Below are 47,152 nucleotides of genomic sequence, written 5' to 3' on the forward strand. Positions count from 1 at the left end.
TTTCCGTTGCCGCACGGCACCGTTCACATGATTGACAACACACAGCGTTACGTTCTGTTCGCGCCCTTCCCTATGATGATTCCCCGTAGTCGGCACGTAGCCGGGGGGACCATGCCATCGACCGGACGGAAGCTGGAGCTGCGGTTACTCGGCCCCATGGAGATCCGCTACGACGGCCGGCCGCACGCGGTGTCGGCGCCGCGCCTGCGCACCGTCCTGGGGACCCTCCTCCTGCGGGCGAACGAGGTGGTCTCCCTCCAGCACCTCGCGGACAGCGTCTGGGAGGAGGCCATGCCGGCCGACCCGGCCAACCAGATCGCCGCCTGCGTCTCCCGGCTGCGCCGGACGTTCCGGCAGATGGGGGTGGAACAGGACGTCCTCGTCACCCAGCAGCCCGGCTACCGCTTCGTCACGGACGGCGTCTGGCTGGACACCCTGGCCTTCCGGGAACTCCGTGAGGAGGCCCGCCGCCACCAGGAGGCGGACGACCCCCGGCGCGCCCTCGCCGCACTGAGGTCCGCGCTCGCCCTCTGGCGCGGCCCCGTCCTGTCCGGCGCCGCGAGCCGGGCGTGGCAGCCGGAGCTGCGGCGGTGGGAGGAGGAACGTATCGCCGCGCACGAGGCCCGCTTCGACACGGAACTGAGCCTCGGCCTGTACGAGGACCTGATCTCGGGGCTGTCCCTGTTCGTCCAGCAGCATCCGCTGCTGGAGCGGCCGCGCGCCCAGTTGATGCTCGCCCTGTCCCGTTCCGGCCGCCGGGCCGACGCGCTCCGGCTCTACCACGACACGGCCCGGCTCCTCAGGGACGAACTGGGCGTGTCCCCCGGGCCGGAACTGCGCCGCGCGCACGAACGGCTGCTCCACGGCGCGGAGGGCCGCGACACCCCCGAACCCGAGCCGCCCGCGGTGCCGGCCGCCTCCCCGGCCCACCACCCGCCCGCACGGCCGGCGCGGCCCGCCGCCGGGCAGCCGAAGGTCCCCTGCCAGTTACCGGGCGACCTCGGGGAGTTCGTCGGCCGCGAGGACGAGACGCGCCACCTCCTGGAGGTGCTCGCCCCGGGCGGCACGACCACGCCCGTGGCGCTGGTCGTGGGCCCCGGCGGCACGGGCAAGACGGCCCTCGCCGTACACGTGGCGCACCGCCTGAGGTCCGTGTTCGACGAGGGGCAGCTCTACGTCGACCTCCGCGGCCTGGACACCCATCCCGTGTCCGCCGAGGAGGCCCTGGCGCGCTTCCTGCGCGAGCTCGGACTCTCGGGCGCCGCCATCCCCGGGTCCCTGGACGAGCGCGCCGCCCTGTTCCGCAGCCTCATCGCCGGCCGGCGCATGCTCCTCGTCCTGGACAACGCCGGCGACGCGCGACAGGTCGTCCCCCTGCTGCCCGGCACGGGAAGCTGCGGTGTGCTGGTCACCAGCCGGTCCAGGATGACGACCGTTCCCAACGCGCGGGTGCTGGAACTGGGCGTCTTCGGCCGGCGGCACGCGCACGAGCTCCTCAGGAGGCTGGTCGGTGACGAACGCCTCGCCGCCGAGCCCCACACCTCCGACGAACTGGTCGAGTACTGCGGCCGCCTGCCGCTCGCCGTGCGGATCGTCGGAGCCAAACTGGCCTCGAAGCCCCACTGGCCGCTGCACAAGGCCGCCGCGCGCCTGGCCGACGAGCGGCGCCGGCTCGACGAGCTGACCCACGAGAGCCTGGCGGTGCGCAGCACCCTCGAACTCTCCCACCAGGGGCTGAGCCCGGCCGCGCGGAAGCTGTTCCGCCGACTGGCGCTGCTGGAGGTGCCCGACTTCTCCGACTGGGTCTGCGCGCCCCTCCTGGACGCGCCGCTCACCGAGGCGGAGGACCTCCTCGACGAGCTGCTGGACACGCGGCTCGTGGACGTCATCAGCCCGCCCGGCAGCACACGGCCGCGGTACCGGCTCCACGACCTCGTGCGGCTGTTCGCCCTGGAGTGCCTGCGCGAGGCGGAACCGAAGGTGGAGTGGGAGGCCGCCGTCCAGCGGGTCGCGGAGACCACCCTCGCGCTCGCGGGCATCGCCCACCGCAGGATCTGCGGCGGTGACTTCACCGTCGTCCACGGCACCGCCTCCCTGTCGTCGGTGCCGTCCGACGTCGTCGAGAGGACGACCGGCGACCCCCTCGGGTGGTACGAGGCGGACCGGCCCACCATCACCGCGCTGTGCCTCCAGACGGCGGAGCTCGGACAGGACGAGCTGGCCTGGGACCTGGCGGCCACGTCCCGCTGCCTGTTCAGCGTCCGGTTCCACTTCGACGACTGGCTCCTCACCCACGACGGCGCCCTCGCCGCCGTACGGCGGCAGGGCAACCGGAGGGGCGAGGCGGTCCTGCTCCTCGGCCTCGGCGACCTGTACCTCACGCGGCGCCAGTACGACCGCGCCGTCCCCCTGCTGGAGGAGTCCCGACGGCTGTTCCACCTGGTCGGGGACTGCCACGGGTACGCGCTGGCGCTGCGCAAGGCCGCGTGCGCCGACCGCGTCCTGGGAAGGCCCGAACGGGCCCTCGCCCGCTGGCAGGAGTGCCTCCCGCTCCTCCGCGCCGCCGGAGACCTGGAGGCGCAGGCGCAGGTGGTGCGCTGGATGGCCCAGACGGAGCTCGAACGGGGACGGCGCGAGGAGGCGAGGGCCTTCCTGCGGGACGCCGAGCGCCTCGTGACGTTCTTCCACGGGCGCAGCGCGGCACAGGTGCGCCTCAGCCAGGCCGACCTCCACCTGGCGGAGGAGCGGCTCGGCCCGGCGTACGAGGCGTACGGGAGGGGACTGCGGGACGCCACGGCGCTGGGGGACCTCAGCGGGCGCTGCGCCGCGCTGCTGGGGCTGGGCACGGTGGACGTGCGCCGCGGCGGGCTCCCGCAGGGCGAGGAGCGGCTACGGCAGGCGCTGGACCTCGCCCGGAGCATCCAGGACCCGCTGCTGGAGTCCGAGGTGCTCCTCAGCCTCGCCGCCGCGCGCAGGGCCGCCGGGGACGCCGCCGGGTCGGTGGCCCTGCTGCGGACCGGGGCGGCCCTGTGCCGCCGGATGCGGGCCCCGCTGCGCCTGCGGCGCTTCCTGGACGCCCTCGCCGGTCACTCCGCGGAGGTGGCCGGCAGCTCCACCACGTAGGTGTCGCGGCCCTCCCGGGCGCGGAGCACCACCCGGTGCCGCTCCCCGTCGTGCCCGGGGACGACCTGCAGGGTCCGTTCGTCGCTCCACCCGCGGAAGCGGAACTCCCCGGCCCCGAGGTGTTGCAGCGCGCAGAAGGGGCGGCCGGCGAGGACCAGCAGGGGGGTCCCCGCACGTACGTCGACCTCCGCCCGCACGGTCGTCCGTCCGGCGGTCCCGGGAAGCCGGTGGCCGGGCTGCTCCCAGTTGGCGAACGTCTCCGGCAGGGGAAAGCGGCACCGGTACGCGCGCAGGCCCTCCGGCGGCAGCGGCACCTCCGGCCGGTGCACGAGGACGCCCGGCCCCGTGAGCAGCCGCCGCAGGGCCCTGGGGAACAGCGCGGCCAGCTCCGCGGTGTGACACACGTCCACCAGGAGCTGGACGGTCTCGTGCCCCTCGTCGTTGACCAGGGCGTGGGCCCGCCAGGCGGCCGAGAACCAGACGGTTCCCGGCGTCCAGGTGAGGGTCTCCCGCGGGAAGACGGTCCGGGTCCCCGGCCCGCCGACGACCGGGAGGTGGAGGCGGCACAGGCCCCACGGCGGACCGAGTTTCGCCGACTGCAGGTGCGTGTACCTCGTACCGGGCGACAGGGCGATGAGCCGCACACCGCGCGGCGGGGCGGGCAGCCGGGCCAGGATGTCCTGGACCGACGGGAGGCAGGGGAGCCACCGGGTCGGCAGGAAGTCCTGGAGGCCGGGGCCGCCGGGGTCGACGCGGCGCACGTCCCCGCCGGGGCTGATCAGCGGCAGCACCCGGCGCCCGACGGCGGCGGACAGCGGGGACCCGTACCGCCCGGTCAGCCGCACGAGCTCGGCGCGCAGCCGGTCGGGGTCGTACCGCTCCGACAGCTCGGCGCTGTTGGGCAGGTCCCTCCCCCCGGGGTCGAAGCCCCGTGCCGCACCCGTCGCACACCTCCCGGTCATACGCCTCACCCGAACTGGTCGAAGCCCAGTTTGACGACCATGCAGGCCACGACCACGAGCAGCACGGTGCGGACGAAACCGGAACCGCGGCGCAGCGCGGTCTTCGCCCCGACGCGCGCGCCCGCGACGTTGCAGACGGCCATGGCCGCTCCGAGGAGCCAGAGCACCTGGCCCTGGGCGGCGAACACGGCGAGCGCCCCGAGGTTCGTGCCGACGTTGACGACCTTCGCCAGCGCCGAGCTCTGGAGGAACTCCAGGGACAGCAGGCTGGTGAACACCATGATGAGGAACGTGCCGGTGCCGGGGCCGAAGATGCCGTCGTAGAAGCCGATCCCGCAGCCGGCGAGGGCGACGACGAACAGTTTCCGGCGCCGGCTGACCGCGTCCGCGTCCTGGAGGGCGCCGAAGCTCGGCTTCGCCGCGACGAAGGCCGCCACCGCGATGAGCAGCGCCATGATGACCGGTCTGAACCAGTCGGCGGGCAGGGAGGAGGCGGACAGCGCCCCGAAGCCGGCGGCCGGCACGGCCAGGCCGGCCGCCGGCAGGGCGACGGAGCGGTCCAGCTTGGTGCGGCGCGCGTACGTGACGGCCGCGACGGTGGTGCCGGTGATGGCGGTGAGCTTGTTCGTGCCCAGCGCCACGGCGGGGGGCAGATGGGGGAAGGCGACCATCAGCGCCGGGATGAGGACGAGCCCGCCCCCGCCCACCACGGCGTCCACCCAGCCCGCGGCCGCCGCCGCGGCCAGCAGCCCGCCCACTCCTACAGCATCCAAGGCCCAACCCCCTGCTCGTTCACTGTCCGTCGCCGCCCGATCCCGCCATCGCTGTCAGAACACCCCGGAGATCTGCGCCAGTTCGGGCAGCACGCGGGGCCGGGGCATCATCCGTTCCGTCCAGCGGGGGATCGCCCGCAGCGAGTAGCAGCGGCGCAGCCAGCGGTCCCGGCCGTCGAAGTGGGGGGTGAACGCCGAGCGGCCGTGCGCCGCGATGTGGTTGTCGACCACCACGAGGTCGCCGGGGGCGAGCACGAACTCCTGGCAGACCTCTTCGAGCGCCTCGGACAGGGCCTTCAGGGCGGCGCGGGCCTCGGGGTCGACGGCGGTGGTGGTGTGCGAGTTGAACCGCATGAAGAGGTCGGGCTCCTCGCCGAAGAGCACCGGGTGAGGGCCGGAGGCCGGCCGCGGGCCGGCGATGTTGCGGGAGAACGACGTCGGGTAGGCGCTGCTGAAGACGGGCATGCGCAGGAGCTCCCGCTGCCGGGAGGTCAGCAGCGGGTACGCGTGGCGTATGGACGCCACCCGGGTCGCCGCGACCCCCTCGTGGTCCTGCCGCAGGCACAGCAGCCCCAGGAAATCCGGACGCAGCGGGTGGTGCACGTTCTCCGTGTGGAAGTCGAAGGCCACCGCGCCGCTGTTCTCGATGCGCTGCTCCTCGCCGGGGACGGGGTGCACCTCGTGGATCAGCGCACCGGACTTCTCGTCCTCGTAACCGATGAGGGTTCCCAGCAGGTCGGCGACCAGCGTCAGCAGCCCGGTCGTGCCGTGCGGCCCCAGCCGCTGGCCCCCGTGCTCCCGGGGGGTGGCGGGCACGTCGCCCACGGGCAGGCCACGGACGAGCACCACGCCCTGCGGGGACGCGCCGCCCGAGAAATCGATCAGTGTCCTGCGCAGTTCCGCCGGCATGTCGAGCAGCAGGTTCGCGAGGTCCACCGTCGCGGCGCCCTCAAGCCCGGCCGCCTTCGTGGCCAGCTCCCAGATCCGGGTCGCCTCGGCCCCCCGCAGGCGGTACTCGCCGGACGCCTGAGTCCTCACGCTCATCGTTCGCTTCCTTCCCCACGGTCACGTGCCTGGTCGAGTAGGCGGGGAAGACGCTAGGGGCGACCGGTGCCGCTTCGGTGTTCACCCCGTGTCGGAACGATGTCCGCGGCCGACACCCGGCGTCGCGCGAGGGGGCCGGGGCCGTCGGGCGGGGCGACCGGCCGGGCCGTCAGGCGCGCTCGCGCGCGAACAGCTCCAGGTGGCCGCACTGGGGGCAGCGGGCGGCGTCGATCTGCCAGCGGGGGCGGCCCATGCGTTTGGCGCCGCCCAGCATGCCGCGCTCCAGGGGACCGGCGATCCAGCGGGCGTAGCCGCGGGAGTGCTCGCCGTCGTCCTCGATGAATCCGGGTTCCAGGTCGACGGCCCCGCACTGGGTGCACTTCAGGGTGTCCATCCGTCGAGCATAGGATCCCGGGCCGCGCCGGGCGTGCGGCTCGCCCTCGTGCCGCCCGGGCGGCGTACGGCTCGGGTGGCACGGCCGCCGCCGGGGCGCCGGGCGGGCCGGCCGCCGCGGTCGTCGCCACCGCCCCGGGGGCCCGCCCCCGTCCCGCCGGAACCGGCGGCGGGCCCGGCGGCGCCCGGCGGGCGCGACCGGCCTAGTCGAGCATGTCGGGGAAGTAGCTGTCGTGGCGGAGCTGGAAGTCGCGCAGCTCCTCGCGACCGCGCTGGGCGAACTCCGCGATCCGTTCGAAGTACTCCTCGCGCGGCGCGCCGGGGGAGAACAGCATCAGCATCGACGCCGGGTCGTCGGAGTCGTTCTTGAAGGCGTGCAGTCCGCCGACCGGCACGTACAGGAAGTCGCCCTGGCGCCCGGTGACCCAGCGGTCCCCGTCGTACAGCCGGACCTCGCCCGACAGGACGTAGAACGACTCGGAGATCGTGCGGTGGAAGTGGGTCCGGGCGCCCGGCGCCTTCGGGCCCATGTCGACCTTGTACAGGCCGAACTCGCCGCCCGTCAGGGCATGGCCGGCGAGGTAGTGGGTGGTGGTGCCCGAGGGGGAGACGACGTCGGGCGCGGTGTCGGCGGACCTGAACACCGCGTTGATCTCTCCGCCGTCACCGAGGTAGCGCGGCTGCGGATAGGACACGGCAACTCCTTCACGAGACGGGGCTCACCGCACTCTCACCCATCGGGGCCGCTCCCGTCACCGGGGTTTTCGGGACGCGCGGTGCGGCGGCCCGCGACCGACGCCGGGAGCCGGGGCCCGGGCGGGGCGCGGCACCGCGCTGGCGACGGCCGGCCGGGGTGCCGGGCGACCGGTCCGGGTGCCCGGCGGCCGGCCCGTTCACGTACGAGGTCCTTCCCCGTGCGGCGCGGGACGTGGTGCCGGGACGTGGTGCCGGGACGTGGACCTCCCGCAGCTCCTCGGCGGGTGGGGGCGGGACTTCCCGCAGGTGGGAGGGGAAACCTCCTGGGCAATGTCAGTGGCGGTCCCTACCATGGTCGTCAATTCCGAGTCCTTCCCGGTGCCGCGCCCCGCGCGCCACCGAGACCGGGCCGGGCCCATTGCGCATCGTGAGGGGGGGACCCCGCGATCGCCCGACCCGCACCCGCGGCCGCCGTCCGGGGCCGCGCGGCTGCTCCCAGCTGCCCATGAACCTTGCCTCACCCGAAACGCCCGGCTCGCCCGAGCCGTCCGCGCCCTCCGTCAACACCTTCCAGGTGGACCTCCGGGGTCTGGTGGACCTGCTGTCGCACCACCTGTACTCCAGCCCCCGCGTCTACGTCCGCGAGCTGCTGCAGAACGCCGTGGACGCCGTCACCGCGCGGCTCGCCCACGACCCGTCGGCGCCCACCCGCATCCGGCTCACGGCCACCGGCGACGCCGTCGTCATGGAGGACACCGGCGTCGGGCTCACCGCCGAGGAGGTGCACACGCTCCTCGCCACCATCGGCCGCAGCTCCAAGCGCGACGCGCTCGACAGCGCCCGACAGGAGTTCCTCGGCCAGTTCGGCATCGGGCTGCTCGCCTGCTTCGTCGTCGCCCGGCAGATCCGCGTCGTGTCCCGGTCGGCCCGCAAGCCCGACGAGCCGCCTGTGGAGTGGCTGGCCGGCGACGACGGCTCGTACACCGTGCGGACCCTCCCCGACGAGGCGCGCCCCGAACCCGGCACCACCGTCCGCCTGGAGCCCCGGCCCGGCGCCGAGGAGTGGACCGACCCCCAGCGCGTCGCCGAACTGGCCGGGGACTTCGGGTCGCTGCTGCCGTACGAGGTCACCTTCACCGGCCCGGACGCCACCGACCGGCCGCTGACCGAGCGGCCCGCCGTGTGGGACCGGCCGTACCCGACGCCCACCGCCCGCCGCGTCGCCCTCGCCGGGCACTGCGCGCGCGTCTTCGGGTTCACCCCGCTCGACTCCGTCGACCTGGACCTGCCCGTCGCCGGCGTACGGGGCGTGGCGTACGTCCTGCCGTCCGCCACCAGCCCCGCCGGCCGCGCCGCCCACCGGGTCTACCTCAAGGGCATGCTCCTCACCGACCGGGCGGACAACCTGCTGCCCGACTGGGCGTTCTTCGTCCGCGTCGTCCTCGACACCGACACGCTGCGTCCCACCGCGTCCCGCGAGAACCTGTACGACGACGAGACCCTCGCCGCCGTGCGCGACGCGCTGGGCGGCCGCATCCGCGAGTGGCTGGCCGAGCTCGCCGCCGGTGACCCCGACCGGCTGGCGGCCTTCCTCTCCGTCCACCACCTCGGCGTGAAGTCGATGGCGCGGCACGACGCCGAGCTGTTCCGGTTGATGCTGCCGTGGCTGCCGTTCGAGACCAGTGACGGCCAGGTCACCCTGGACGAGTTCGTCCGTGCCCACCCCCACGTGCACTTCACCCGCACCGTGGAGGAGTTCCGCCAGGTCTCGCCCATCGCCGCGGCGCACGGCCTCGGCGTCGTCAACGGCGGCTACACGTACGACACGGACCTCATCGCCCTGCTCCCGCAGGTCAGGGAGGGCGTCACCGTCGGCGAGCTCGACGCCGGAGCCGTCACGGCCCACCTCGACCCCGTCGACCCCCGGCGGGAGCTGGCCCTCTCCGGGTTCCTCGCCACCGCCCGGGCCCGGCTCGACGCCCTCGGCTGCGACGTCGCCCTGCGCGCCTACCAGCCGGTCACCGTCCCGGCGCTCTACCTCGACGACCGTGAGGCCCGGCACGAACGCGACCGCGCCGCCGCCGAAGAGGGCGCCGACCCGCTGTGGAGCGACATCCTCGGCGCCCTGCGCGGCGCCGCCCCGCGCGCCCGCCTCGTCCTCAACCACAACAACCCCCTGGTCCGCCGCATCGCGGCGATCACCGACGCCGAACTGGCCGGCACGGCCGTCGAGTCCCTGTACGGGCAGGCCCTGCTCATGGCGCAGCGCCCCCTGCGCCCCGCCGACACGTCCCTGCTCAACCGGGCCTTCCTCGGGCTCCTGGAATGGGCGACGCACCCGACCACCACCGCCCGCGACCCCCAGGAGGACGACCAGTGACCGCCGCCGAGCACTCGCCCGAGGCCGTACGCCGAGCCCTGTGGGAGAACGACCGCGCCCCGAACGGCCTCCTCCGCAACGCCCGCGCCGAGGAACTGGTCGCCGCCGCCGAGGCCACCGGCGACCGCGACCTGCTGCGCCACGCCCTGTTCGGCGTCATCCGGGCGTACGAGTACAGCACCGAACGCGGCAGGATGCTCGTCCCGTTCGCCCGCCTCCTCCAGGAGTGGGACCGCGACCCGTCCGCCTTCGACAGCGGTGACACCCACACGTTCCACTGGATGTTCAAGTGGGTCAGCTCCGGCATGCTGACGCTCCCGGAGGTCCCGCTGGCCACCATGGAGCAGTGGCTCGCTGAGATGGAGCGCCGCTACCGCACCGCCGGGTACACCGAGCGGGCCGTCCGCCAGGCCGAGTTCGAACTCGCCGACGACACGGGCGACACGGGCAGGGCGGCGCGCGCGTTCGCCGCGTGGACGGCGGCCGACCGCGACCCGATGGCCAACTGCCACGCCTGCGAACTCAACGACCAGGGCTCCTACTGGCTGAGCCGGGGCGACGACGACAAGGCGCTGCGCACCTGGGCGCCCGTCCTCGACGGCACGAAGAGCTGCATGGAGGAACCGCACCGCGTCCTCGCCGAGTCCCTGCTGCCGCTGGTGCGCACGGGCCGCGTCGACCAGGCGCGCGCGAACCACCTGCGCGGCTACCGCATGGTCCGCGGCAACGAGAGCCTCCTGCCGTCGACCGGCCTGCACATCGAGTTCTGCGCCCTCACCGGCAACGAGGCCCGCGGCCTCGAACTGCTCGCCGAGCACGCCTCCCACCTCGCCTCGGACGGCAACCCGTGGGCCCGGCTTCACCTGCTGACGGGCACGCTCGTCCTGCTCCGCCGGCTGCTCGCCCTCGACACAGGCGACCAGCCGGCCGTCCCGTACGCCGGGCGGCAGTGCACCGTGCGGGACCTGCACGACCTCCTCGACGCGGAGGCCGCGGCGATCGCCGCCCGCTTCGACGCGCGCAACGGCAGCACCGTGGTCTCCGGCCGGCTGAAGGCCCGGCTGGAGCAGGGGCCCCTGCTGGCAGCCCTGCCGCTCGGCGTGCGGGCGGCGCGCCCGGTGCCCGCGGTCGCGGCGCCAGTCCCGGCCACGGCGCCCGGCCCCGTACGGGAGGACGGGGCCGCGCTGCCCGATCTGGTCGCCGAGGCGCGGCGGCTGCGTACCGACGGGCATCCGCGCGCCGACGTCGTCTGGGAGCGGGTGGCCGCCCTCGTCGCACGGTCGGGCGCCACGCCCGACCCGCTGCTCGCCGCGGACCTCCTGGACCAGCGGGCCCTCGCCGCCGGACGCGCCGACGACGCGTCGGCCCGTGAGCTGTTCGAGCGGGTCGCCGCCGCCTACCGGGCCGCGGGCGCACCGGGCCGGGCCGTGCTGGCCGAACTCCGCGCCGCCACCGCGGCGATACGGGCCGGCGCGGAACCCGAGGAGGCGCGCGCCCTTCTCGCGACCGCCGCCGCCTCCGCGGAGGCGCTCGACCCGGCCGACCCGGTGCGGATCCGCCGCGTCGCCGCGGCCGCGCTCCTGCGCGCGAAGCTGGAGGCGATGCTGGACCACGACGCGGACGACCACGGCGCCGCCCGTCTCGACGCCGGCCTCGCCGCGTTCGAGGAGCGGTTCGCGCCGTACCCCGACGCGCCGGGCGACGGCGTGGAGGACCTGCTCGCCGAGGCGGACGAGACCCGCGCCGACCTGGCGTGGCGGGCGGGCGACCCGGCGACCGCCGACGAACTGCTGACCCGGGCCGCGCGGCGCACCCTCGCGGCCGGCCACCCCTGGGAGGCCGTCGCCCCCCTCACCACCCGGGCCCGACTCCTGCTGAGAGTCGGCCGGGCCGCGGAGGCGGAGGAGTCCGCGCGGGAGGCGTACGCGTACGGCGCCGAGCTCACCGCCCCGCACGAACTGGCGGGGGTCCGCCTCACCCTGGCCGAGGCGCTGTACGCGCAGGACGGCAAGGAGGCGGAGGCCGCCGGATACGCCCTGGAGGCGGCGCACTGGTACGACGCGGCGGGCGACTCCGCCGGCGCCGGGGCGTACGCGCGGCTGGTGCTCGCGGAGTCCCTCGGCGAGGCGGGGCGGTCCGCCGAGGCCGCCGAGGTGCTGGAGTCGGCCCTGCCCGACCTGCTGGAGCACGGCGACGAGCAGGCCGTACGGGCCCGCGACGTCCTGGCGCGGAACCTGCGGGCGCTCGGTGACCACCGGGCGGCGGCGGAGCAGTACCTCCTCGCGGCCGAGGTCGCCCGGGGCTGGGACCACCAGGGGGCGCACGCCCAACTGGCGACGCTCGCCGCCGAGTGCCTGGCGCAGACGGGCGGTCTGCGCGACGAGGCGGTCGCCGCGTACCACCGGGCCGTCGAACTGTGGGCGGCCGTGGGCGACCCGGCCCCGCTGGCCCGGGCGCTGCGTTCCGCGGCCTGGCTGGAAGCGGGGCGCGGCGACCGGGAGGCGGCGAGGGAGCTGATGGCCCGGGCGCTGGCGGCCGTGGAGGGCGAGGAGCCGGTGCTGCTCGCGGAGCGCGCCCACACCTGGGCGCAGACGGCGCGACTGCTGCTGGACGGACTCGACGAAGACGCCGAAGACGACGCAGGCGGGGGCGGCGGGGAGTCGGCCGGTGCGGTGCGCCGCGAGGCGGTGGACCTGCTGCGCAGGGCGGAGGAGGCGTTCGCCGCCCTCGGCCCGGACGCGGTCGGGGAACGCGTCCGCTGCGCCGTCCACGCGGCGTGGCTCGACCGGGACCTGGGCCGCGCGCCCGAGGCCACGACGCGTCTGCGCGCCCTCGTGGCGGAGCTCGACACCGTTGACACGGAGGAGGCCCGCCAGGTGCTGACACGACTGCGCCGCGCCCTCGACGCGTTCGTACGGGAGGACTGAAGGCGGGGCGCCCGGCCCGGTGGGGCCGGGCGCCCACACCCGACGCCGGGGGGAGCGGCAGGGCCCGGGGACGGCCGGGCCCCGCCGCGGTCACAGGGGGGAGGGTTCCGGCTCCGGCGGTCTGACCGGCTCGGCGAGCATCGCGCTGTGGCGTTCCGACCAGTTCTCCAGGGCCGTGCGGCAGGCGTGGTCGAGGTGGTGGAGACCCGAGAGGTCCAGTTCGACCGGACGGTCGTGGGGGAGGGACTCCAGGGTGTCCAGGATCTTCGGCAGGCGCAGGAAGGTCGCGTTGCCGGACAGACGGGCCCGGACGGGGCCGACGCCCTCGTCGACGACCGCCACCCTGATGTGCGACGCGTCCCACGCGGCCTTCGCGACGGACAGGGCGAGGCCGATGAGCACGCCCTCGAACATGTTCACCGCGACGATCGCCACCGCCGTCACCACCAGGATCAGCGCCTCCCCGCGGTGCGCGCGCCACAGCGAGACGACGGCGCGCAGCGGGATCAGCTTCCAGCCCGCGTGGACGAGGATGCCCGCGAGTGCCGCCAGGGGGATGAGCCCCAGGGCGGCCGGCAGCAGCGCCGCGAACAGCAGCAGCCAGACGCCGTGCAGCACCCGGGACGCCTTCGTCCGCGCGCCCGCCTGCACATTGGCCGAGCTGCGGACGATCACCGCGGTCATCGGCAGCGCGCCGAGCACGCCGCAGACCGCGTTGCCCGTGCCCTGGGCGATCAGCTCCTTGTCGTACTGGGTGCGCGGCCCGTCGTGCAGCCGGTCCACGGCCGCCGCGCTGAACAGCGACTCCGCCGACGCGATCAGCGCGAACGCCAGGACGGTGCCGAGCAGGGCGACGTCGCCCAGCTTCCCGAAGGCGTCGAGGCCGGGCGGCTGGACGGCGTCCAGCAACCCGGCCACCTCCACGGTCGCCACCGGCAGCGCGAACAGCTGCGTGGCGGCGGTGGCCAGGACGACCGCGGCGAGCGCGCCCGGCACCGTACGGACCCGCTTCGGCAGGCGCTGCCACAGCACGATCACGGCGATGGTGCCCGCGCCGACGGCGAGCGAGACCAGCGCCGAACCGCTGCCGGCGACCTCCACGACCGCGCCGGGCAGGCCGGTGATCTTGTCCAGTCCGGAGGCGGGCGCCTCCACCCCGGCGGCCGCGTACAACTGGCCGGCGATGATGACGAGTCCGATGCCGGCGAGCATGCCCTCCACGACGGACACCGAGATGGCCCGGAACCAGCGGCCCCACCCCAGCGCGCCCAGGGCGATCTGGAGGGCGCCCGCCAGCAGCACGATCACGCCGAGGGCGGGCAGGCCGAACTCGTGGACGGCCTCGAAGACGAGCACGGTCATGCCCGCGGCCGGTCCGGACACCTGGATGCTGCTGCCGCGCATCAGGCCGGTGACGAGGCCGCCCACGATGCCGGTGACCAGGCCGAGCTCGGCGGGCACACCGGAGGCGACGGCGACGCCCAGGCACAGCGGGACGGCGACGAGGAACACGACGAGGGAGGCGGCGAAGTCCTGCCGCAGGTGGGGGAAACGGGACAGCACGGTGATCTCCCGCCTCACAGGGACTCGAAGGCGTCGGTGTCCGCGCGGTGCTCCCGCACGGCCCCCGTGTGCACCTCGTAGTACCAGCCGCGCAGTCTGAGCCGGCCGTCCTCCAGGCGCCGCGCGACGCACGGGTACGAGCGCAGCCGCAGCAGTTGGGCCAGCACGTGGTGCTGTACGGCCTCGGCGACGGCCGGGTCGTCGGCCGGTCCCGGCGCCGGCTCGGGCGCGGCGTGCGCCAGCCATTCGCGCACCGCCGGTACGGAGCTGAGGTCGTCGCCCCGGACCAGCGCGCCGACGGCACCGCAGTGGGAGTGGCCGCAGACCACCACGTCGCGCACGCCGAGGACCTCGACGGCGTACTCGATCGTGGCCGCCTCGCCGGTGGGCCGGCCGGTGGCGTACGGGGGAACGATGTTGCCCGCGGTGCGCAGCTCGAAGAGCTGGCCGGGGCGGGCGCCCGTGATCAGGGCGGGGACGACCCGCGAGTCGGAGCAGGTGACGAAGAGGACCTCGGGCGACTGGCCTTCGGCGAGCTTGGCGAACTCCTCAGGGCGCCGTCCGAACGTACGGGCGTTGTCGATGAGGGGCTGCATCAGGTGATTCCTCCTGGCGCGCCGCGATGGCGCGTCGGACCGACGGAGACAGAACCGGGTGGACGGCGCCGCTCAGCAGCGGAAGACCTGGAGGTCGGCCTGGGTGGGCGCGGTGCGGGGTCTCTCCCGGTGCGGCAGGGGGCCGGGGCCGGCCCACCGGTGGCGTTCCGGCGAGTCCGCCGCGGAGGACGGGTGGGCGGCCACCGGGAGGAGGAGCGCGTGGGCGCCGGCGCGGTGCCGGTCGCGTCCGCGCGTCGCGCCGTTGACGGAGGCTCCGGACTGCTCGCACTCCCTCGACCCGGTGAGCGCCTGCTGCCCGGCTGCCGGGGCGTGGGCGCGGTGCGTCTCGGCACCGGCGTACGGGCCCGCGGCACGGGCCTGCGCCGGGGCGGCGAGGGCCAGCAGGTGCACGACGGCGAGGGCGAGGGCCGCCAGGGGCAGGACGAGGAGGGCCAGGACGGCGGGCGGGGCCGTCCTGACCGGCTTCGACGACCGCATGCGCCCTCCCTCCCTTCCTCGGTCACGGACTCCGGCTTCACCAAGGCCATCTAAAGCCATGGTCAATGGAGAGTAATGTCGGTTGAGGGGGTGGAGCCGTGAAGACACGGTGAACGGAGGGAATTTCCGACGGGAAAGCGCCGCGGGTTGGCGGAAAACTAGATCAGGCTCCAGCGGACGGCGCAGGCCACGGCCTGGGCGCGGGTACGGGCCTGGAGGCGGCCCATCAGCTCGTACACGGTGTTCTTCACCGTGTGCGGCGAGCACGACAGGGTCTGGGCTATCACCGCGTTGCCGTGGCCCTCCGCCATCAGGGACAGCACCGAGTGCTGCCGCGGGGTCAGGCGCGGCGGGTCCGCGGCGGTCGCCCCGCCGAGCAACTGGACCAGCGCGGCGTACGGTACGCGGCTGTCGCCGTGCCAGGCGCCGTACACGGCGGCCGCCAACTGCGCGGGCGTCAGGTCCGACGAGCGGAGCACCGCCCGGACGCCGGATTGCAACGCGTCCCGCAGGCCGGACGCCGACACCGTGTCACAGACCGCCAGGAGCCGGTGGCCGGGGCCGGGGCACAGGGCCACGGCCTCCTCGACGGTCGCGGCGACCGCCACGGTGACCGTGCCGGGCCCGGCGGACGGTTCGATGCCCGCCTGGCGCAGCATCGCCCCGACCCGCCCGGTCGCCGCCGAACGGCCCGTGGCCGGCACCACGCTCACCCGCACGCCCGCCACCGTCGTCGCCGCTGTCACTGCTGTCGCTGTCGCCACCGTCGCTGTCGCCGCCGGGGCCGGCGGTGTGGCCTGGGCGAGCGCCGCCGTCACAGCAGCCCCGTCCGCAGCGCGTAGGCGACGGCGTGCGCACGGTTGCGCAGCCGGAACCGCCGCGTGATGTCGTGCACGACGGCCGTCACCGTACGGGGCGAGTAGCACAGGCGCCGGGCGATCTCGTTCGTCTCGTGGCCGTCCGCGACCAGGCGCAGCACCGACCGCTCCCGGTCGTCCAGGCTCACCCCCGCCCACGCGGGGGAGGATCCGCCGGCGCCCGCGCCGCCGGCCTCCGCGTGCTTGAGCAGCCGGTCCAGCAGGTCGGGCGGCAGGGTGCAGTCGCCGCGCGCGGCCGCCAGCGCGGCCCGGGTGAGCCGAGCGGCGTCCGCCTCGCAGCGGCGCAGCAGGCCCCGCGCCCCGGCCGCCAGGGCGTGCAGGGCGTCCCCGGGGGCCAGCCGACTGGCGACGAGGACCACCTCCGGCTGGGACGGGGCCTCACGTACCGACCGCAGGGCGTCCAGCTCGGAGGGGGACACCTGATCGACGGTCATCACGACGACCCGCGGCTCATCCGCCGCGGTGGTGAGGGCGATCTCCGGACACGCCGACAGAGTGCTCCGGATGCCGGCCTCCAGCACCGGGTCCAGGGCGACGACGCTGACGAGCACGGGTTCTCCCACCGAGTCCTCCAAACATGCGACGTGGTTGCGGCACTGGTCCCAGCGTCCGGCCGGGCCCCGCGCCGGACATCGGGCTCCCGCCCCCACATTTCCGCCCGCCTCCCCACCCCGGAGGACCGGGACGGGGAAGCGGGTACGGCAGGGGCGGGCGGGGAGGACGCCGCGGCGGCGCGAAGAGGGTGCCGGGGCCCCGCCGCAAAGCCGCCCCGGGGCCGCCGCGGGGCGGGACGGCGGGCGGGTCGGCGGGGCGGACGGGGTGCCGCGGCGGGCGCCGGGAAGCCCGTGCGCGGACGGGCCGCCGGGCGTCGTCCCCCACCCCCGTACGCGGCCTGGGGGCGTCTCCGCGGAATATGGGGGAGAGGCCCCCATGCGCCCGCCGCCGGGCTCTGGGAGTTTCGTTGCCGTGACTGACACCGCCCTCGTCCGAGAAACCCGGCTCGGCCCGCTGCCTTCCGCCTGGTGGGCCCCCGGCCTCACCCTGCGGGAACGGCTGACCGCGCCGGACGCCCCCGCACCGGTCGCCGCGCCCGGCGCGGACACCCCGGTGCCGTGGTCCGTCGGGGACGCCGCGGGTTTCACCGGCCGCCTGGCCGCCCTCGGCGTCGGCGAGGACGTGGCCCTCGGACTCGCCGCGGAACCGGCCGGCCGCCTCGCGGCGCGCGCCGCCAAGCCGGAGTGGGCCCGCTTCGTCGAGGGCGCCCTGGCCGCCGGGGCCCGTGCGCCGCACCCGACACGGGACGACGCGGCGCCCGCCGAGGGGCCCGCCGTGTTCCTGCCGGTGCTCCGGCCGCTCGTCACGGCGGCCTGGGCCGTCGCCGCCGCACGGCTCCGCACCTCCCCCGGCGACACCGCCGCGGCCCGCACGGCGTTCACCGCGCTGCTGGGCGACCGGCTGGCCCGCCAGGCGGCCCGCACCCTCGTCACGGAGCTGCACCACGCCCGTGCCGGCGGCCGGCTGACCGGCGCCACCCCGCGGGACAGGTTCGCCGCCTTCCTCGACGGCCTGCGCACCCCCGGCGCGCTGGCCGCGCTGCTCGCCCGCTACCCGGTCCTCGCCCGCATGCTGGGCGAGACCTGCCTCAACACGGCGGCGGCCACGGCCGAGTTGCTGGAGCGCTACGCCGAGGACCGCCCCGCCGTCGTGGCGGAGCTGTGCGGCGGCACCGACCCGGGCCCGCTCGTCCGCGTCGACCTCGGCCGCGGCGACGCCCACCAGGGCGGCCGGTCCGTCGCCCTCCTCCACTTCGCCCGCGGGCGCACCGTCGTCTACAAGCCCCGCCCCCTCGACCAGCACACGCTGCTGGACCGGGCCGTGGCCTGGCTCAACGGGAAGACGCCCGGCCTGGGACTGCGCACCCCCCGCTCCGTCCGCCGGGCCGACCACGGCTGGATGGAGTTCATCGAGCACCGCTGGTGCCGCGGCCCCCTCGAACTCGACCGGTTCTACCGCCGCCAGGGCGCGCTGCTCGCCCTGCTGTACGCGCTCGACGGCGTGGACATGCACTACGAGAACGTCATCGCCTGCGGCGACCAGCCCCTCCTCGTCGACGCCGAGACCCTGCTCCACGCCGACCTGCCACAGGCGGCGACCGCCGGCCCGGACCCGGCCGCGGAGGCCCTGCGGACCTCCGTCCACCGCACCTGCCTGCTGCCCAGCCTGCTCATCGGCGACAACGGCGCCCTCGACATCTCCGGGCTCGGCGGCGCCGACGGGGAGGCGTATCCCAGCGACGGCATGCGCTGGGAGGGTTCCGGCACGGACGGGATGCGCATGGTGCGCGGCCCGGTCCGCAGCGCCGCCGCCCAGAACCGGCCCGTCCCGGACGCCCGGCCGGTCCGGCACGCCGACCACCGCGCCGCCCTCCTGGAGGGGTTCCGGGACGCCTACGGGACGATCACCGCCCACCGCGGGGAACTCCTCGCCGGCCTCCTCGACCGCTGGGCGGACGGCAGGGGCCGGCTCATCGCCCGCTCCACCCGCCTCTACGCCGCCCTCCTGGAGGAGTCCACGCACCCCGGCGTCCTCGGTGACGCCCTCGCGCGGGAGTCGGTGTTCTCCCTGCTGTGGACCGAGTCCGCCCACGACCCCGTCCGGCAGCGGCTCGTCGAGCACGAGATCGCCGACCTGTGGGCCGGTGACGTGCCCTTCTTCGGCCACCGCCCCGCGCAGGCGGCCGTGTGGACGGCCCGCGGCGCACGCCTCGACGGGGTGCTCCCGCGGCCCGCCCTCGACGCCGCGCGCGGCAAGATCGCGGCGATGGGCGAGGTCGACCGCTACGACCAGGAGTGGATCGTCAACGCGACGCTCGCCGTCGCCCAGGCCAACTCCGGCGCGTCGGGCCCGCGTTCCGAACTGTCCGTGCACCCCGCGGCGCCCGTCGCGCCCGACGCCTCCCGCATGCTGAGCGCGGCCTGCGGCCTCGCCGACGAGATCGCGGCCCGCGCCGTGCACGGCGGCGGACGCGTCAACTGGCTGGGCCTGGAGGAGGTGGCCCCCGGCCACTGGGCGGTACTGCCGATGGGCGGTGGGCTGGCGCAGGGCTACTGCGGTGTCGCCCTCTTCCTCGCCCAGCTCGGCGCCCTCGCCGGCGCGCAGCGCTACACCGACCTCGCCCGGCAGGCCGTACGCCCCCTCCCCGGCCTGCTGGCCGCGCTCGCCGGCGACCCCGCGCTGGGCGCCGCCGCGGGCCCGGGCGCCCTGCACGGGCTCGGCGGCATCGTCTACGCCGTCGCCCGGTTGGCCCCGCTGCTCGACGACGGACTGCTCGCCCACCTGCCCACCGCGCTCGACGCCCTCGAACACGCCGCGTGCGGCGACGACCCGGACGGACCGCCCGCCGGTCTCGCCGACGGCCTCGCCGGAGCGCTGGCCGCCGCCCTCGCCGCCCACCGCACCGGCGCGGCACCCGGCGCGGCCGGCCTGGCCCACCGGCTCGCCGACCGGCTCCTCGGCCCGGCGGGGAAGCCCTCCGGCGACCCCGGCTTCGCCCACGGCGACGCCGGTGTGGGCTGGGCCCTGCTGCGGTACGCGGCGGCGTTCCCCACCGACCCCACCGACCCCGCCGGAGCGTCGGGGTCCGCCCCGGAGCCGTGCGCCGCGGCCGGCGCCGCCCTGCTGCGCTCCGCCCTCGCGGCCGACCGGGGCGACCCCGGCTCCGCCCGCGGCGACGCGAGCCTCGGCTGGTACGCGGGCCTGCCCGGCACCGCCCTGGCCGCCCTGGACGCCCTGCCGCCCGGCGAGGGGCCGCCCACGGCCGCGGACGCCGACCGGTGGGTGCGCCTCGTCGGCGGCCCCGTCCGACCCGGCGACCTGAGCCTCCGTCACGGCACCCCGGGCGCCCTGGAACTGCTGGCCGCGCTCGCCGCGCGCGGACACGACGGGGCCCGGGAGGCGCTGACCCGCCGGGCCGGCGAAGTGCTCGGCGGCCTCGAACAGTACGGCCACCGCTGCGGCACCCCCGGCCACGTCCCGTCCCCGGGCCTGCTCACCGGCCTCTCCGGCATCGGCCACCAGTTGATCCGGCTCGCCTTCCCGGACGAGGTCCCCTCCGTCCTGCTCCTCGACACCCACCGGCGCGGCTGACCACCGGCCGCCCGGCGCACCGCACCACGACCCCGCACCTCCCTCTCCCGCCCGCCTCGCGAAAGGTGACCACCGCCATGCGGAAGACCCCCGCCACCGCCCCGTCCGCCGCCTCCGCCCCGTCCGCCGCCGAGGAGACCACCGCCACCGAGCAGACCGCCGCCGCTCCCGCCGCCGACCCCGCCGGCGGCCTCGCCCTCTCCGGCCGCAACCGGGCCTGCGCCCGCGCCCGCGCCCTGTCCGGCATGGTCCTCACCAGCGGCATCGTCATCACGCTCAGCTCCTTCGACACGAGCGTCTCCCTGCCCAACGTGCACGGCTGACCCGGGCGCCGCCCCGCCGCCGGGACGGTGCGGCGGGGATCGGGCGGCTTCCGTACCCGTTGACCGGTTCGCAGTGGTGAGCACTAGCATGCGTTCATGCGTTCACATGTTCCGCACATCGTCGGGCGTGACTCCCAATTACGGGAACTCGCGCGTACGTTGGGCGACGCGTGCGCACAGCGCGGGCGGGGCGTGTTCCTGGTCGGCGAGGCGGGCATCGGCAAGACCCGGCTCGCCGCCGAAGCGGTCGGCATGGCCGTCGACAACGGGATGCGCGTCCTGCGGGGCCGGAGCACCACCACCGGCCCCGCCGTCCCGTTCCGGCCGCTCACCGAGGCCCTGATGTCGCTGTTCCGCGGCGGCGAACCCCTGGACGACCTGCCGCTGGGGCCCTACCGGCCGGTCCTCGGGCGGCTCATCCCCGACTGGGGAGGCGAGGTCCAGGCCGGCAGCTCCATGATCGTCCTCGGGGAGGCGGTGCTCCGCCTGCTCATCGCCACCGGCAGGGACCGCGGCACCCTGCTCCTCCTGGAGGACCTGCACGACGCGGACCCCGAGACGCTGGCCGTGGTCGAGTACCTGGTGGACAACCTCGACCAGGCCCCCGTCGTCCTGCTGGCCACCATCCGCACCGAGCCCTGCGACGCCCTCGACCTGGCCGAGTCGGCCCGCTGGCGGCGCGTGGGCACCGTCCTCGACCTGGCCTCCCTCACCCGCGCCGAGGTGTCCGCCCTCGCCGCCTCCCAGCTCGGCACCGACGTCGGACGGGTCCCGGAGGCCGCCCTGGAGCGGCTGTGGGAGGACAGCGCGGGCAGCCCCCTCCTCGTCGAGGAACGGCTCCAGTCCATGATCACCAGCGGGTCCCTGGTCAACGGGGACGACGGCTGGAAAGTGGTGGGCGACCTCCGCGGCGACGTCTCCACCTCCCTGGCCAAGGGCCTCCTCCAGCGGATCGACCGGCTCGGCCCCCAGGGGAGGAACCTGTTCTCCGCGGCCGCCGTGATCGGCCGCCGCTTCCCCCTCACCGTGCTCCAGGACGTGACCGGCGTCGACGACCGGGAGCTCCTCAGCCACCTCCACGCCGGGGTCGCCTCCCGGCTCGTCGTCCCCGACGAACCCGCCCCCGACTGGTACGCCTTCCGCCACCCGCTCACCGTCGAGGCGCTGTTCACCCAGCTCACCCCGGGCCGGCGCGCGGAACTCGCGGGCCGGGCGGCCACTGCGGTGCAGGCGCTCCACCCGGAGCTGGAGGGCGACTGGTGCCAGTTGGCCGCCGGGCTGCGCTGTGAGGAGGGCGACGTCACCGAGGCCGGGCGCCTCTTCGGGGAGGCCGGCCGGCGCGCCCTGACGGCCGGCGCGATCAGCTCCGCCGTCACCCTGCTGTCCCGCGCCGAGCGGCTGCTGGCCGACAGCGGTGACGCCACCCGCCGCGCCGAGGTGCTGGAGACGCTGCTGCCGGCGCTCGCCGAGACCGGCGACTTCGACCGGGCCTTCAGTCTCGCCCGCGAGCTGAACGCCCTCGCCGGGACCGACCTGACCGTCCACCGCCTCGCCGCCCTGCACACCCGCCTCGCCAAGGTCGCCCACACCGCCGGCCGCTGGGAGGACGGCAACCGCGCCATCACCCACGCCCGCGCGCTGCTGCGGCGCAGCCCCGACGAGCGGGTCACCGCCCTCGTCGACGTCGCCGCCGCCTACCTGGCCCTCGACACCCCCGGCCCCGACTGCACCCAGAAGGCGGAGAAACTGGCCCGCTCCGCCCTCCAGGCCGCCGAACGCCACGCGCTGCCCTCCGCCGTCTGCCAGGCGTGGGAACTGCTCGCCACCCTCGCCCGGGAGCGGGACTTCGACGAGTCGACCGCCCTGCTGGAGGCCGCCCTGCTCACCGCCGAGCAGCACCGCCTGCCGCTCCAGAGGATGTACGCGCTCACCCGGATCGGCGGCAACAACTGGCTCACCGACGGCAGTACGGGCCCCCTCCTCGCCGCCCGCGAGGAGGCGCTGCGGGTCGGCTCGGCCACCATCGTCCACACGATCGACGGCATCCTCGTCCTCGACGCCGTCCTGCGCGGCGACTTCGACACCGCCCGGCGCGCCGGCGACGAGTGCCTCGCCGTCGTCCAGCGGCTCCGCCTCGCCCCGGCCAGCCGGTACGTGCTGATGGCCCAGGCCACCCTGGCCGCCCACCGGGGCGACCGGCCCGCCATGGAGCGGGCGCTGGTCGCGTTCGCCGAGTGGGAGGGCGCCGGCTCGCAGGAGGAGCCGCTGACCCTCGGGCTCGCCCGGGCCTTCTGCGCCCTCATGGAGGAGGACCGCCCCGGCGCCGTGCGGGCGCTGCGCGAGGTGGCCGAGCTGGAGCACGCCAACCCCAGCACGTACTACCTGAGCGGCCGGTACGGCGTCGGCGTCCTCCTCGACGTGCTGTCCGGGGACGCCGGGCGGCCCGACCAGGAGGAGATCGCCGCGACCGCCCCCGGCCGCATGCGGTGGAACCGGCAGTTCGTGCTGTTCGCCGACGCCGTGCTGCTCGGCCGGGAGGGTCGGCCCGCCGAGGCCGGCGAGGCCGCCGCCGAGGCGCTGCGCGCCGCGGAGCCGTACCCGACCGCCCTCCACCTCGCGCTGCGGCTGCTGTCCGAGGAGGCCCACGCCAACGGCTGGGGCGAACCCGTCGCCTGGCTCCGCCGCGCCGAGCACCACTTCCACCAGACCTCCGTCCCCGCCGTCACCAACGCCTGCCGCGCCGCCCTGCGCCGCCTGGGCGCCCCCGTCCACCAGCACCGCACCGGCAGCAGCCGCATCCCCGAGGAGCTGCGCGCCCTCGGCGTCACGGTCCGCGAGTACGAGGTGTTCCAACTGCTCCCGGAGCGGCTGGGCAACAAGGAGATCGCGGACCGCCTGTACATCTCGCCCCGCACGGTCGAGAAGCACATCGCCAGCCTGGGCACGAAGACCGGCCGGACCAACCGGGCGGCGCTGTGCGAGTTCTCCGTCTCCTTCGCGTCCTGACCGGGCGGCCCGCACGGCCCCCGCGGGGCTCGTACGGGCCGCCCGGCCGCGGCGCCGTCAGCGCATCTCCCGCACCGTCCGCGAGGTGAGCACCCCCAGCGCCGTCACGGTCAGGACCACCGCCGCCAGCGCGAACATCGGCCCCGTACCGGACCGGGCCAGCGCCCCGCAGACGACCAACGACAGGGGGGCGACGGCGTAGCCGAGGACCATGTCCACGGAGATCACCCGACTCAGCACCGAGCCGTCGATGTTCCGCTGGATCCAACTGGCGCCGAACACGCCCTGGAAGCCGATGCCGAACCCCATCATCAGGACCGTGCCGAGCGCCGCCGCCGTGTTCCCGACCGTTCCGAGCAGGCCCATGCCCAGGGCGAGCCAGCCGGCCAGGGCCGCGATCAGCAGCCCGACCCGCGGCCGGCCGCCCACCATCCCGCCGGCCAGGGCGCCCAGCACGGCCCCGCCCGCCAGGGCCCCGTTGAGGAGCCCCAGCGTCGTCGAACCGCCCGCCAGGTCGATCTTGGCGAGCGACGCGAAGCCCACCGTGAACGGTCCGGAGTGGCAGAACGTCACCGCCATGTCGACGACCAGCACGGTACGGATGCGGGGGTCCTCCCAGGCGTAGCGCAGCCCCTCCCTGATGCGGGCCGCCAGCGGGACGGCGGGAGCGGCCGTCCCCGCCGCGGGCCCCCCGCCCCCCGGGGCCGCGGGCAGCGTCCTGATGCTCGCCACGCACAGCCCGCACAGCGCGAAGCACACGCCGTCCACGAGGAACGCGACCGGGGCGTCCGCCACCGCCACCACCAGGCCGCCCACGGCGGGGCCGAGTACGGCCGACACCTTGGCGCCCGCTCCCAGCAGGGCGTTGGCGGGCGCCAGCGCCTCCTTCCCGACCACCGTCGGCAGGATGGACGCCCTGGCCGGCTGGAAGAACGCGTCCACCGCGCCGAACAGCGCGGCGGCCACGCACAGCATCCACACCGTCAGCGTGCCTGCCAGTCCCAGGATCCCCACCGTCACCATCAGGACGGCCCGCGCCCAGCTGGAGAACGCCATCAGCCTCCGGCTCGACCACATGTCGCTCAGCGACCCGCCGACCAGCGTCAGCACCGCGCGCGGCACCGCCTGGAACGCCAGCACGTAGCCGAGGCTCAGCGTCGAACCGGTGAGGCTCAGGGTGATCCACGAGAACGCGATGTAGCTGAAGCCGTCACCGAGCAGGGACAGGGACTGACCCGCCCAGAGCAGCCGGAACGACCGCTGCCGGGCCGGGGACCACAGCCGGGCCCCCGCGCTCGTCAGAGTGTTCGCCATGTCGAACCCTTCGTCGCGCCGCCGCTCGGGCGGCGGGTGGTCAGTAGCGGACGGGCAGGGCCGTCAGCGCGCGGTTGAGCAGCGACGGCTGCCAGGACAGGGGCTCGTCGACCAGCTCCAGGCCGGGGCGTTCCCGTACGAGCACGTCGACCGCGCTCACGGCGACCATCCGGGCGAGCGCCGCGCCGATGCAGAAGTGCGCGCCGAACCCGAAGCCCAGGTGCATCGGCCCGCCGCCGCCGCGCCGGACGTCGAACCGGTCCGGGTCGGGGAAGCGGTCCGGGTCCCGGTTGGCGGCGGCCGTGACCAGGAACAGCCGGTCCCCGGCCCGTACCGCCCGGCCGTCGAGGTCGAGGTCGTCCGCCGCGATGCGGATCGACATCTTCGACGGCCCGTCGAAGCGCATCGTCTCCTCCACCGCCGCCGGCACGAGCGCCGCCGGGTCCTCGCGGACCGCCGCGAGCTGGTCGGGCCGGCTCAGCAGCGCCAGCAGCGTGTTCGCGATGAGGTTGCTCGTCGTCTCGCCGCCGGCGAACGCCATCTGCGTCAGCATCCCGACGAACTCCTCCTCGCTGACGGACGTCCCGATGCGCCCGCCCGCCAGCACGGCGCTGATCAGGTCGTCCTTCGGCTCCGCCCGGCGCTGCCGCACCAGGTCGGCGAGGTAGTCCTCCAGGTTGACCAGCGACTGGAGGGACGTGCGGTACTCGCGTTCCTCCTGGGCGGCGCCCAGGACCAGGTCGCCGACCCGGGCGTTCCAGTACCAGAAGGACGGGGCCTGTGCCTGCGGCACACCCAGCCAACGGGCGAACACCAGGGCCGGCAGCGGCCGGGCGAGGTCCGCGACCAGGTCCCCGACCCGGCCGGGCGCGGCCCGCCGGCCGGCCATCGCCCGCGTGGCGCGCTCGACGAGCCCCCGGTACCGGTTGACCGCCCGGGCGGCGAACTGGTCCTGGAACACCTGGCGCAGGCGCCGGTGCTCCGGCGGGTCGTTGAACACCATCCAGCGGGACAGGATCCCGAACGCCCGCTCCGCGTCGTCGCGGGCGCCCTCCGGCACGGCGTCCATCAGCGGGCGCACCCGGTCCGCCGAGACGGCGGGGTCGCGCAGGCAGTGCGTCAGGTGCTCGTGGCCGGTGACCAGCCACGCCCGGTGCATCGCGCTCCAGTACACGGGGTCGTGGTCGCGCAGCGCGTTGAGGTAGCCGTACGGGTCGGCGTTCACCGCCGGGGAGAGCAGGTAGCGCTCGGTGAAGCCCGGCACCCGCGTTCCGGCGGGGCCCGACACCGCGGGGGTCGTCACGGCGGTGGCGGCGGCCGTCGTCGGAGTCGGCGTCGTGGCCGGTGCCGTGGTGGTCGTGGTCATCGGACGACCCCCGTCCCGATCTTCGCCAGTACCGCGGCGGTGGCGGGCATCAGCCGCTCGGACATCATCGACATGTGATCTCCCTCCGTGACGTGGACGGTCACTCCGCCCAGGGCGAGTTCGCGCCACCGCGCGACGTAGGTCCGGTATCCGACGTCCAGGCCGGGCATCGGCTCGTCCTCGGGCAGCCCGGCCGCCGTGCTGCCCACGACCAGGTGGACGTGGCCCGGGTACGGGCGCACCCGGTAGCCGGCCAGCGCGACCAGCAGCGAGTGCCACACCTCGATCGGCGCGTTCTCCACCAGCTCCGCCTCGCTCGGGCTCATCCCCGCGCCCAGCAGCAGCGCCGTCAGCTCCGCGACGGCGGCCTCCCGCTCCGGGGACGGCGCGAGCGCGCGGATCCGGTCGCGCATGCCCAGCGCCGCCACCATGTCGCGGCCCACGCCGGCGAGCCGCTCGGCCGCCACCGGGTTGGGCAGGTACGGCTCGATCAGCACCAGCGGCTCCACCGTGTGCCCGGCCTCGTGCAACTGCGTCGCCATCTCCAGGGCCAGGTTGGCGCCCATGGACCAGCCCAGCAGGTCGTGCGGGCCCCGCCCGCCGTGCGCGGTGATCTCGGCGACGTAGTTGGCGGCGATCCCGGCCACCGTCGTCGGGTCCACCCCGCCCAGCAGGCCGCGCGCCTGGAACGCCCGCACGGGCCGCCCCGGCGGCAGTTCGCGGGCGAGCGGCACGTACCACGCGGCGCTGCCGCCCGTCGGGTGCACGCACCACAGGGGCGCGCCCTCCCCGTCGCGCAGCCGCACCTCCGACCGGACCTCCGCCGTGGCCGCCGCCCCGGCGCGGGACGCCAGTTGGGCGATCGTCGGCGCCTCGATGAGGTCCCGCACGGTCACCCGCAGCCCGCGGGCCGCCGCCTGCGCCGCCACGCGGACGGTCGACAGGGAGCTGCCGCCCAGCCGGAAGAAGTCGTCGTGCACCCCGACCTCGTCGACGCCGAGGACCCCGCGCCACACCTCGGCGAGCACCAGCTCGGCGGGGGTGCGGGGGGCGGCGTACGGGGCGCCGCCCCGCCCCCGTCCGGCGGGCGGCAGCGGGAGCGCCCGCTTGTCGATCTTGCCGCTGGTGTTGACCGGCAGGGAGTCGAGGACGACGAAGAACGACGGCACCATGTACGCGGGCATCCGCGCCCGCAGCCCCCGCCGCAGCTCCTCCTCGCCCGCCCCGGTGCCCTCGCGGGGCACCACGTAGGCGACCAGGGCCGGCTCGCCGCCCGGCAGGTCGCGGCGGAGCAGGACCACCGCCTGCCGCACCTCGGGCAGCTCCCGCAGGGCGTGCTCCACCTCGCCCAGCTCGATCCGGAACCCGCGCAGCTTGACCTGGCCGTCCCGCCGGCCCAGCCACTCCACGCTGCCGTCCGGCCGCTGGACGCCGATGTCACCGGTGCGGCACAGCCGGTCGCCGGGGGCGCCGTACGGGTCGGGGACGAACGTCGCCGCCGTCAGCTCCGGGCGGTTGAGGTAGCCCCGGCCGACGGCGTGCCCGCCCAGGTGGATCTCGCCGGGCACCCCGACCGGCACCGGCTGGAAGTCGTCGTCCAGGACGTAGATCTGGGTGTTGCGGATCGGCCGGCCGACGGGCGCGCGCCGGCAGTCGGGGGTGAGGCGGGCGGCGACCGACCACGACGAGGTCTCGGTCAGCCCGTACACGTTGTGGAACCGCCGGCCGCGCGACCACGTCCTGGCCAGCTCGGCCGGGCACGCCTCACCGGCGACCTGGAGCACCTCCAGGGCGGGGAAGCGGTCCTCGCCGAGCACCGCCAGCGCGCTCGGCGGCAGCATCGTGCCGGTGATCCCGTGCTCCCGCAGCGTCGCCGCCAGGTCGGGGCCGGGCCGCAGCGCCTCCTTCGGGGCGGTGCACAGGCGCCCGCCGTTCGCCAGGGCCCAGGTCATCTCCAGGATCGACGCGTCGAAGCTGAACGAGGCGAACTGCAGCACCCGGTCGGCCGGCGTCGGGTCCACCAGGTCGCGCTGGCCCTCCAGCATGTTGGTCAGCCCCTGGTGCGGGACCGCCGCGCCCTTGGGGGTGCCCGTCGAGCCGGACGTGTAGATGACGTACGCCGTGTTGTCGGGGCGCAGCGCCGGTGCCGGGGCCTGCGCCCGGGCCGCGGGCGCCGCCCACGTCGCCGGGTCGTCCAGGCGCAGCACCGGGCCGTCGAACGGCACCGCGCCCAGGAGCGGCGACTGGGTGAGCAGCACCCGCATGCCGCTGTCCCGCGCCGTGAAGCCGAGCCGCTCGGTGGGGTGCTGCGGGTCCAGCGGCAGGAAGGCCCCGCCCGCCTTGAGGACGCCCAGCACCGCCCGCAGCATGTCCGGACCGCGGTCCACGCAGATGCCGACCACCGTCTCCGGGCCCACCCCGAGCGCCCGCAGCCGCGCCGCCAGTCGCCCGGCCGCGCCGTCCAGTTCGGCGTACGTCACCTCCTGCCCGCCGTGCGCGACGGCGACCGCGTCCGGTGTCCGCGCCGCGTGCCCCGCCACGCACTCGTGGAACATCAGCCCCTCCCCGGGCAGGGCGGGGCCGCGCGCCCACTCGCCCAGCGCCCGCTCGCGCGCCGCACCGCGCAGCGCGGGCCGCGACACGGGGGCGTCGGGCGCGGCCACCATGGTCTCCAGCACCCCGCACAGCAGGTCCGCGAGCTGGTCCGCGGTCGCCGGGGAGACGTACTGCGGGTCCGCGTCGAGCTGGAAGCCGTCCACGCTCGCGTTGACCAGCAGCGGGAACATGGTCCGGGCGATCTCCGCCGACTCGTCCCACGTGTCGCCGGACAGCCGGTGGAAGTTGACGAAGTTGAAGACCGCCTGCACGGGGCTCGGCTCACCCGGCCGCATCCGCCCCAGCCGCACCAGCGGCACCCTGCGGTGCGGCAGCATCTCCTGCTCCGCCGCGAACACCGCCCGCACGTACTCCAGCCAGCTGCCCCGCGGGCGCCGCACCCCGAACGGCACGGTGTTGAGGAACAGCCCGCGCATGCGGTCCGCGCCGGGCAGCTCCGGCCGGCCGTTGGTGACCAGGCCGATCGCGTGCCCGTCCGTGCCGTCCCGCTCGGCGAACAGGCCCATCAGGTGGTGGAAGGCGGTCAGGAGGACGGTGCGCCGGGGCACCCCCGCCTGCCGGGCGAGCCGCCCGACGGGCCCGGCGAGCCTCGCGTACGAGCGCTTCGTCTCGTACACGCTCTGCGCGCCCCCGCCCTCGGCGGGCTCCGCGCCGCGCCGCGTGAACCGGACCGGGTCCAGCGCGTCCAGCGCCGTACGCCAGTACTCCAGGCTCTCCTCGTCCCGCGCCGCCGCCCGCTCCAGCGCCACGTACTCGGCGAACCGGGGCGCGGCGGGCAGCTCCGGCGCGCGGCCGTGCGCCACCGCCCGGCGGTGCAGGTCGAGCAGGTCGGCGATGAGGGACGTGAGGCTCCAGCCGTCCAGGACGACGTGGCAGTCCGTCAGGGTCAGCCGCAGTTCGTGGTCGGTGAGGCGGTGCAGGTGGATCCGTACCAGCGGCGCCGCCGCCAGGTCGAACCGCCGGCCGAACTCCTCGTCCACGTACCGCCGCAGGGTCGCGCGCTGCTCCTCGCGGGACAGGCCCCGCAGGTCCGTGCAGCCGACCGGGAGCGCCGCCTCGCGGTGCACCAACTGCAGCGGCTCGGAGTACGACACGAGGTCGACGGAGGTCCGCAGGATGCCGTGCTCGCGCACCACCGCGTCCACCGCGGCCTGGAACGCCGCCGGGTCGAACCCCTCCGGCATCGTGACCTTCAGGTCGGTCACGTTGTGGTACGCGCCGCGCCGTTCGTCGGCGAGCATCTCGTGCAGCATGCCCGCCTGGAGCATCGTCAGCGGGTACGCGTCCTCCAGCCCCTCCGGGAGCCGGGCCCGGTCCGCCGGGTCGAGCTGCGAGAACGGCTCCACCGCCGGGGGCGCCGCCCCGTCGGCCGCGGTCGCCCGCTGCGCCAGGTCGCCCAGCGTGGGCGCCCGGAACAGGTCCGGCACGGTCAGCGCCAGCCCGGCCGACCGGGCCAGGCCGATCACCCGCAGCGCCAGGATCGAGTCGCCGCCCAGGTCGAAGAAGTTCGCCGTACGGCCGACCCGCTCCACGCCCAGCACCTCCGCCCAGACCCGGGCGAGCGCCTCCTCCGTACCGCCCCGCGGCGGCACGTGGCCCGCGGGCGCGGCGGCCGCGTCCCCCGCCACCGCCCGCAGCGCGGCCCGGTCGACCTTGCCGTTCGCGGTGAGCGGCAGCCGGTCGTGCTTCACGAACAGCGCGGGCACCATGTACGACGGCAGGGTCAGGCGCAGCCGGTCCCGCAGGTCGGGGGCGTCCAGCGGCCGGCCCTCGGTCAGGACCACGTGGGCGACGAGCCGGGCGCCGCCCTGCGGGTCGGGGCGGGCCACCACGGCGGCGTCCGCCACGCCGGGCAGGGCGCGCAGGGCCGTCTCGATCTCGCCCGGCTCGATGCGGAAGCCCCGCACCTTCACCTGGTGGTCGGCCCGTCCCACGTACGCGAGCTGCCCGTCGGGCAGCACCCGCACCAGGTCGCCCGTGCGGTACATGCGGGTCCCGCCGGGGCCGAACGGGTCGGCGGGGAAGCGTTCGGCGGACAGCTCCGGGCGGTTGCGGTAGCCGCGTGCCACCCCGCCGCCGGCCACGTACAGCTCGCCGACCGTGCCGCGAGGCACCAGCCGCCGGAACCGGTCGAGCACGTAGCCGTGCTGCCCGGCCAGCGGACGCCCGATCGGCGACGTGACCGGCGACCCGGTGTCCGCCTCGGTGATCAGCCGGTACGTGACGTGCACGGTCGTCTCGGTGATGCCGTACATGTTGACCAGCGCGGGCCGCTCGTCCTCCGGGACGGCGAACCAGTCGCGGTAGTCACGCGCGTCGAAGGCGTCACCGCCGAAGACCACCGTGCGCAGCGCGAGGTCGCCGAAGGCCGCGCCGCACTGCGCCATGTGGGCCCGCAGCCCCTTGAACGCGGCGGGCGTCTGGTTCAGCACCGTCACCCGCTCCTCGCGCAGCACCCGCAGCACCGCCGCCGGGTCGCGGACCTCGTCGTCGGTGAGCACCACCACCCGCCCGCCGGACGTCAGCGGCCCCCACAGCTCCCAGACGGAGAAGTCGAAAGCGGGGGAGTGCACCAGCGTCCACACGTCGTCCGCGCCGAAGGAGAAGTGCCGGTCGGCGGCGTCCAGCAACCAGGCGAGGTTGCCGTGGGTGAGCTCCACGCCCTTGGGCAGGCCCGTCGAGCCGGAGGTGTAGATGACGTACGCGAGGCGGTCCGCGCCCGGCACGGCCTCTGCCCCGGCGCCCTCCCCGGCCTTCCCGGCCTTCCCGGTCTCTTCGACCTCTCCGGCCGCCACGGCGTCCTCCAGCGCCACCACCTCCACCGGCAGGCCCTCCGCGGCCGCCCGCCCCGCGCCGTCCGCGACCACCAGGGACACGCCCGCGTCGGTGACGGTGAACTCCCGCCGCGCCCGCGGGTGCGACGGGTCCAGCGGCAGGTACGCCGCCCCCGCCCGCCACACGCCGAGCAGCGCCACGGCCAGGCCGGGACCGCGCCCGGCGCAGACCCCGACCAGTTGCTCGGGCCCCGCGCCCGCCTCCCGCAGCCGCCGGGCCAGCGCCCGCGACGCGGCGTCCAGTTCCGCGTACGTCAGGCTGCGCCCGCCCCCCGAGACGGCGACCGCGCCGGGGGAGCGGCGCACGTGCTCGGCGAACCGCTCCAGGGCGGTGCGCGGCGCGGCGGCGTCCCGTACGCCCGGCTCCGGCAGCGCGGGCCGGTTCGCGGGCCCGTCCGGGCCCAGCAGCTCGCCGATCTCCTCGTCCGTGAGCAGCGCCATCTCGCTGAGCGGCACGCTGGGCACCCGGACGAAGGCCCGCAGGACCGCCACGGTGTGCGCCGCGAACCGGGACACCGACTCCTCGGTGAACAGGTCGGGGCGGTACACGAACCGCAGGGTGATCCGGCCGTCGCCCTCCAGGACGTCCAGGGTCAGGTCGAACTTCGCGGTGGTCAGGTCGATCGGGAACGCCGCACCCGGGACGTCCCCCAGCCGGAACGCGCCGGACGGGGCCCGGGTGTGCGTGAACAGCACCTGGAACAGCGGGTTGCGGCCCAGGTCCCGCTCGGGGCTCAGCTCGTCCACGACCTTCTCGAAGGGCAGGCCCTGGTGCGACAGCGCCCCCAGCACGCTCTCCCGCGTGCGGCCCAGCAGCTCGTCGGAGGTCGGGTCGCCCGACAGGTCGGTGCGCACCACCAGGGTGTTCACGAAGAACCCGGCCAGTTGTTCCGTCTCCGGCCGCTCCCGGTTGGCCACGACGGTGCCGATCGCGATGTCGTCCTGCCCGCTGTGGAACGCCAGCGTCGCCTGGAACGCCGACATCAGCGTCATGTACGGGGTCGTGTCGGTGCGTTCGCCGAGCGCGCGCAGCCGGGCCGTCAGCTCCTCGGGGAGCTCCACGGAGTGCAGGGCCCCGGCGTAGGACCGCTCGGCGGGCCGGGGGTGGTCGGTGGGCAGCTCCAGCGGGGTCAGCCCGGCGAGCGCGGTCCGCCAGTAGGCGAGGTCGGCGCCGTGGTCGGTGCCGCGCTGCCACACCGCGTAGTCCGTGTAGTCGATGGGCAGGGCGGGCAGGCCGGCGTCCGTGCCCTCGGTCCTGGCCCGGTAGAACGCGGCGAGGTCGCGCAGCAGGACGTCGAGGGACCAGCCGTCCGCCACGATGTGGTGCAGGGCGAGCACCAGGACGTGGTCGTCGTCCGCGACCTTCAGCAGCACGGCCCGGAAGCCGGGCTCGGAGGCGAGGTCGAAGGGGTGCGCCGCCACGTCCCGGACGGCGGCGGCGAGCGCGTCGGCGCCCCCGTCCCGTACCCGCGCGGGCAGCTCCACCACGTCCAGGCCGGCGGGCTCCGCGCCGAGGACGCGCTGCGCGGGGACGCCCTCCTCCTCGGTGAAGACGACCCGCAGCTGCTCGTGGCGTCCGACCAGGTCGCGGACGGCCCCGTCGAGCGCGGCCGTGTCCAGCGGGCCGGTGAACCGCCAGGCCGTGGGCATCAGGTACTCGACGCCGTCCGGGTCGAGCCGGTGCAGGAAGTACAGGCGCTGCTGCGCCGCCGACAGCGGGACGCGCTCCGGGCGCGGGTCGAGGCGGGGGATCCCGGCCGGCGCGGCACCGGCGCGGCCACGGAGCCGGCGCTCCAGCAGGCGGCGCGCGGCGGGGGACAGGCCGGCGGCGGGCGCGGTGGCGGGTTCGGTCTGCACGGTGGTCATGAGGGGTTCCGTCCCATCGGAGAGTCAGTGGTCAGCGATCAGGGGGCAGCGCCCGGGGCGCGTGCGGGAGCGCTCGGCGCCCGGGGGCGCGGTGCGCGGGGAGGGCGCGGTGCCCGGCGGGGCGAACCCGCGCGGCGCGCGGCGGGGCGGGGCCGCCGCCGGGCCCGGCACCCCGGCGGCGGGTGGGCCGCCACCGGGGAGGGACGTCAGAGGTCCGCCGTCAGCGACAGGTCGATCTCGTCCTCGCTCATCGCCGAGATCTGCTCGACGAGCCGCCGTTCCACCTCGACGGCCAGCCGCTCGATCGTCGGGTGCTCGAACAGGTCGCGCACCTGGACCGGGCAGTCGAACGCCGCCCGCAACCGGGACGCCACGGCGACGGCGCGCAGCGAGTGCCCGCCCAGCGCGAAGAAGTCGTCGTGCACCCCGATCCGGGAGAGGCCCAGCACCTCGGCCCAGACCTGGGCCGTCACCACCTCGGTCGGTGTGCGCGGGGCCACCGCCCCGGCCGTCGCGGGCGGCTCGGGGTCGGGCAGGGCGGCGGTGTCGAGCTTGCCCTGCACCGTGCGCGGCAACGCGTCCAGCAGGACGAACGCGGCCGGCACCATGTAGCCGGGCAACTGGGCGCGGCACCACTCGGCGAGCCTCCCGGCGTCCAGGCCGTCCCCGGCCGCGTACCCGACGAGGGCCCGGTCGCCGCGCAGTTCGCGGACGAGGACGGCGGCGGCGTGCACCCCGGGGTGCGCTTCGAGCACCGCCTCGACCTCGCCCAGCTCGATGCGGAAGCCCCGGATCTTCACCTGGTGGTCGGTCCGGCCGAGGAAGTCCAGCTCCCCGTCCGGCAGGCGCCGCACGATGTCGCCGGTCCGGTAGAGTCGGCCGCCCGTGCCCCCGAAGGGGTCCGGTACGAACCGCTCCGCGGTGAGCGCGGGCTGACCGAGGTAGCCGCGCGCCAGCTCGGGCCCGCCGACGAGGAGTTCGCCCGGCACGCCCACCGGCGCCAGCTCGCCCCGCTGGTCCACCACGTACGTGCGGCGGGCCCCCCAGGCCGTGCCGATCGGCACGCGCCCCTCGACCGGTCCGGTGACCAGCCGGGACGTCGCGGAGATGACCGACTCGGTCGGACCGTACGTGTTCTGGATCGGCACGTGCGGCAGGTGCGCGAACCACCGGGCCAGCGGCGCCGACGGCAGCGTCTCCCCGCCCGTCACGACCAGCCGCAGCCCCTTCAGGTCGTCGGCGACCGCGTCGAGCCGGGCGGCGATCTCCTCCCAGTACGACGGCGTCACCTCCATCACGGTGACCCGTTCGGCGCGGACCCGCTCGGCCAGCTCCTCCACCGTCCACACCTCGTCCGGGCGGATCACCACCGCCGCTCCGGCGCCCAGGGCGGGCAGGACCTGCTCCAGCGACGCGTCGAAGGAGAACGACGCGAAGTTCATCACCCGGTCCCCGGCGGTGATCCCGAACCGCTCCCGCGCGGCCAGCGCGTGCGCCGCCAGGGCGTGGTGCTCGACCCCGACCGCCTTGGGCCGGCCCGTGGACCCCGAGGTGAAGATGACGCACGCCAGTTCGCGGGGCGAGGGCACGTGCCGCGGCCCGTCCGGGTCCGGGCGGACCGACTCCACGGCCAGGACCGGCGCGCCCAGCCCGGCGGCCAGCGGGGCCGTGGCGCCGTCGGTGACGACGTACCGCACCCCGGCGCGGTCGACCATGTACCGCAGGCGCTCCTCGGGCAGTCGGGGATCGAGCGGTACGTACACCCCGCCCGCCCGCCAGATCGCGGCCATGGCGACGACGGACCACAGCCCCCGGCCCAGGCACACGCCCACCGCCGTCTCCGGTCCGGCCCCGGCCGCGGCGAGCGCCCCCGCCAGGCCGCCGGCCAGGGAGTCCAGCCCGCCGTACGTCAGGCTCTCCTCCCCGCACACCAGGGCGACCGCCTCCGGCGCGCCCGCCACCGCGTACGGCGCCACCCGCGCCACCGTCCCGGAGGCTGGGTCCACGGGGCCGACCAGCTCCACGTACTCCTCGTCGGACAGCATCTCCAGCCGCCCCACCGGCCGGTCCGGATCGGCGAGCACCGACTCCAGCACGCGTCCCACGTGCCCGGCGAAACGGGTGACCGTCGCCGCGTCGAAGAGGTCCGTCGCGTACTCGACGTTCAGCGCGAACCGGTCGGGGTACAGCAGGAACGTCGCCGTCAGGTCGAACTTCGCCGACCGCCACGGCAGCGCGAACGGCTCCACCTCCAGGCCCTCGGCGCGCGGCCCGCCGACCGGGCTCTCCTGCACGTCGAACATCACCTGGAACAGCGGGTTGCGGGACGTGTCGCGCTCCGGCCGCAGCCGCTCCACCAGCCGCTCGAACGGCACGTCCTGGTGGTCGAACGCGCCCAGCACGGTCTCGCGGACCCGGCCGAGGAACTCCCCGAAGTCCGGGTCGCCCGACAGGTCGCCCCTGAGCACCACCGTGTTGACGAACAGCCCGACCAGCCGCTCCAGTTCGAGCTGGCAGCGCCCCGCCACCGGCGTGCCCACCGCCACGTCGTGCTGCCCCGACCAGCGGGACAGCACGATCTGCACCACGGCCAGCAGCACCACGAACCGGGTCACCCCGTGCCGGCGGGCCAGCTCGTCCAGCCCCGCCGCCAGGGACGGCGCCAGATCCACCTCGACCGCCGCCCCCCGCCCCGACCAGACGGCGGGCCGGGGCCGGTCCGTCGGCAGCTCCAGCGGGGCCAGCCCGGACAGCGCCGACTCCCAGTACTCCAGCCGCCCGTCCAGCGCGCCGCCCTCCGCGGCGTCGCGCTGCCACACCGCGAAGTCGCCGTACTGGAGCGCGAGTTCCGGCAGCCGCGCCCGCTGCCCGGCGAGACGGGCCGTGTAGCAGGCGGTCAACTCCCCGACCAGGACGTCCTTGGACCAGCCGTCCGTGGCCGCGTGGTGGAAGGCGATGACCGCGACGTGGTCGCCGGGTGCCAACTCCCACACGGCCGAGCGCAGCAGCGGCGGCGCGGCGAGGTCGAACCGGCGGGTCGCGAAGGCCGCGGCACGCTCCCGCACCAGCTCCGGCAGCCCGGCACCGTCGTCGTCGGCCGCGACCGCGTGCCACTCCAGCGGCACCGCCACCGTGCCGCGCACCCGCTGCGCGGGCCGCCCGTCCACCTCGACCAGGGCCGTCCGCAGCACCTCGTGCCGCGCCACCACGTCGTCGAGGGCGCCCTGCCAGGCCGTGCGGTCGAGCCCGCCGCGCACCCGCCAGGAGTACCACAGCACGTACTCCTCGCCCCGCTCCGACATCCGGTCCAGGAACCACATGCGTTCCTGCGCGAACGACATCGGCAGCGGCCCCGACCGGTCCACCGGCACCACCCCGCCGCCCGCGGACGCCCGCCGCGCCGCGCCGACCAGCGGGCCGAACTCCCGTATCCGGGGGTTCTCGAACAGCGTGCGCAGCTCCACCTCGCGGCCCAGTCGCTCCGCGATCCGGGACACCGCCATCGTCGCGAGCAGCGAGTGCCCGCCCAGGTCGAAGAACCCGTCGTCGATGCCGACGCGCTCCACGCCCAGCACCTCGGCCCAGATCTCCGCGACCACCCGCTCGGTCGTGTCGCGCGGCGCCGCGTAGGCCGTGCCGCCCGCCGAGCGGTCCGTCTCCACGGCGGGCAGGGCCGACCGGTCGAGCTTGCCGGAGGCGTTCACCGGCAGCGCGTCCAGCACCGCGAAGTCCGACGGCACCGCGTAGTGCGGCAGCCGGTCGGCGCACCACGCCCGCAGCGCCGCCGTCCCGACCCCGCCCTCCGGGCCCGCCACCACGTAGCCGACCAGGCCCAGGGCACCGCTCGCGTCGGGCCGGGCCGCCGCGGCGGCCGCCGCCACCCCCGGGCACTCCCGCAGCACGGCCTCGACCTCGCCCAGCTCCACCCGGAAGCCCCGCACCTTCACCTGGTCGTCGACGCGCCCCAGGAACTCCAGCTCCCCGTCCGGGCGCAGCCGCACCAGGTCACCGGTCCGGTAGAGCCGCCCGCCCGCGCCGCCGTACGGATCCGGTACGAACCGCTCCGCGGTCAGCGCGGGCCGCCCCAGGTAGCCGCGCGCCAGTTCGGGCCCGCCCACGAGGAGCTCGCCCGTCTCGCCGACGGCCGCGAGCCCGCCCCGGGCGTCCACCACGTAAGCCCGGCGCGCCCCGAGGGGCCTGCCGATCGGAACCCGGTCCGGGTCCTTCGCGCCGGGCGGCACGTCGTACGCGGTGGCCGTGACGGTCGTCTCCGTCGGCCCGTACGCGTTGCACACCCGCGCGTGCGGGACGCGGGCCCGCCACGCGGCGAGCGGGCCGGGCGGAACGGCCTCGCCGCCGAGGATCAGCAGCCGCAGCGACGCCAGGGCGGCTGCCGCGTCCCCGGTGAGCGACCGCGCCAGCTCCGCCCAGTAGGTGGGCGGCAGGTTGACCACGGTGATCCCGTGCCGGCGGACCTCCTCGACGAGCCGCGCCGGGTGCCACTGCTCGTCGGGGCGGATCACCACCGCCGCGCCCCGGGACAGGGCGGGCAGGAGCTGGTCGAGGGAGGCGTCGAAGGAGAAGGACGAGAAGGCCAGCACCCGGTCGCCGGCGGTGACGCCGAACGCCTCGCGGGCGGCGGCCACGTGCGCGGACAGCGCCCGGTGCTCGACGCCCACGGCCTTGGGCCGGCCCGTGGAACCCGAGGTGAAGATCACGTACGCCAGCTCCCGGGGGTCCGGGACGTGGCGCGGCGCGCCGGCGGCGGGCCGCACGGACTCCACGGGCCGCACCGGCACGCCCAGCGTGGCCGCCGTCCCGGCGGTCGACGCGTCGCCCACGACGCACCGCACCCCGGCCTCGGCCACCATGAACCGCAGTCGCTCCTCGGGCAGTCGGGGATCGAGCGGTACGTACACCCCGCCCGCCCGCCAGATCCCGGCCATCGCGACGACCGCCCCGGTGCCGCGCCGCACCAGCACCCCGACGCGGTCGCCGGGCCGCACCCCGTCCTCGGCGAGCGCGGCGGCCATCCCGCCCGTGAGGGCGTCCAGTTCGCCGTACCGGACCGTTTCGTCCCCGCACACCAGGGCCACCGCCCCGGCGTCACCCGCCACCGCGAACGGCGCCGCGTCGGCCGGTGCCGCCCGCCCGGCCGCCACCGCGACCGCGGGCTCCGCCGCCGCGGACCGCTCGGGGGCGGGGCCCGCGGGGGCCGCCCGCCCGGGGCCGGTCAACGGCTCCAACCGGTCCAGCGCCCCGCTCAGCGGTGCGTCCGGCGCCGCCACCACGGCGCGCAGCAGCTCCGTGTAGCCGTCGCGGAAGCGGTGCATCGTCCCGGCGTCGAACAGGGCCGTGGAGTACTGGAGCCGCGCCGCGACCGTCCCGTCCGGCCGTGCCCCCAGGTCCAGGAAGACGTCCAGCGGCGTGCCCCGCAGCGGCGGGGCCACCAGCTCCACCTCCAGCCCGTCCAGCACGGGCGGGCGCTGCGTGTTGAGCAGCGTGAACGACGCCTGGGCCAGCGGGTGGCGCGACAGGTCGCGCGCCCCGCCCACGGCCTGCACGACCCGGTCGAACGGCGCCTCGGCGTGCGAGAAGTCCCGCAGCGCCCCCGCGCGGACCCGGTCCAGCAGCGCCGCGAACGACGGGTCGCCGGCCAGGTCGGTGCGCAGCACGATCGTGTTGACGAACGGCCCGATCACGTCCGCCACCCGGGGGTCGCCCCGGTCGGCGAGGGTGGTGCACACGGCGATGTCCGACCGGCCGGAGTACCGCCCCAGCAGCGCCTGGTACGCGGCGAGCAGCACCATGTACCGCGTCGCCCGCCGGGCGCGCGCCAGCCGGTCCGCCCCGGCCACCAGGTCGGCCGGCAGGTCGAAGCGGACCACGTCGCCCGCACCGTCCCAGAAGCGGGGGCGGGGGCGGTCCGTGGGCAGCTCCAGCGGGGCGGTCCCGGCCAGCCGCTCGCGCCAGTACCCCAGCAGGCGCTCCGTGCGCGGCCCGTCCAGCCGCTCCGACCGGATCCGCGCGAAGTCCGCGTACTGCAGCGGCGGCGGCGCCACCTCCTCGCCCCGGTACCCGGCGGACAGCTCGCGCAGCAGGACGTCCCAGGACCAGCCGTCCACCGCGATGTGGTGGACCACGACCAGCAGCACGTGCTCGTCCGGGCCGGTCCGGGCGAGCACGGCCCGCAGCGGCGGCTCCTCCGCCAGATCGAGCGGACGGGTCAGTTCCGTGGCGAACAGCTCGTCGGCGCCGCCCGCCTCGACCCGTTCGACGGTGAGGCCGCTGGGCGGGTCGACCTGCGGGACGGGCTCCCCGTCCACGGTGGCGAACCGGGTCCGCAGCACCTCGTGGCGGGCCACGACGCCCGCCAGCGCCCGTTCCAGGGCGGGTACGTCGAGGGCGCCGCGGATCCGGAGCGCCAGGGGGAGCAGGGAGTCGGCGGAACCTCGGGTGAGCTGGTCCAGGAACCACAGCCTCCGCTGTGCGGACGATACGGTGCGAACAGCTGCGCCAACCTTCACTGCGGGCCTCCAAGCGGTGGTTTTCCTCCACCCTCCCGGCTGCGGCACGGGCCCAGTAGGGAAGAAGACGCAGCCGCACGCGCAGAAGCCCCCCGATCCGCGCGGCCCGCCCCGCCGGCACGCGCCCCGCGCCGCCGCCCGGACGGCGCGGCGGCGCGCCCCGCCGGGACCCGGCCGGACGCGCCGCCGTGCGCGCAACCGCGCGGAACCTCCTCAGCCCTCCTGGCCCTCCCGGCCTTCCCGGGTCTCGTCGACCGCCACGAACCGCAGCTCGGAGGTGTACGCCCGCCCCTGGTCGTCGACCAGCCACGCCTGTTCGGGCGTCGGCAGCATCTCCGTCACGACCACCCGCCCGTCCGGCTCCCGGCGGGCCATCCTGCGCACCGCCTTCGCGAGGATGTTGACGTAGACGGGACTGTCGAAGTCCACGTAGAACGGCCTCGGTTCGGTCGGCAGCACCACGAAGACGAACCGGGGCAGCCCGTGCCGCGCGCGCCACCGGCGGGCCCGTACGAACCGCCGCGCCTCGTCCTTCTCCTCCGCGAAGTCCAGGTCGGGCCCCGGCAGCCGCCACGTCTCCCGCGCCACGACGAGGCGGTCCACCGTCACGCGCGGCGTGTGGTCCTCCTCCGGCAGGATCTGGAACAGGTCCATCGCCAGCGTGGTCAGCACGTGGGCGAACACGTCCACGGCGGCGAACACGGCGCCGTCCGGCAGGACCACCACCAGCTCCCCGTCCCGCTCGGTCACCGCCACGTCCGCGCTGAGGACCGTACGGGGCCGGCCGGCCCCGCTCGTGAGGTCCACCAGCGCCACGTGGTAGTCGTCCGGGCGGACCAGGGCGTGCCGGGTGCGGGCGGACAGCCGCGACCGGTGCTCCTTCGGCAGCAGGGGCATCAGCCGGGGCCGGGGGTGGTCGCGGTCGGTGAGCCGTACCAGCTCCCCGGGGTCGGGGTGCTGGTGGACGAAGAGGGATGCGCCCAGTGTGTTGGCCGCCAGGTGCAGCTCTCCCAGCACCAGGTGGAAGTCGCCCCGCGCGACGGCGTCGGCGCCGGTCGCGGCGACCATGACGTCCGGGCTGGCGTAGCGGGCCGCCGTCCAGCCCGCGCCCGTGCCCGGCGCGGTGCCGAATCGTTCCTCCACCTGCCCCGCGATGTCCTCCAGCGACCTGTGGACGCGGCGGGCGCCGGGCGGCACGGCCAGGACGGAGGCCCACCGGTCGCGGAACTCCCGCTGGAGCGCGTCCGCCCGCGCCCGCGCCGTACCGTGCAGGACCGGCATGCAGGCGAACCAGAACGACGCCAGGTCCACCGGCCCTTCGGCCGCCAGTCGCGCGTACACCGTCCGCGCCTCGGCCATCACCGCCCCGGCGAGGTGCGAGGTGAGCCACCGCGCGCCGGTGAGCAGCGGCTCCAGCGGCGCCAGCGCCTCCCGTACGGCCCGGCCCGCGCGGACCGTGGCCGCCCGCCGGCAGTCGGCGTACACCACGGCCCGGCACGGCGCCGTCCCGGCCGCCTTCTCCCGCACGGCGGCCGTCCGGGTGAGCGCGGCGAACTCCCCTTCCAGTTCGGTCAGGGCGGCCACCACCCGGTCGGCGCCGACGGCGGCCCGCACCCGGTCGCGGCCGTGCTCCAGCGTGTCGAGCGCGGCCGTCCAGCGCCGCCGCGCCGGCGCGTCCCCGACCCGTTCGAGCCAGGCCCGCAGTGCCCGCTCCGGGTGCGCGCCGGCCGGGACCTCCAGCCGCCACACGACCCAGCGGCGGGCCACCAGGTCCGCGAGGACGGCCGGTACGTCCACGCCGGGCAGCGCGGCGCGGATGTCCCGCACGGACCGCACCCCGTCGCACAGGCCGAGCACCGCCGCCGCCTCCGGGGCGAGGGTCCGCGCGGGGCGGCCCGGCACGGTCACCTCGGTGCCCGAGACCCGTACGAACGGCACCCGGCGGGGCGCCACCCACTCCCGCAGCGCCGGGTCGGCGTCGATCCGCGCGGCGAGGGCGTCGATCGCCCACCCGGCGAAGTACACCTCCGACGAGGCGGTCAGGCCCTTCCCGGGGTCGACCTCGACACCGGCCTCACCGAGGTCCCAGCGGCCCCAGCCGACGGGGCCGAAGAAGCCGATCGTGTCGTTCTTCACGCAGAACCGCTGCCAGTAGTGGGCGACCAGTTCCTCGCGCTGCCGGGGCATGCTGGTGCGTCCGGCCGCCGTCGGCGTCCACGCCAGGAACGGCGCCACCCCGGAGGCGAGGACCGGGCGGTTCTGCCACGCCACGGCCTCCCGGAACGCCGGTGTCCGCGCGATGTCCTGGAGCGCGTGCGCGGTCTCCACGGCCGCCTCGGCGAACAGCCCGGCGAACCCGGCCCACTCCCGGCCGTCCGGCTCCCCGTCCAGCCCCCCGTCCGGCTCCCCGTCCGGCGCGTCCCCCAGCGCGAACTTGTCGGCCGCCTCCGCCAGCCCCCGCGGGGCCAGCCGCAGCACGCCCTCGGCCGGGAAGCCGGGCCCGCGCAGGGCGAACTGCTCCCACAGCCGCCAGCGCCCGCCGGGCAGCCGCACGCCGCCCCCGCCGTCCGCCTCCTCCACGGCCCTCACCCCTGGAGGAGGTCGGTGCGGACGACGTCGGCGAGGTCCGCCGGCGTGGGGTACGCGAAGACCAGCGACACCGGCACCTCGACGTCCAGGGCGTCCTGCAGCCGGGCGGTCACCTGGAACGCGGACAGCGAGTCCCCGCCGTTCTCGTAGAAGTCGCTCCGCTCGTCCAGGTCGGGCGCGCCCAGGGCGTCCCGGTAGATGCCGACGAGCAGCTCGGTGACGGCGGCGGTCGTCGGGGCGGCGGTCAGGGTGGTGGTCTCGCTCATCGGGTCTCCTCCAGTTCGGGACGGGTACGGGGCGGTGCGGTCCGGTGAGCCGGACGGTCCGCGGCGTTCGGGTCGTTCGGGTTGTTCGGGTTGTTCGGGTCGCTCGGGGCGGCCCGGGCGGTGAGGGCGGCCAGGGTGTTGCCGCCGGAGACGACGGCGACGGCCCGCTCGCGGCGGGTCCCCGCGCGAAGGGCCCCCGCGAAGGCGACGGCGCCGCTGGGCTCCGCCTCGACGCCCAGGCGGCGCAGCCGGTCGGTGGCGGTGAGGATCTCGGCGTCGGACACGGCGACCAGGTCGTCGACCCGGCCCTGGACCACGGTGAACGGCACCTCCCCGGGCGCCTGCGCCCGCAGCCCGTCCGCGACGGTGTCGCAGGGCGGCAGCCGCAGCGGTCGGCCCACGGCCAGGGACCGGGCGTAGCGGGGCGTCCCCGCCGGTTCGACGCCCACGATCCGCACCGGGTGGTCGCGGGCGGCCAGGCACACCCCGGCCAGCAGCCCGCCGCCGCCGACCGGCACGTACAGGGTCCGCACGTCGGGGACGTCGGCGAGGATCTCGCGGGCGACCGTGCCCTGCCCCGCGACGACGAGTTCGTGGTCCGACGACGGCACGAGGACCGCGCCGGTCTCCTCGGCCAGCGCCCGGGCCCGCTCCTCGCGCTCCGCGACGCCGCCCCGCACGCTCACCGTCCGCCCGCCCAGGGCGCGGATACGGGCGGCCTTGGCCGGACTCGTCCCGGCGGCCAGCACCACGGTCACCCGCACCCCCATCGGCGCGGCCAGCCGCGCCAGGGCGATCCCGTGGTTGCCCGACGAACCGGTGACGATGCCGCGCGCCCCCAGCGCCAGCACCGCGTTGGCGGCCCCGCGCAGCTTGAACGACCCGCTGCGCTGGAGGTGCTCGGCCTTCAGCAGCAGCCCCCAGCCGCTCCGCCGCCGCCCCTGGGCCGGCAGCCCCGGAAGCAGCGGGGTGCGCCGGGCGTACGGGGCGATGCGGCGGGCCGCGCGTTCCACGTCGGCGGGCACCGGCCCGCCTCCGGCCGCCCTCATGACCGGCCCGCCGCGTCCGCGAGGGCCCGCCGGTCGGCCTTGCCGCTCCGCGTCGTGGGCAGTTCGGCCAACCGGACGAACCGGCGCGGCATCAGGTGCGGCGGCAGGGTCGCCGCGAGGTGCGCGCGCAGCGCCCCGTCACCGGTGCCCTCCAGCTCGCCGGTGACGTGCGCGACGAGGAAGACCCGTCCCAGGTCGTCCTCGGCGGGGGTGACGACCGCCCCGGTGACGCCGGGGTGCGCCAGCAGCGCGCCCTCGACCTCGGCGGGGTCGACCCGGTGGCCGCGGATCTTCACCTGCCGGTCGCGCCGCCCCAGCAGGTGCAACCCGCCGGGACCGCTCCTGGCCAGGTCGCCGGTCCGGTACAGCCGCGCCCCCGGTGGCCCCGACGGGTCCGGTACGAAGCACTCCGCCGTGCGGGCGGGAAGGCCCCGGTACCCGCGGGCGACCCCGGCCCCGCCGATGCACACCTCGCCCGTCCCGCCCTCCGGCACGGGCCGCAGGTCCTCGTCGAGGAGCCGGACCACCACCCCGTCGATCGGCGTCCCGACGACGTCGGCGTCGGTCACCGGAGCGGTCGGCACGTCGTACCGGGTCGAGGTCATCGTGCACTCCGTCGGCCCGTACTGGTTGACGAGACGGCCCCCGACCAGCGACCGGCCGCCCGCGGCCAGGAACGGGCGCAGCGACTCCCCGCTGCTCACCACCAGCTCCACCCCCTCCGTCAGCCGCGCCCCCTCCGGCCGGCCCGCCAGGAACGCCAGGAACGACGGCGTCACGCTCAGCAGCGCGTTCACCCCGTACTCGCGCACGACCGCGCCGAACTCCTCGGGCCGCAGCACCGCGGACCGGTCCACCACGACCAGCCGCCCGCCCGCGAGCAGCGGCGCGAACGTGTCCCGCGCCGACGCGTCGTACCCGAGCGGCGCCACCTGGAGCGCCACCGTCCCGGGGCCCAGGCCGAAGTCCCGCACGACGAACCGCAGGTAGGAGTCGAGTCCGCGGTGCTCCACCAGCACCGGGCTCGGCTCGCCGGTCGAGCCGGACGTGTGGCTGACGTACGCCAGGGCCCGCCCGTCCGGCGGCCCCGCCGGCGGCGTCCCGCCCGCACCGGCCTCCGGGCGGTCCAGGAGCACGGGCCGACCGGGCACCGGCAGTCGGAGGCGGTCGGCGAGGGCCGCGGTGGTGACCAGCAGGTCCGCGCCGCCGCTGCGGACGAGCGAGGCCAGCCGCCGGGGCGGCTGCTCCACGTCGAGGGTCAGGAAGGCCGCCCCGCACCGCACGGCCGCGGCCACGGCGACCACCGCGTCCACGCCGCGCGCCACGGCCACCGCGCACACGGTCTCGGCGCGGGCGCCGCGGGCGGCGAGCACCCCGGCCAGGGCGTCGACGCGGGCGATCAGTTCGGCGTAGGTCAGCTCGCCGCCCGGGGTCGTCACCGCGATTCGGCCCGGCTCGCGCGCGGCGTGCGCGGCGATCTCGTCGACGAAGGTCCGCATCACACGTCCCCTTCCGTGCGACCGTCCGCCGCCCGGTCGTCCGCCGCCGGGTCGTCCGCCGCCCGGCCGGCGGCCGTCTGGTCGACCGCGACGAACCGCAGCTCGGAGGTGTACGTACGGCCCTCGTCGTCCGTCAGCCACGCCTGCTCGGGGGTGGGCAGCATCTCGCTGACCACCAGCCGCGCCCCGGCGTCCTGCCGGGCGAGCCTGCGCGCGGCCTTGGCGAGGATGTTGACGTAGACGGGACTGTCGAAGTCCACGTAGAACGGCCTCGGCTCGGTCGGCGACACGACGAACACGAACCGCGGGAGGTCCCGCTCCCGCGCCCACGCGCGGGCCCGCACGAACCGCCTCGCCTCCGACTTCTCCTCGCGGAAGCCCATGTCCGCCACCGGCAGCGTCCACGTCTCGCGCGCCACGACCATCCGGTCGAGGGTGATGCGCGGCGTGTGGTCGCCCTCGGGCCGCAGCGTGAAGCGGTCCATCACCCGCTGCGTGAGGGTGTTGGCGTACACGTCGAGCAGGTCGAACACGGCACCGTCCGGCAGGACCGCGACCAGCTCGCCGCCCCGGTCCTCCACCGCCACGTCCGCGGCGAGCACCGTGCGCTGCCGAAGCGGGTCGCCGGTGTGGTCCACGAGCGCCACGTGGTAGTCCTCCGGCCGCTCCAGGGAGGGCCTGCTGCGGGTGGACCACTTGAGCGGCAGCTCCTTGGGCAGCACGGGCAGCAGCCGGGGCCCGGGGAAGTCGCGGGACGTCTCGGCCACGAGGGCGTCCCGGTCGGGGTGCTGGTGGACGAAGAGCGACGCGCCCATCGTGTTCAGCGCGCAGTGCATCTCGCCCAGCAGCAGCTCGAAGTCGCCGCGGGCCACCGCGTCCGCGTCCTCGGCGAGGACGAGCACGTCCGGGCTGAAGTACCGGGCCAGCGACCAGCCCGAGCCCGGCTCGTCGAACGCGGCCATGACCCGCCCGGCGAGGGCGTCCGACGACAGCCGCACCCGGCGCGCCCCCTCCGGCACGTCGAGGATCCGCGCCCACTTCGCCCGCAGCTCCGCCTGTACGGCGGCGATGTCCTCCTCCGCCTTCGGGTGCGGCGACGGCAGGCACGCCAGCCACAGGGCCGCCAGGTCCACCCGGCCCCCGTCCGCCTCCGCGGCGAGCCGTTCGTACAGCGGGCGGAGACGGCCCCGGATCCGCTCGGCGACCCTGTTCGTCATCCACCGGGCCGCCGTCAGGCACAGGGCGAGCGGGGTGAGTTCGCCGAGCAGGGACCTGCCGAGCACGGCCGTCGCCGACCGCCGGCAGTCGGAGTACACCAGCCCCCGGCACGGCGCCGTCCTCGCGCCCTTCGCGCGCTGCGCCTCCGTGGCGGTGAGCGCCGCGAAGTCCGCCTCCAGCTCGCCGAGCGCCCAGGTCAGGGCCTCGGCGTCGGTCCCGGCCGCCCGGACCGCGTCGCGGCCCCGCTCCAGCACGGCCAGCCGCTCCAGGGCCGGTTCGCGGACCGCCGGGTCACCGATCCGTTCGAGGATCGACCGCAGTTCCCGCTCCGGGTACGTGCTGGAGGGGACCTCCAGCCTCCAGTGCACCCACCGCGCGGCCACCAGCGCCCGTACGGACCGTTCCGCCTCCTGTGCGGCCAGTCCCGCCGCCGCGGCGATCTCCGCGACCGTCCGCGTCCCGTCGCACAGCCCCAGCACCAGCCGGTCGGGCTCCGCCACCGGCTGCGGCCGACGGCCCGGCACGCGCACCGCGCCGTCCTCGACCCGTACGAACGGGACGCGGCGCGGCGGTATCCACGCCCGCAGCGCCGGGTCGGCGTCGAGCGTGCGGGCGAGGGCGTCGATCGCCCAACTGGAGAAGTACACCCGCGAGTCGGCGAGGAACCCGGTACCGGGGTCGACGGCCACGTCGTCGCGGG

Annotated in this window: 25 protein-coding genes; 6 read left to right on the plus strand and 19 right to left on the minus strand. The window is 76.3% G+C overall.

Going from position 1 to position 47,152, the window contains the following annotated elements:
- Window positions 1-111 precede the first annotated feature (111 nt).
- Entirely contained in the window at window positions 112-3,123 is a 3,012-nt protein-coding gene (locus RND61_RS28420; protein ID WP_315881002.1) for an AfsR/SARP family transcriptional regulator, read from the plus strand.
- On the opposite strand, the gene RND61_RS28425 is transcribed toward RND61_RS28420, so the two are convergent.
- The 5 genes from RND61_RS28425 to RND61_RS28445 all read right to left on the minus strand — a co-directional run bounded on the left by RND61_RS28425 (window position 3,087) and on the right by RND61_RS28445 (window position 6,990).
- Entirely contained in the window at window positions 3,087-4,085 is a 999-nt protein-coding gene (locus tag RND61_RS28425; RefSeq protein WP_315881003.1) for a hypothetical protein, read from the minus strand. The genes RND61_RS28420 and RND61_RS28425 overlap by 37 nt on opposite strands.
- A gap of 5 nt (window positions 4,086-4,090) precedes the next feature.
- The gene (locus RND61_RS28430; RefSeq protein ID WP_315881004.1) at window positions 4,091-4,858 is read right to left on the minus strand and encodes a TSUP family transporter; all 768 of its coding nucleotides are present in this window, start codon (window positions 4,856-4,858) and stop codon (window positions 4,091-4,093) included.
- Between the two features lie 54 nt (window positions 4,859-4,912).
- Window positions 4,913-5,902: a TauD/TfdA family dioxygenase gene (locus RND61_RS28435; protein WP_315881005.1), complete on the minus strand. Its 990-nt coding sequence runs from the start codon at window positions 5,900-5,902 to the stop codon at window positions 4,913-4,915.
- Window positions 5,903-6,071: 169 nt separating this feature from the next.
- Window positions 6,072-6,296, minus strand: coding sequence for a hypothetical protein (locus tag RND61_RS28440; RefSeq protein WP_315881006.1), 225 nt, complete (start codon window positions 6,294-6,296; stop codon window positions 6,072-6,074).
- A 202-nt stretch (window positions 6,297-6,498) separates the two neighbouring features.
- Window positions 6,499-6,990, minus strand: coding sequence for a cupin domain-containing protein (locus tag RND61_RS28445; protein ID WP_315881007.1), 492 nt, complete (start codon window positions 6,988-6,990; stop codon window positions 6,499-6,501).
- A gap of 506 nt (window positions 6,991-7,496) precedes the next feature.
- Between RND61_RS28445 and RND61_RS28450 the strand changes: the two genes are divergently transcribed.
- A complete protein-coding gene (locus RND61_RS28450) occupies window positions 7,497-9,371 on the plus strand; it encodes an HSP90 family protein (protein WP_315881008.1) in 1,875 nt (624 codons plus the stop codon).
- Window positions 9,368-12,298 (plus strand): tetratricopeptide repeat protein, encoded by a 2,931-nt coding sequence (locus RND61_RS28455; protein ID WP_315881009.1) that lies wholly within the window; start codon window positions 9,368-9,370, stop codon window positions 12,296-12,298. The genes RND61_RS28450 and RND61_RS28455 overlap by 4 nt, the downstream gene beginning before the upstream one ends.
- A 90-nt stretch (window positions 12,299-12,388) precedes the next feature.
- Here the strand turns inward: RND61_RS28455 and RND61_RS28460 are convergent, their stop codons facing one another.
- The 5 genes from RND61_RS28460 to RND61_RS28480 form a co-directional block, all read right to left on the minus strand.
- Window positions 12,389-13,861, minus strand: a complete 1,473-nt coding sequence (locus RND61_RS28460; RefSeq protein ID WP_315881010.1) for a SulP family inorganic anion transporter — start codon at window positions 13,859-13,861, stop codon at window positions 12,389-12,391.
- A gap of 14 nt (window positions 13,862-13,875) precedes the next feature.
- Entirely contained in the window at window positions 13,876-14,457 is a 582-nt protein-coding gene (locus RND61_RS28465) for a carbonic anhydrase (RefSeq protein WP_315881011.1), read from the minus strand.
- Window positions 14,458-14,529: 72 nt separating this feature from the next.
- On the minus strand, window positions 14,530-14,955 hold the full coding sequence (locus RND61_RS28470; protein WP_315881012.1) for a hypothetical protein: 426 nt from the start codon (window positions 14,953-14,955) through the stop codon (window positions 14,530-14,532).
- 158 nt (window positions 14,956-15,113) lie between these two features.
- Window positions 15,114-15,701 (minus strand): LuxR C-terminal-related transcriptional regulator, encoded by a 588-nt coding sequence (locus RND61_RS28475; RefSeq protein WP_315881013.1) that lies wholly within the window; start codon window positions 15,699-15,701, stop codon window positions 15,114-15,116.
- Between the two features lie 68 nt (window positions 15,702-15,769).
- Window positions 15,770-16,396, minus strand: coding sequence for a helix-turn-helix transcriptional regulator (locus RND61_RS28480; protein WP_315881014.1), 627 nt, complete (start codon window positions 16,394-16,396; stop codon window positions 15,770-15,772).
- Window positions 16,397-16,799: 403 nt separating this feature from the next.
- Here RND61_RS28480 and RND61_RS28485 point away from each other — a divergent pair, with 403 nt between their 5' ends.
- The 3 genes from RND61_RS28485 (at window position 16,800) to RND61_RS28495 (ending at window position 23,308) form a co-directional block, all read left to right on the plus strand.
- Entirely contained in the window at window positions 16,800-19,979 is a 3,180-nt protein-coding gene (locus RND61_RS28485) for a type 2 lanthipeptide synthetase LanM family protein (protein ID WP_315881015.1), read from the plus strand.
- 77 nt (window positions 19,980-20,056) lie between these two features.
- Window positions 20,057-20,302 carry a hypothetical protein gene (locus tag RND61_RS28490; RefSeq protein WP_315881016.1) on the plus strand — a complete coding sequence of 82 codons (246 nt, stop codon included), beginning with the start codon at window positions 20,057-20,059 and terminating at the stop codon, window positions 20,300-20,302.
- A gap of 96 nt (window positions 20,303-20,398) precedes the next feature.
- Window positions 20,399-23,308, plus strand: coding sequence for a helix-turn-helix transcriptional regulator (locus tag RND61_RS28495; protein WP_315881017.1), 2,910 nt, complete (start codon window positions 20,399-20,401; stop codon window positions 23,306-23,308).
- 57 nt (window positions 23,309-23,365) lie between these two features.
- On the opposite strand, the gene RND61_RS28500 is transcribed toward RND61_RS28495, so the two are convergent.
- From RND61_RS28500 to RND61_RS28540, 9 genes are all read right to left on the minus strand, one after another.
- On the minus strand, window positions 23,366-24,622 hold the full coding sequence (locus RND61_RS28500; RefSeq protein WP_315881018.1) for an MFS transporter: 1,257 nt from the start codon (window positions 24,620-24,622) through the stop codon (window positions 23,366-23,368).
- A gap of 40 nt (window positions 24,623-24,662) precedes the next feature.
- Entirely contained in the window at window positions 24,663-25,988 is a 1,326-nt protein-coding gene (locus RND61_RS28505; RefSeq protein WP_315881019.1) for a cytochrome P450, read from the minus strand.
- Entirely contained in the window at window positions 25,985-33,304 is a 7,320-nt protein-coding gene (locus RND61_RS28510) for a non-ribosomal peptide synthetase (protein WP_315881020.1), read from the minus strand. Before RND61_RS28510 ends, RND61_RS28505 begins: the two co-directional genes overlap by 4 nt.
- A 206-nt stretch (window positions 33,305-33,510) precedes the next feature.
- The gene (locus RND61_RS28515; protein WP_315881021.1) at window positions 33,511-39,831 is read right to left on the minus strand and encodes a non-ribosomal peptide synthetase; all 6,321 of its coding nucleotides are present in this window, start codon (window positions 39,829-39,831) and stop codon (window positions 33,511-33,513) included.
- A 213-nt stretch (window positions 39,832-40,044) separates the two neighbouring features.
- Complete coding sequence (locus tag RND61_RS28520) at window positions 40,045-42,411, minus strand: lantibiotic dehydratase (RefSeq protein WP_449343283.1); 2,367 nt, start codon at window positions 42,409-42,411, stop codon at window positions 40,045-40,047.
- Between the two features lie 5 nt (window positions 42,412-42,416).
- Entirely contained in the window at window positions 42,417-42,686 is a 270-nt protein-coding gene (locus tag RND61_RS28525; protein ID WP_315881023.1) for an acyl carrier protein, read from the minus strand.
- Complete coding sequence (locus tag RND61_RS28530; protein ID WP_315881024.1) at window positions 42,683-43,711, minus strand: threonine ammonia-lyase; 1,029 nt, start codon at window positions 43,709-43,711, stop codon at window positions 42,683-42,685. The genes RND61_RS28525 and RND61_RS28530 overlap by 4 nt, the downstream gene beginning before the upstream one ends.
- Window positions 43,712-43,731: 20 nt before the next feature.
- Window positions 43,732-45,234: an amino acid adenylation domain-containing protein gene (locus RND61_RS28535; RefSeq protein WP_315881025.1), complete on the minus strand. Its 1,503-nt coding sequence runs from the start codon at window positions 45,232-45,234 to the stop codon at window positions 43,732-43,734.
- The coding region (locus RND61_RS28540) for a lantibiotic dehydratase (protein ID WP_315881026.1) at window positions 45,234-47,152 on the minus strand (1,919 nt) is incomplete at its 5' end. The genes RND61_RS28535 and RND61_RS28540, both read right to left, overlap by 1 nt.

Origin of the sequence: Streptomyces tamarix, assembly GCF_032423885.1 — a bacterium.
In the GTDB taxonomy this organism is placed as follows: Bacteria; Actinomycetota; Actinomycetes; order Streptomycetales; family Streptomycetaceae; genus Streptomyces; species Streptomyces tamarix.

Coding starts and splice junctions, on each gene's coding strand:
- RND61_RS28435 (WP_315881005.1), bottom strand. CDS start 5,902: ATGAGCGTGAGGACTCAGGCGTCCGGCGAGTACCGCCTGCGGGGGGCC.
- RND61_RS28500 (WP_315881018.1), bottom strand. CDS start 24,622: ATGGCGAACACTCTGACGAGCGCGGGGGCCCGGCTGTGGTCCCCGGCC.
- RND61_RS28525 (WP_315881023.1), bottom strand. CDS start 42,686: ATGAGCGAGACCACCACCCTGACCGCCGCCCCGACGACCGCCGCCGTC.
- RND61_RS28510 (WP_315881020.1), bottom strand. CDS start 33,304: ATGACCACCGTGCAGACCGAACCCGCCACCGCGCCCGCCGCCGGCCTG.
- RND61_RS28495 (WP_315881017.1), top strand. CDS start 20,399: ATGCGTTCACATGTTCCGCACATCGTCGGGCGTGACTCCCAATTACGG.
- RND61_RS28535 (WP_315881025.1), bottom strand. CDS start 45,234: ATGCGGACCTTCGTCGACGAGATCGCCGCGCACGCCGCGCGCGAGCCG.
- RND61_RS28420 (WP_315881002.1), top strand. CDS start 112: ATGCCATCGACCGGACGGAAGCTGGAGCTGCGGTTACTCGGCCCCATG.
- RND61_RS28450 (WP_315881008.1), top strand. CDS start 7,497: ATGAACCTTGCCTCACCCGAAACGCCCGGCTCGCCCGAGCCGTCCGCG.
- RND61_RS28470 (WP_315881012.1), bottom strand. CDS start 14,955: ATGCGGTCGTCGAAGCCGGTCAGGACGGCCCCGCCCGCCGTCCTGGCC.
- RND61_RS28425 (WP_315881003.1), bottom strand. CDS start 4,085: ATGACCGGGAGGTGTGCGACGGGTGCGGCACGGGGCTTCGACCCCGGG.
- RND61_RS28505 (WP_315881019.1), bottom strand. CDS start 25,988: ATGACCACGACCACCACGGCACCGGCCACGACGCCGACTCCGACGACG.
- RND61_RS28465 (WP_315881011.1), bottom strand. CDS start 14,457: ATGCAGCCCCTCATCGACAACGCCCGTACGTTCGGACGGCGCCCTGAG.
- RND61_RS28440 (WP_315881006.1), bottom strand. CDS start 6,296: ATGGACACCCTGAAGTGCACCCAGTGCGGGGCCGTCGACCTGGAACCC.
- RND61_RS28490 (WP_315881016.1), top strand. CDS start 20,057: ATGCGGAAGACCCCCGCCACCGCCCCGTCCGCCGCCTCCGCCCCGTCC.